Source organism: Rhodomicrobium sp. Az07 (assembly GCF_018619475.1).
Taxonomy (GTDB): Bacteria; Pseudomonadota; Alphaproteobacteria; order Rhizobiales; family Rhodomicrobiaceae; genus Rhodomicrobium.
Genome location: NZ_JAHFZG010000002.1, coordinates 1 through 57,671, shown reverse-complemented (window position 1 = coordinate 57,671; position 57,671 = coordinate 1). Strand labels below are relative to the sequence as shown.

The 57,671-nt window shown below is 62.5% G+C and carries 46 protein-coding genes and 1 pseudogene (1 of these 47 running past the window's edge); 28 read left to right on the top strand and 19 right to left on the bottom strand.

The window, feature by feature from the left end; genetic code table 11:
• From bchE to KKP04_RS01835, 5 genes are all read left to right on the top strand, one after another.
• Window positions 1-178, top strand: the 3' portion of a protein-coding gene (gene bchE / locus KKP04_RS01855) for a magnesium-protoporphyrin IX monomethyl ester anaerobic oxidative cyclase (protein WP_215025812.1). It extends 1,592 nt beyond the left edge of the window; the window shows 178 of its 1,770 coding nt (coding positions 1,593-1,770); the start codon falls outside the window, past its left edge; it ends in the stop codon at window positions 176-178.
• 223 nt (window positions 179-401) lie between these two features.
• Window positions 402-1,514 carry a hypothetical protein gene (locus tag KKP04_RS01850; protein WP_215025809.1) on the top strand — a complete coding sequence of 371 codons (1,113 nt, stop codon included), beginning with the start codon at window positions 402-404 and terminating at the stop codon, window positions 1,512-1,514.
• 11 nt (window positions 1,515-1,525) lie between these two features.
• Entirely contained in the window at window positions 1,526-2,302 is a 777-nt protein-coding gene (gene cobF, locus KKP04_RS01845) for a precorrin-6A synthase (deacetylating) (RefSeq protein ID WP_215025807.1), read from the top strand.
• 144 nt (window positions 2,303-2,446) lie between these two features.
• The gene (locus tag KKP04_RS01840) at window positions 2,447-4,015 is read left to right on the top strand and encodes a TROVE domain-containing protein (protein WP_215025804.1); all 1,569 of its coding nucleotides are present in this window, start codon (window positions 2,447-2,449) and stop codon (window positions 4,013-4,015) included.
• Between the two features lie 499 nt (window positions 4,016-4,514).
• Window positions 4,515-7,181: an MMPL family transporter gene (locus KKP04_RS01835; RefSeq protein WP_215025802.1), complete on the top strand. Its 2,667-nt coding sequence runs from the start codon at window positions 4,515-4,517 to the stop codon at window positions 7,179-7,181.
• Here KKP04_RS01835 and KKP04_RS01830 read toward each other — a convergent pair.
• Complete coding sequence (locus KKP04_RS01830; RefSeq protein WP_215025799.1) at window positions 7,151-7,678, bottom strand: DUF2147 domain-containing protein; 528 nt, start codon at window positions 7,676-7,678, stop codon at window positions 7,151-7,153. The genes KKP04_RS01835 and KKP04_RS01830 overlap by 31 nt on opposite strands.
• A gap of 279 nt (window positions 7,679-7,957) precedes the next feature.
• Here KKP04_RS01830 and KKP04_RS01825 point away from each other — a divergent pair, with 279 nt between their 5' ends.
• Both KKP04_RS01825 and mepA read left to right on the top strand, forming a co-directional pair.
• Window positions 7,958-9,349: an aspartate aminotransferase family protein gene (locus tag KKP04_RS01825; RefSeq protein WP_215025796.1), complete on the top strand. Its 1,392-nt coding sequence runs from the start codon at window positions 7,958-7,960 to the stop codon at window positions 9,347-9,349.
• A gap of 179 nt (window positions 9,350-9,528) precedes the next feature.
• On the top strand, window positions 9,529-10,758 hold the full coding sequence (mepA, locus tag KKP04_RS01820; protein WP_215025793.1) for a penicillin-insensitive murein endopeptidase: 1,230 nt from the start codon (window positions 9,529-9,531) through the stop codon (window positions 10,756-10,758).
• Between the two features lie 76 nt (window positions 10,759-10,834).
• Here mepA and groL read toward each other — a convergent pair whose 3' ends face one another.
• The gene (gene groL / locus KKP04_RS01815; RefSeq protein ID WP_215025776.1) at window positions 10,835-12,463 is read right to left on the bottom strand and encodes a chaperonin GroEL; all 1,629 of its coding nucleotides are present in this window, start codon (window positions 12,461-12,463) and stop codon (window positions 10,835-10,837) included.
• Between the two features lie 52 nt (window positions 12,464-12,515).
• Window positions 12,516-12,839, bottom strand: a complete 324-nt coding sequence (groES, locus tag KKP04_RS01810; RefSeq protein ID WP_371818683.1) for a co-chaperone GroES — start codon at window positions 12,837-12,839, stop codon at window positions 12,516-12,518.
• Window positions 12,840-13,106: 267 nt separating this feature from the next.
• Here groES and KKP04_RS01805 point away from each other — a divergent pair, with 267 nt between their 5' ends.
• The 8 genes and pseudogenes from KKP04_RS01805 to KKP04_RS01770 form a co-directional block, all read left to right on the top strand.
• A complete protein-coding gene (locus KKP04_RS01805; protein ID WP_215025756.1) occupies window positions 13,107-13,916 on the top strand; it encodes a hypothetical protein in 810 nt (269 codons plus the stop codon).
• 214 nt (window positions 13,917-14,130) lie between these two features.
• Window positions 14,131-15,774, top strand: coding sequence for an apolipoprotein N-acyltransferase (gene lnt, locus KKP04_RS01800; RefSeq protein WP_215025753.1), 1,644 nt, complete (start codon window positions 14,131-14,133; stop codon window positions 15,772-15,774).
• Window positions 15,775-15,976: 202 nt separating this feature from the next.
• Window positions 15,977-16,480, top strand: a complete 504-nt coding sequence (locus tag KKP04_RS01795; RefSeq protein ID WP_215026281.1) for a helix-turn-helix domain-containing protein — start codon at window positions 15,977-15,979, stop codon at window positions 16,478-16,480.
• A gap of 54 nt (window positions 16,481-16,534) precedes the next feature.
• A complete protein-coding gene (gene metK / locus KKP04_RS01790; RefSeq protein WP_215025750.1) occupies window positions 16,535-17,704 on the top strand; it encodes a methionine adenosyltransferase in 1,170 nt (389 codons plus the stop codon).
• Between the two features lie 122 nt (window positions 17,705-17,826).
• Window positions 17,827-18,450 carry a tRNA (guanosine(46)-N(7))-methyltransferase TrmB gene (locus KKP04_RS01785; protein ID WP_251133841.1) on the top strand — a complete coding sequence of 208 codons (624 nt, stop codon included), beginning with the start codon at window positions 17,827-17,829 and terminating at the stop codon, window positions 18,448-18,450.
• A gap of 640 nt (window positions 18,451-19,090) precedes the next feature.
• Window positions 19,091-22,855, top strand: coding sequence for a vitamin B12-dependent ribonucleotide reductase (locus KKP04_RS01780; RefSeq protein WP_215025745.1), 3,765 nt, complete (start codon window positions 19,091-19,093; stop codon window positions 22,853-22,855).
• Window positions 22,856-22,944: 89 nt separating this feature from the next.
• Entirely contained in the window at window positions 22,945-23,643 is a 699-nt protein-coding gene (locus tag KKP04_RS01775) for a hypothetical protein (RefSeq protein ID WP_215025742.1), read from the top strand.
• Window positions 23,644-23,648: 5 nt separating this feature from the next.
• Window positions 23,649-24,057, top strand: a pseudogene (locus tag KKP04_RS01770) (IS630 family transposase); the annotation flags it as partial.
• Between the two features lie 76 nt (window positions 24,058-24,133).
• Here the strand turns inward: KKP04_RS01770 and KKP04_RS01765 are convergent.
• Window positions 24,134-26,059 (bottom strand): potassium transporter Kup, encoded by a 1,926-nt coding sequence (locus tag KKP04_RS01765; RefSeq protein ID WP_215025740.1) that lies wholly within the window; start codon window positions 26,057-26,059, stop codon window positions 24,134-24,136.
• 98 nt (window positions 26,060-26,157) lie between these two features.
• On the bottom strand, window positions 26,158-26,688 hold the full coding sequence (locus KKP04_RS01760) for a CAP domain-containing protein (RefSeq protein WP_215025737.1): 531 nt from the start codon (window positions 26,686-26,688) through the stop codon (window positions 26,158-26,160).
• 359 nt (window positions 26,689-27,047) lie between these two features.
• On the opposite strand from KKP04_RS01760, the gene KKP04_RS01755 reads away from it, so the two are divergent.
• On the top strand, window positions 27,048-27,722 hold the full coding sequence (locus KKP04_RS01755; RefSeq protein WP_215025734.1) for a carbonic anhydrase: 675 nt from the start codon (window positions 27,048-27,050) through the stop codon (window positions 27,720-27,722).
• A 69-nt stretch (window positions 27,723-27,791) separates the two neighbouring features.
• On the opposite strand, the gene bfr is transcribed toward KKP04_RS01755, so the two are convergent.
• The 8 genes from bfr to KKP04_RS01715 form a co-directional block, all read right to left on the bottom strand.
• Complete coding sequence (gene bfr / locus KKP04_RS01750; protein ID WP_215025731.1) at window positions 27,792-28,283, bottom strand: bacterioferritin; 492 nt, start codon at window positions 28,281-28,283, stop codon at window positions 27,792-27,794.
• Between the two features lie 169 nt (window positions 28,284-28,452).
• On the bottom strand, window positions 28,453-28,611 hold the full coding sequence (locus KKP04_RS01745; RefSeq protein ID WP_251133840.1) for a (2Fe-2S)-binding protein: 159 nt from the start codon (window positions 28,609-28,611) through the stop codon (window positions 28,453-28,455).
• A gap of 393 nt (window positions 28,612-29,004) precedes the next feature.
• Window positions 29,005-30,936 (bottom strand): 1-deoxy-D-xylulose-5-phosphate synthase, encoded by a 1,932-nt coding sequence (dxs, locus tag KKP04_RS01740; RefSeq protein ID WP_215025725.1) that lies wholly within the window; start codon window positions 30,934-30,936, stop codon window positions 29,005-29,007.
• A gap of 257 nt (window positions 30,937-31,193) precedes the next feature.
• Entirely contained in the window at window positions 31,194-31,481 is a 288-nt protein-coding gene (locus KKP04_RS01735; RefSeq protein WP_215025722.1) for an exodeoxyribonuclease VII small subunit, read from the bottom strand.
• 8 nt (window positions 31,482-31,489) lie between these two features.
• Window positions 31,490-32,425 carry a histone deacetylase family protein gene (locus KKP04_RS01730; protein ID WP_215025718.1) on the bottom strand — a complete coding sequence of 312 codons (936 nt, stop codon included), beginning with the start codon at window positions 32,423-32,425 and terminating at the stop codon, window positions 31,490-31,492.
• A gap of 10 nt (window positions 32,426-32,435) precedes the next feature.
• Window positions 32,436-33,314: an NAD(P)-dependent oxidoreductase gene (locus KKP04_RS01725; protein ID WP_215025715.1), complete on the bottom strand. Its 879-nt coding sequence runs from the start codon at window positions 33,312-33,314 to the stop codon at window positions 32,436-32,438.
• Between the two features lie 87 nt (window positions 33,315-33,401).
• Complete coding sequence (locus KKP04_RS01720; RefSeq protein WP_215025712.1) at window positions 33,402-34,151, bottom strand: crotonase/enoyl-CoA hydratase family protein; 750 nt, start codon at window positions 34,149-34,151, stop codon at window positions 33,402-33,404.
• 4 nt (window positions 34,152-34,155) lie between these two features.
• Window positions 34,156-35,946, bottom strand: coding sequence for an acyl-CoA dehydrogenase family protein (locus tag KKP04_RS01715; RefSeq protein WP_215025709.1), 1,791 nt, complete (start codon window positions 35,944-35,946; stop codon window positions 34,156-34,158).
• A 645-nt stretch (window positions 35,947-36,591) separates the two neighbouring features.
• Here KKP04_RS01715 and KKP04_RS01710 point away from each other — a divergent pair.
• Window positions 36,592-37,338 carry a class I SAM-dependent methyltransferase gene (locus KKP04_RS01710; RefSeq protein WP_215025706.1) on the top strand — a complete coding sequence of 249 codons (747 nt, stop codon included), beginning with the start codon at window positions 36,592-36,594 and terminating at the stop codon, window positions 37,336-37,338.
• A gap of 60 nt (window positions 37,339-37,398) precedes the next feature.
• Here KKP04_RS01710 and KKP04_RS01705 read toward each other — a convergent pair whose 3' ends face one another.
• From KKP04_RS01705 to KKP04_RS01685, 5 genes are all read right to left on the bottom strand, one after another.
• The gene (locus KKP04_RS01705; protein WP_371818680.1) at window positions 37,399-38,874 is read right to left on the bottom strand and encodes an FAD-binding oxidoreductase; all 1,476 of its coding nucleotides are present in this window, start codon (window positions 38,872-38,874) and stop codon (window positions 37,399-37,401) included.
• Entirely contained in the window at window positions 38,864-39,544 is a 681-nt protein-coding gene (locus tag KKP04_RS01700) for an HD family hydrolase (protein ID WP_215025704.1), read from the bottom strand. Before KKP04_RS01700 ends, KKP04_RS01705 begins: the two co-directional genes overlap by 11 nt.
• Window positions 39,545-39,571: 27 nt before the next feature.
• The gene (locus tag KKP04_RS01695; RefSeq protein WP_215025701.1) at window positions 39,572-40,195 is read right to left on the bottom strand and encodes a DNA-3-methyladenine glycosylase I; all 624 of its coding nucleotides are present in this window, start codon (window positions 40,193-40,195) and stop codon (window positions 39,572-39,574) included.
• Window positions 40,192-41,064: a folate-binding protein YgfZ gene (locus KKP04_RS01690; protein WP_215025698.1), complete on the bottom strand. Its 873-nt coding sequence runs from the start codon at window positions 41,062-41,064 to the stop codon at window positions 40,192-40,194. Before KKP04_RS01690 ends, KKP04_RS01695 begins: the two co-directional genes overlap by 4 nt.
• Before the next feature lie 118 nt (window positions 41,065-41,182).
• Window positions 41,183-42,064, bottom strand: coding sequence for a polysaccharide deacetylase family protein (locus tag KKP04_RS01685; protein ID WP_215025694.1), 882 nt, complete (start codon window positions 42,062-42,064; stop codon window positions 41,183-41,185).
• A gap of 247 nt (window positions 42,065-42,311) precedes the next feature.
• On the opposite strand from KKP04_RS01685, the gene KKP04_RS01680 reads away from it, so the two are divergent.
• Complete coding sequence (locus KKP04_RS01680) at window positions 42,312-42,785, top strand: histidine kinase (RefSeq protein WP_215025691.1); 474 nt, start codon at window positions 42,312-42,314, stop codon at window positions 42,783-42,785.
• 154 nt (window positions 42,786-42,939) lie between these two features.
• A complete protein-coding gene (locus KKP04_RS01675) occupies window positions 42,940-44,064 on the top strand; it encodes a hypothetical protein (protein ID WP_215025687.1) in 1,125 nt (374 codons plus the stop codon).
• Window positions 44,065-44,162: 98 nt separating this feature from the next.
• Here KKP04_RS01675 and KKP04_RS01670 read toward each other — a convergent pair whose 3' ends face one another.
• Entirely contained in the window at window positions 44,163-44,891 is a 729-nt protein-coding gene (locus KKP04_RS01670; RefSeq protein WP_215025685.1) for a GntR family transcriptional regulator, read from the bottom strand.
• 446 nt (window positions 44,892-45,337) lie between these two features.
• On the opposite strand from KKP04_RS01670, the gene KKP04_RS01665 reads away from it, so the two are divergent.
• The 9 genes from KKP04_RS01665 to KKP04_RS15865 all read left to right on the top strand — a co-directional run bounded on the left by KKP04_RS01665 (window position 45,338) and on the right by KKP04_RS15865 (window position 57,515).
• A complete protein-coding gene (locus tag KKP04_RS01665; RefSeq protein ID WP_251133839.1) occupies window positions 45,338-46,480 on the top strand; it encodes a malonyl-CoA decarboxylase in 1,143 nt (380 codons plus the stop codon).
• Complete coding sequence (locus KKP04_RS01660) at window positions 46,477-47,391, top strand: neutral zinc metallopeptidase (protein WP_215025679.1); 915 nt, start codon at window positions 46,477-46,479, stop codon at window positions 47,389-47,391. The genes KKP04_RS01665 and KKP04_RS01660 overlap by 4 nt, the downstream gene beginning before the upstream one ends.
• Before the next feature lie 196 nt (window positions 47,392-47,587).
• Entirely contained in the window at window positions 47,588-48,931 is a 1,344-nt protein-coding gene (glmU, locus tag KKP04_RS01655) for a bifunctional UDP-N-acetylglucosamine diphosphorylase/glucosamine-1-phosphate N-acetyltransferase GlmU (RefSeq protein WP_215025678.1), read from the top strand.
• Window positions 48,932-49,087: 156 nt separating this feature from the next.
• On the top strand, window positions 49,088-50,317 hold the full coding sequence (locus KKP04_RS01650; protein WP_215025675.1) for a GTP-binding protein: 1,230 nt from the start codon (window positions 49,088-49,090) through the stop codon (window positions 50,315-50,317).
• A 137-nt stretch (window positions 50,318-50,454) separates the two neighbouring features.
• Window positions 50,455-52,275, top strand: coding sequence for a glutamine--fructose-6-phosphate transaminase (isomerizing) (gene glmS, locus KKP04_RS01645; protein WP_215025672.1), 1,821 nt, complete (start codon window positions 50,455-50,457; stop codon window positions 52,273-52,275).
• Window positions 52,276-52,425: 150 nt separating this feature from the next.
• Window positions 52,426-53,262: a TnsA endonuclease N-terminal domain-containing protein gene (locus tag KKP04_RS01640; protein ID WP_215025669.1), complete on the top strand. Its 837-nt coding sequence runs from the start codon at window positions 52,426-52,428 to the stop codon at window positions 53,260-53,262.
• Window positions 53,259-55,421, top strand: coding sequence for a Mu transposase C-terminal domain-containing protein (locus KKP04_RS01635; RefSeq protein WP_215025666.1), 2,163 nt, complete (start codon window positions 53,259-53,261; stop codon window positions 55,419-55,421). The genes KKP04_RS01640 and KKP04_RS01635 overlap by 4 nt, the downstream gene beginning before the upstream one ends.
• Entirely contained in the window at window positions 55,411-57,024 is a 1,614-nt protein-coding gene (locus tag KKP04_RS01630) for an ATP-binding protein (protein WP_215025663.1), read from the top strand. Before KKP04_RS01635 ends, KKP04_RS01630 begins: the two co-directional genes overlap by 11 nt.
• A 122-nt stretch (window positions 57,025-57,146) precedes the next feature.
• The gene (locus KKP04_RS15865) at window positions 57,147-57,515 is read left to right on the top strand and encodes a hypothetical protein (RefSeq protein WP_371818679.1); all 369 of its coding nucleotides are present in this window, start codon (window positions 57,147-57,149) and stop codon (window positions 57,513-57,515) included.
• Window positions 57,516-57,671 lie beyond the last annotated feature (156 nt).

The window sequence follows — 57,671 nt, the reverse complement described above, 5'->3', positions numbered from 1 at the left end:
CGATCCGCAGAAGGTCATGGCTTGCGGCGGCGGCGACCAGCAGCTTGACGAAGCGACGATGGCTGCTGCCATCGGCGGCAGCGTTGCGAAGCCGACGATGGACGGAGGCTGCGGTTGCTCGGGAGAATCGAAGCACGAGGCGGCCGAAGCGAAGGCCGACACGCCCGCCAAGGTTTAAAGAAAAGAGAAGCGCCGCGTGAAAGCGGCGCTCACGGGAAGAATTGACGATGGCCGGGGCTCGACCCGGCCATTTCTGCTTCTTGCCGTTCGGATCTCCGTTATCGTGTGTTGAAGTTCCAGTTGCCGAAAGACGCCGCTTTTCGCACAATAAGCCAAATGGCGACGAGCACATGGCGCGCGCCGCGACTATGTCATGCCCGTCGAACCCATCGGGAAGCATCGTGTCTTCTGATTTCTGGTCGCGCAGCTTCGAACGGATCACGCGCCTCTTCGCGCCGCGAACGATCCGCGTCCGCCGCAAGCGAGGCGCGCCGTCGCCTTCCGGGCGCGTGCCGCGTCCCCGCCTCGGGTCGCCCTCAGGCTTTCCAACCATGGGCCGCATGGATTCGGACTGGGAAGGCGAATACGACAACGCGGCCGGCTGCCGGAACACCGTCTACACAGCGCCGCAGACCGCGGTCGCGCCGGAATGGGCAAGCGTTACCATTGGCGTGCTCGGTACACAGCGGCTCGACCGCACCATCGCTTGCATGGCCGCTGCCGCTGGCGCTCAGGTCGCGATACTGGGCGCGCCGCTCGAACCGCGTCAACGCGCCGTCAAGGCGCATCGAGACCCGGCCTCGGTCGTCAAAAGCGCGCGCTACGCCATCCTGCCCGTGGCGACGCCGGGCCACGTCCCGTCGCCAAACGCGAGCTTCGCGCCGGAACGCGCCTATGGCTCGGCGCTCGGCGGCATGAGCGCAGGCGCTCGCCTGATCGCGCCGCGCGCCAATGCCGCGCTCACCCGCCATGCCGCTGCGCTGGGGCTTACCGTTCACGATTATGAGGAAGCGCTCCAGTCGATCCTCGACACCGCCGCCGAGGCCATCGATGAGCTACTGAGCCGCGTCGAGAAGGCCGGGACGCGACTTCAGGGCTCCACCGTTTGCATCATCGCGGGCGAGCGCATCCCCGACCTGCTGGTTTTCCGGCTGTTGGAGGCGGGCGCGCGCGTTCACATAGCAACGAACGAGCGCGGGCTCAACGGCGTCTTCCCCGGCGTTGCCGTGCTCCCGCTTTCGGAATTGCCCGTGCAGTCGCCGAAATTCGATGCGATCTTCTCCACCATCAACGGTCCTGTCGTCGACGCGCGCGAACTCGGCAGCCTGCCGGATCACGCGCTTGTAGTCGACCTCGCCGACCCGCCGGGCAGCGTCGATTTCCAACTCGCCAAGCAGCTTGGCCGCAAGGCGATCTGGGCGCGCGGCATCTTGCGGCGCGTGCCGCCGCTGGATCAGGCCTGTTGGTCCGTGATCGCCGGGCTGATCGCGTCGCTCGAACAGAACGAAGGTTGAGCCGACACGCGATGCGCAAGATTCTCGTCATCGGCATCGGGGCCGGAAACCCGGATTATCTCACCGTGCAGGCTATCGCGGCGCTTAACCGCGCCGACGTATTCTTCATCCCGGACAAGGGCACGGAGAAGGCCGCGCTGCGTCTGTTCCGCGAAGAGGTCTGCGCACGCTTCATCCGCGAGCCGCGTTTTCGCGAAGTCATCGTGCCGATCCCGCGCCGCGCCGAAACCCCCGACTATTGCGCGAATGTGGCAGACTGGCATGCCGCCATCGAGGCCGGTTACGAGCGGCTGTTCGCCGACGAGCTGGGCGAGGACGAGACAGGCGCGTTTCTCGTGTGGGGCGATCCGGCGGTATATGACAGCACGCTTCGCCTTCTCGACAGCCTTCTCGCGAAGGGCGTCGCGTTCGAGCATGAGGTGATACCCGGCATCGGCGCGATTCAGGCGCTCGCCGCGCAACACAAGATCCCGCTGAACCGTATCGCCGAGCCGGTGCTGATCACCACGGGGCGGCGGCTCGACGTGGATTTTCCGCGCCATCCGGGCAGCGTCGTCGTCATGCTCGACGGCGCGGTGAGCTTTACGCGCGTGCCCGAACCGGAGACGGTCGACATCTATTGGGGCGCCTATCTCGGCACGAAGGACGAAATTCTCCTCGCGGGGCGGCTTTCGGAGGTGATGGGCGAGATCGAGCGTCTTCGCGCAGAGGCTCGTGAAAAGCATGGCTGGATCATGGACACCTATCTCATGCGGCGGGTAGGCGGGCAGTCCGGGCAGCCGGAGTAAGCCCTCTGCGCGCCGTTTTCCGCCCCGGATACACCGCCCATGCCGGAGGCGAGCCGATTCGCCGCACCACATTGCCCGCCCGCGCGCCTCGTTTTTTTTCTAGGACAGGAGCAAGCAATCCTTTTCGCTCGAGGTGGGCCGGCCATGTTCGATTACAGGAAGTTTTTGCTGCGTCGCATCAAGCCGCGCGTCGCGGACACCGTCGCCTTGCCGTTCCCGATGAGCGACTGGTCGCGGTTCGAGCGCTTCCTGATCCTCGGCTCGGAGAACGGGCGGTATGTGGCGCGCGAGCGGGCGCTCAACGCCGAGCATATTCCCGCCGTGCTCCGCTCGCTCGAAGTGGGCGGCGTGCATGCCGTTTCGACGCTAGAGGAAAAGAGCCTCGCCTCACGCGCGCCGTCGAATGCGCCCGCCGTCTTCGCGCTGGCGCTCGCCGCCGTTCACGGCAATGCGGCCGTGAAGCGCGCCGCCGTCGCCGCCCTGCCGAGGGTGTGCCGGACGACGGAGCACCTCTTCCAGTTTGCCGAGGCGGCGCAGGGCTTGCGCGGGTTCGACCCGACGATCAAGCGCGCTGTCGGTCTTTGGTATGCCGAGCAGCGAACGGACGATCTCGCCCGGCAGATCGTAACCAGCCGCCAGCGGGGCGGGTGGACGCATCGCGATCTCATCCGTCTTTCGCAGCCGGTCGCGGCGGACCCGGCACGCAAGGCGCTTTACGACTGGGTGGCCACGGAAAAGACAAGCCCGGCGACCCCGTCCGTGGTGAAAGGCTACGTCGCCTTGCTGCATGCGAAGACGGCGGACGAAGCGGCGGCGTTGATCGCGGCGCACGATCTCCCCTTCGAGACGGTTCCGAAGCAGTGGCGGCGCGATGAAATGGTTCTGCGCGCGCTCGTGGAACGCATGCCCGTCAAGACCTTGCTGCGCGAACTCGGCCGCCTTACCGCGACCGGCGTACTGAAACCCTCCGGCGAAGGGCTCAACCTCGTGATGCCGTCGCTGCGGGATATCACGCGGGTCTGGCAATCGCATCTGCATCCCTTTGCGTTCCTTCTCGCGCTCGACGACTACCGAAAGGGGCGCGACGACGCTGAAAAACTCACCTGGGAGCCGCTGCCGCAGGTCGCGGACGCGCTTGAAGCGGCCTTCCACGCGGCCTTTGCGAATGCCGACATCGCTGGGAAGCGGCTGCTGATCGCTGTCGACGGCTCCTATTCAATGGGGGCGAGTCACGTTGTCGGCACCGGCCTGAGCGCGCGCGATGCGGTGGCCGCGATGGCGCTCGTTTCCGCGTCGATCGAGCGCGACTGCCACGTCGCCGCCTTCACGGTGCCGAGCGGATCCGATGAGCAGAAGCTCTTGCCGGTGCAGATGAATGCCACGATGCGGCTGCCCGAAGCCTTGCGCGAAATTGCGAATTACTCATCGGATTCCGTGGATTGCGCGCTGCCGATGCTCTATGCGCTGGAAAACGATCTCAAGGTCGACGCGTTCGTCGTCTACACCGACAGCGAGGTGCGCGCGAAGTCGGTTCATCCGGCGCTCGCGCTGCGCGAATATCGCGCGCGCACCGGCATCCGCGCGAAGCTCGTGATCGCGGGCGTGGCCTCGGGCGGGTTCTCCATCGCCGACACCAACGACGGCGGCATGCTCGATGTCATCGGCTTCAATGAGAAGACCCCGCGTCTGATCGCCGACTTCATCCGGAACTGACGCGGGACATTCAGGCAGCGCAAGCTGGTGTAAAACTCTCGCGAAAACGATCGTCGTGTATGGATTTGGAAACCATACTGAGAAGATGTCCTCGTCCAAGGCATTGGCGCGAGCCGGGCAAAAAGACATGGCTGAGTCACAGGAAGCTGATTGAAACGAGGCTCGAAAAACTGGAGAGCCGCACAACCATTCTGTTCTTTACGCCTTTGCAAGCTTCGTTTACACGAACCTTCGCGATTGCGCCTCATTTGCAACAAATGCCCGAATAGTAGCAATGTGAGTCACCTCCCAAAAAAAGCGGAGCGAACGCACGCCTTGGATTGCAGTTCTAAAATCTTATTTCCAGGATAGTGCTGTCTTGGAATGGTGGCCCGCTCCAAGTCTTAACTCAGGTTGCAATCTGTCGCCTTTTCACGCTTTCCGGTTGCCAAGCGTGGACATATCTGCATTGTTCGCGGCGTCTCAAGTGCCGGTTGCACCAATCCAAATGCGGTAGGCAATGCTCAAAGAGCCCATAGTAAAGACTGTCGATATCTGTTCGCGTCACCCTTGGCGAGTGCTGGCCGCAGCGCTCGTCCTCACCATCATGGCCGGTTATTACTTCGTCACGAATTTCGCGATCAACACCGATATCAGCAAGCTGATTTCGACGGAGCTTCCCTGGCGGCAGCGGGAGGTTGCATTCGCGAAGGCGTTCCCGAAGGTGGAATCCGCCATCGTCGCCGTTGTGGACGGTCCGACGCCGGAACTCGCCGATCAGGCCGCCCAGCGGCTCACACAGCGACTTTCGGAAGAAAAGACCCTCATTCGCAGCGTGCAGCAGCTTACCGGCGGACCCTTTTTCCAGAAGAACGGATTTCTCTTCCTCTCCGACAGCGAACTCAAGAACGCGCTTGGCCAGTTGACGCGCGCGAAGCCGCTGCTTGAACCGCTCGCGGCCGATCCGAGCCTTCGCGGGGTCATGAGCGCGATCACCCTTACAACACAGGGTGTGCAAGGGCGGCAGGTCTCGTTGAACAGCCTCGCGCCGCAATTCAATTCGATGGCGACGGCCATTGAAAACGCCATCGCGGATCAGCCTGCCAATTTCAGCTGGCGCGAGATGTTGAGCGGTGAGGCGTCGAAAACGAGCGACAAGCGACAGCTTATCGAAATCGTTCCCATCCTCGATTTCAACGCGCTTCAGCCGGGCCTTGAGGCTTCCGACGCGATCCGCAAGACGGCGGCGGAACTCGGCCTGCCCGATCAGGGTGTCACCGTGCGCCTGACCGGGCCTGTGCCCATCTCCGATGAGGAGTTCGGCACGCTCAAGGAAGACGCGGGGATGCACGGGACGCTGACCATCCTTTCCGTGCTCATCATACTCTGGCTTGCGCTTCATTCCGGGCGGATCATCTTCGCCGTGTTCGTCTCGCTGATCGTGGGGCTTGCGATAACAGCCGCTCTGGGGCTGGCCGCCGTCGGCTCCTTCAACCCGATCTCCGTCGCGTTCTTCGTGCTGTTCGTCGGCATCGGCGTGGATTTCGGATTGCAGTTCAGCGTCGGTTATCGCGCGGAGCGTTTCGAAAAAGACGATTTGCAGGGCGCGCTGAAGGCAAACGCATCGCATCTCGGCAGCCGCCTCGCGCTCGCCGCCATGGCGACGGCCGCGGGCTTCCTCGCCTTCACGCCGACGGCCTACAAGGGGCTATCGGAACTCGGCCTCATCGCGGGCATGGGCATGTTCATCGCCCTCCTGACGAGTATCACGGTGCTCCCCGCGATGCTCCGGTTGATGAACCCGCCCGCCGAGCCGCATCCGCTCGGCTACGCATTCCTGAAGCCGGTCGACGAGTTTTTGGACCGCAACCGCATGATCATTCTTATAGGCACCTTGTGCGTCGTGCTCGCCGGGTTGCCGCTTCTCAACTGGCTGCGGTTCGATTTCAACCCGATGAATCTCCGCAGCCCGAAAGTGGAATCGGTCGCGACCTATCTCGACCTCAAGAAAGATCCGGAAACGGCGGGCCGCACGATCGAGGTGCTTACCGCCTCCAAGGAAGAGGCCGACGCGCTCGCGAAGAAGATTGCGGCGCTGCCCGAGGTGGCCCGCACCACGACGCTCAGTTCGTTCATCCCCGAGAATCAGAACCAGAAGCGCGCGTTGATCGCTCAGACCGCCACGACGCTCGAAAGCGTGCTGAAGCCGCAGCCGAACCAGCCGGCGCCGACCGATGCCGAACTGGCGGAGAAGCTGGAAGGAACCTCGAACCTCCTCAGCGTGATCGCAGCGCGGGTGCGCGGCCAGAAGCAAGGCGTCGAAGCAGCCAAGCGGCTTTCGGATGCGCTCGCCGCGCTGTCCAAGGCTTCGCCCGAGGCGCGCGCGCGCGCCACCGCAGCGCTGGTGGACCCCCTCAACATCACGCTCAACACCCTCAGGGCGAGCTTCGATCCCGGAACGGTGACGCTCGCCGCGCTGCCGCCGAACCTCGTCTCGGACTGGAAGACGGCGGACGGTCGCGTGCGCATCTCCGTTTCGCCGAGCGGCGATTCGGAAGACAACGATGTTCTGCGCCGCTTCGTCGGTGAGGTGACGGCCGTTGCACCGAACGCTACGGGCGAAGCCATCGGCATCCAGGAAGCGGGAGACACCATCGTCAACGCGTTCCTTGAAGCCGGCTTCTGGGCGCTGACGTCGATCTCGATCCTGCTTTTCATCTTCCTGAGGCGGGTGCGCGACGTGGCGCTGACATTGTTTCCGCTGCTGCTGGCCTGCGCCGTTACGCTGGAATTGTGCGTGATCCTCGACCTGCCGCTGAACTTCGCGAACATCATCGCGTTGCCTCTGCTGCTCGGCGTCGGCGTCGCGTTCAAGATCTATTACATCATGGCGTGGCGCGAAGGGAAAAGCGGCCTCCTCGCCTCGCCGCTCACGCGCGCTGTGTTCTTCAGCGGCATGACGACGGCGGTGGCGTTCGGAAGCCTCTACCTTTCGAAGCACCCCGGCACGTCAAGCATGGGCGAATTGCTGGCCCTGTCGCTCGTGACGACGATGGCGGCAGCGGTGCTGTTTCAACCGCTGCTGATGGGGCCGCCGCGAAAGGTGGAAGAGGGAGAAGCGGAAGGGAAGAAGGCGGATGCGAAGCGTCCGGCCGCCTATCTTGGAAGTTCGGAACACACGGCCTGATCGGTCAGCGCGCCTTTCTGTGGCGGCATCTCGACGCGAGTCCAGTCCTGCCCGCCGCAGATCCACCCGCCGAACACGCAACCTTCGATGCGCAGCACGTCCGGGCTCGAAAGGCTGATGTGCGAGATGTAGCTTGCTCCCTCCTCGGCATTATACACTTCGCCGTCGAAGCGGCCCGGATAGTCCGCCGAGGGTTTCATCCCGAGGAGGATGGGCATGCCGAGAACGGACCGGGTCCGCTTCGCCGGATCCGGGTTCTTGGTGTCGAAACCCGGTTCGGCCTTCGTCCACGAGATGATACCCCAAACGCCGTCGGCGCAGGATACGATGCGCACCTGGGCGTTGCCGTCCTCGACCAGCCATTCACCCAGAACCGACGGAGCCGCGGGCGCGGCCGGTGCCGACGGTGCGGCCTTGGGTGCGACGGGTTTCGGCTGGCCGAAGGCGGGACCGGCAATGAGCAGGCCGGCGACCGCAGCGAGATGAAATACCTTCATGAATTTTGACTCCAATCCGTTGCCTGCGCGCCTCATGTGCGCCCAATGTGGAATTTATGCGGTTAAGAACAAATTTTGCGTTCGGTCTGTATCGCAATACTATCGCGGAACAATTCAAAGATTGGGCCGGGCGCCATCCGGCGACCGCCGCCTGGAGCCGGATCCGATCAGGTTGACCCGACCTGATCGGTGAGTCCGTCTCTAAACTTCAGAAAAGAGACCGTTTTACCGATCTGATGGCGATTCAATCAGATCGGAACGGGGTCTAGGAGCTGCTGAATGAGCATCGACATCAAATCGCTTTTCGCGGAGAACGAGGCGGGGCGCTATGCGCTCCATACGCGGTACCTGAACGAGCAGATGGTGCGCGTTCTCAAGACGATCGGCTACGATGTCGGCTTCGTGCGGGGACAAGGCGCTTATCTGTGGGACCGCGCGGGCGACAAATATCTCGACCTCCTGTCGGGATGGGGCGTCTTCGCGCTCGGCCGAAACAACCCGAAGGTGCAGGACGCGCTGCGGCAGATCCTCGACAGCGAGTTTCCGAACCTTGTGCAGATGGACGTGTCGCCGCTCGCGGGCGTCGTCGCCGAGCGCCTTCTCGCGCGGGCGCCGTGGCTCGACAAGGCGTTCTTCGCCAACTCGGGCACGGAAAGCGTCGAGGCCGCCATCAAGTTCGTACGCGCCGCCACGGGCCGCGCGGGCCTCGCCCATTGCGGCCATGCATTCCACGGCCTGTCCTACGGCTCGCTCTCGCTCAACGGCGACCAGATCTTCCGCAAGGGCTTCGAGGGCTTTCTCACCGATACGGTGGAAGTGCCGTTCAACGATCTCGACGCGCTCGAAGACGCGCTGAAGACGAATAAGATCGCGGGCTTCTTCGTCGAGCCGATCCAGGGCAAGGGTGTTCATGTGCCCGACGACGGCTACCTGAAGGGCGTTCAGGAGCTTTGCAAAAAATACGGCACGCTCTTCGTCGCGGACGAGATACAGACCGGCGTCGGCCGCACGGGCAAGTTTTTCGCCATCGATCATTGGCCCGGCGTCGAGCCGGACCTCGTCCTCGTCGCGAAGGCGCTCTCCGGCGGTCACGTTCCCGTCGGCGCGGTGCTGACGCGCAAGTGGATCTTCGACAGGCTGTTCAACCGCATGGATCGCGCGGTGGTTCACGGCTCCACTTTCGCCAAGAACGACATGGCGATGGCGGCCGCGCTCGGCACGCTCGCCACGCTCGAAGAAGACAAGGTGATCGAGAACGCAGCCGCAAAGGGCGAGCGGCTCATGGCCTCCTTCCGGTCGATGATCGGCCGCCACGAGTTGATGAAGGACGTTCGCGGCAAGGGGCTCATGATCGGCATCGAGTTCGGCGAGCCGAAATCCTTCGCTCTGCGCATGTCGTGGCATGCGCTGGAGACGGCGAACAAGGGCCTCTTCAGCCAGATGATCACCATTCCGCTGTTCAAGGAGCATAAAGTCCTCTGCCAGGTTGCGGGGCACGGCATGAACATCGTGAAGCTCCTGCCCGCGCTTACGCTGACCGACGACGACTGCACGTGGATCGAGGAGTCGTTCGACGCAACGATTGCCGCCGCTCACAAGGTGCCGGGCGCGGCGTGGTCGCTCGGCAAGACGCTCGCCGGGCATGCTCTCAAGTCGCGAGCGGAAGCATAAGACCACACGCTGAGGTTAACGCTCTTTAGGGTTTCGGCAACGAAACGGTGAAGCCTTTCCGCTACGATGGACCCGATAATGGAAGTTGGGGAGCGCAGTGCGCTTGCACAGCCACGGCGCTCGGTCTTTGCAGATCGGCCGCTCGCCTTCGCGGTGGCGGGGCGATCGGGGGAGATAGAATGAAAGCGTATGTCTTTCTGCTCAACGCGTCGCTGGTAACGAGTGTCGCGCTGGCGGTGACGGTTGCTTCGGGCGGCGCCGACGCGCTCGCGGGACTGGCGGTTTCGCCGTCTGACGGGCCGAACTCATCGGCAAACTACAACCCAAGGCGCGGTACGCCAAAGCCCGTGATCACGGCTCAAGCGGCGCCGCCGGCCGAGGCGCAGGCCGCGTCTGCACCCATCGTCCGTATGCACGCTCCCGCAGCCCCCGCTCCCGCCGCGAGCGCGCCGAATCCTGTTTCGGTCAAGCCCGCCGCGCCCGGCGTGAGACTGGCGGCCGGCGCGAACCCCGCCGTCGCGCCGTTTCCCATTCCCGGCACAGCGCCCATTCCTCCGAAGGTCATGAAGGCGACGCCCGCGAAGCACCTGTTCGGCGCGGCCCGCGAACCCGCCAAGATGGAAACGCGATCAATCGGCTTCTATGCCAAGGGCTGCCTCTCGGGTGCCCAGCAGCTTTCCGACAATGGCCCGGCCTGGCAGGCCATGCGGCTTTCGCGGAACCGCCACTGGGGCAATCCCGTCCTCGTGACCTTCGTCGAAAAGCTTGCCAAGGACGCCAAGGCGAAGGACGGATGGCCGGGCCTTCTGGTCGGCGACATGTCGATGCCGCGCGGCGGGCCGATGCCGTTCGGTCACGCGAGCCATCAGGTCGGTCTCGACGTCGACATCTGGTACAGGCCGATGCCCGACCGGACGCTCCCGACCGATGAGCGCGAGCGGATGAAGATGGACAGCGTCCTCCTCGATCCCGTGCACGTCAACGAGCAGATGTGGACGCCGGACCACGTCAAGCTTCTGCGGCGAGCGGTGTCCTACCCGGAGGTCGCGCGCGTTTTCGTCAATCCCGCGATCAAGAAGTGGATGTGCGATAACGTGAAGGACGACAGGGGCTTTCTGCACAAGATTCAGCCCATCATGGGCCACGATGCGCATTTCCATGTTCGGCTAGCCTGCCCCGCCGGCGATGAGGGCTGCCGCAATCAGCCGCCCCTTCCTGCTGGAGACGGGTGCGGCGGGGGACTGGACAAGTGGATCGCGAAGCTTTCGAAGCCGGTGGTTCCCGTCGCGCCGAGGCCCAAGGTAGCTTCCGCTCCGGTGAAACGGAAGTCCGGCATCACGATGTCGCAGCTTCCGCCAGCCTGCGAAGCGGTGCTGAACGCGCCGTCGGTTACGCTCGCCGCGCATTGACGCGCGATACGAGCGTCAGAAGAAAAAGCCCGCGACGCAAGTCGCGGGCTTCTTGTTCAGTCGCTCTGACGGGGACTTAGTAGTCCATACCGCCGCCCGGCATCGCCGGCATCGGAGAGTCCTTCTTCGGCTTCTCGGCGATCATGGCCTCGGTCGTGATCAGGAGGCCAGCCACGGAAGCGGCGTCCTGAAGCGCGATGCGAACCACCTTCACCGGGTCGATGACACCAGCGGCGACGAGGTTCGAGTACTCCCCGGTCGCGGCGTTGTAGCCGAAATTGTAGTCGTCGTTTTCGAGAACCTTGCCAGCTACCACCGCGCCGTCTTCGCCAGCGTTCGCGACGATGATACGGATCGGGGCCTGGATCGCGCGACGGACGATGTTGATGCCCGCCTTCTGGTCTTCGTTCTCGCCGGTGAGGCCTTCAAGCGCGGAGATCGCGCGGAGCAGAGCCACGCCGCCGCCCGGAAGAAAGCCCTCTTCAACGGCCGCGCGGGTCGCGTTCAGAGCGTCGTCGACGCGGTCCTTCTTTTCCTTCACTTCGATTTCCGTCGCGCCGCCGACGCGGATCACCGCAACGCCGCCCGCGAGCTTCGCAAGACGCTCCTGGAGCTTCTCACGGTCGTAGTCGGAGGTCGTGTCCTCGATCTGAGCCTTGATCTGGTTGATACGGGCTTCGATCTCTTTCGCGTCGCCGGAGCCATCGACGATGGTCGTGTCGTCCTTCGTGATGGTGATCTTCTTGGCGCGGCCGAGCATCGCAATGTTGACGTTCTCAAGCTTGATGCCGAGGTCTTCGGAAATGAGCTGGCCGCCCGTCAGAACCGCGATGTCTTGCAGCATGGCCTTGCGGCGGTCGCCGAAGCCCGGAGCCTTCACGGCCGCGACCTTGAGGCCGCCGCGCAGCTTGTTGACGACGAGCGTGGCCAGAGCCTCGCCTTCGACGTCTTCAGCGATGATGAGGAGCGGACGGGCCGACTGGACGACGGCTTCGAGAACCGGCAGCAGCGGCTGGAGGTTGGAGAGCTTCTTCTCGTAGATCAGGATGAACGGATCGTCGAGATCGACGCGCATCTTCTCGGCGTCGGTGATGAAGTAGGGAGAGATGTAGCCGCGGTCGAACTGCATGCCTTCGACGACTTCGAGTTCGAAGTCGAGCGACTTGCTCTCTTCAACCGTGATGACGCCCTCGTTGCCGACCTTCTCCATCGCTTCCGCGATCTTGGCGCCGACTTCGCTGTCGCCGTTCGCGGAGATCGTGCCGACCTGCGCGACTTCGGAGGACGATGTAACCTTCTTCGCCTTGCTCTGGAGATCCTTCACGACGGCCGTGACCGCGAGATCGACGCCGCGCTTGAGGTCCATCGGGTTCGCGCCGGCGGCGACGGACTTCGCGCCTTCCTTGACGATCGCCTGAGCGAGAACGGTCGCGGTGGTCGTGCCGTCGCCGGCAATGTCGTTGGTCTTGGAGGCGACTTCGCGCACCATCTGCGCGCCCATGTTCTCGAACTTGTCTTCAAGCTCGATTTCCTTCGCGACCGTCACGCCGTCCTTCGTGATGCGCGGCGCACCGAAAGACTTGTCGAGCACGACATTGCGGCCTTTCGGGCCGAGCGTAACCTTCACGGCGTCAGCGAGGATATCGACGCCACGAATCATGCGCTCGCGGGCGTCCTGGCCAAAACGTACGTCTTTAGCAGCCATTGTTCATGACTCCTTTGAATTGAGAGTGAAACTTTGAAGGGGTGAAATCAGTTTACGCGGCTTTCTTCTTCTTGCCGCCGCCTTCATGACCTTCGAGGATGCCGAGGATATCGCTTTCCTTCATGATCAGGAGGTCTTCGCCGTCGATCTTGACTTCGGTGCCGGACCATTTGCCGAAGAGAACGCGGTCGCCTTCCTTCACGTCGAGAGAGACGAGCTTGCCTTCTTCGTTACGGGCACCGGGGCCGACGGCGATCACTTCGCCCTGCTGAGGCTTTTCCTTCGCCGTGTCCGGAATGATGATGCCGCCCTTGGTGCGCTCTTCTTCTTCGAGACGGCGCACGACGACGCGGTCATGCAGGGGCCGGAACTTCACTGACATGTGTATCCTCCTCAGACGACAAATCTGGATCTTGAATGTGTGGGTGCGGCATATGCGCTCGCGTTTACCCTGCCGCTGAGATAGGCCGGAACTGTTAGCACTGTCAAGTGGTGAGTGCTAATTTTCGACCGAGGCCTAAGCAAGGGTGAAGCCTGAAGAAGCGGATTTGACGAAATATCGTCATAATAAAATTGCAGTCGGATTGGCATGCCACGAAGCAGTGCATCGGGCGGTCGTCCCGAGTTCGAAGGGGATCATTTTATGAACGATATTATTGCAGAAGACGTTAATTCCCAGTCGGGGCAACCTCCTTTGGGAGATCGGAACAAACCCGAGGAAGAAAAGAAGCGGCGCGGCGCGATATGGCTCTGGATCCTCGCGGTTCTTCTTTTTCTGGCTGCGCTGGTCGCGGGTGCAATCCTGTATGCCGAGCAGGCGACAAGAAAGGTCGAAGCCACGCCCGCGCCTCAACCCTTGGAAGCCGCCCCGAAGCCGGTTGCCGAAAAGCGTGCTCCCAGGGAAAAGGTCGAGAATGCCTATTTCTTCCGCATCGACGGCAAGGACGCGGAAGGGCGCGCGGCATCATTTGACTATATCATCGTCACCAGCGACTATACTTGGGTGAAGGGAAGCACGACCGAAGTCGTGTCCAATGATACGGTCATCCCCGAAGACGAAGCCGCCGACCGGATCATCACACCGAAGGTGAGGGAGTCGTTTGCCAGCGCACTCGACGTGATCGCTGTCGGTCTCGCCTCGCGGGAAGGCGATCGCGCGGCGGAGGAAGAGCGCGCGCTGGCCCGTGCCCAGACGGTCGCCGGATGGATTTCCAAGGTGACGGACGCTTCGATTCCGCTCTGGACGCTCACTCTCGGACAATACGACAGGGGCGCCTGCAAGGCGCAACAGGATGCGGATTCGAGCTATGAGCGGCCGGTCCTTCTTGCCAGCGTGCGCGCGAGGGGCGACGGCGTGAACCTGACGGAAGCATTTTCCGATGCGATCAGCGGGCATGACAACCTGCCGAGCCGCAATTGCTATTCGCAGTTCGAACTGGTGAAAATCCGCTGATTAACGAGTGCCGGGCGGCCACGCCGTCCCGGCCTTCGAAAGGCGAGCGACGCTTTTTCAACAGGTTGGCGCGGTCGAAGGGTGCCGGACGCACCACCTTTCCCCAACCTTGCAGTCGCATTTTTGCGATTCATCTCGTCAGCAGCGAAAAGGCTCGCTATTTGCGGGCACTTAACGTTTCGGCTTTCGCCCGATCCCTCCACCAAGGCTCTTCATGGATTCCCTGCCGACGGCCGTAGCCGGTCTCAAGACCTGGAAGCTGGTACTGATCGCGTTTCTTGCGGGCGCGCTGTCAGTACTTGCCATGGCGCCGTTTCACATCTGGCCGGTTCTGTTCCTCACTTTCCCGCTGATGATCTGGACGCTCGATGCCGTCGCGATTCGCGACGACGCAACGACGCGCCTCGACGCTTATGTGAAGCGTCTCAAGAGCGCCGCGCTGCTCGGCTGGGCCTTCGGTTTCGGCTATTTCCTCGCCGGAATCTATTGGATCGGCTTCGCGTTTTATGTCGACGCGCAACGTTATGCGATCCTGATGCCGTTCGCCGTCATCGGGCTTTGTGCTGCGCTCGGGCTGTTCTACGCGGTCGCGGCGGTGCTCGCGGCGGCGATGTGGCGGCGGGGCTATGCGCGTATCGTCGGGTTCGTCTTCGCGTTCTTCTGCGCGGAGGCGGCGCGCGGGTACTTCTTCACCGGCTTTCCATGGAATTTGTTCGGGCAGGCGCTGGCCGCCGACGAAGCGCCGATGCAGATGGCGGCCTACATCGGCATTTATGGGCTGACGCTCGCCGCGCTTTTCATCTTCTCAGCGCCAGCCGCTTTCATTGCGGCGCCTGACGCCCGCTTCCGAAGGCTTTCCGCTCCCGTCCTGGTGGCGGCGCTGACACTCGCGGCGTTCTACGCGGTGGGCGCGCAAAGGCTTGAGCAGACTGTGGGCGATGTCCCCGGCGTCCGTATCCGCATCGTTCAGCCGAATATTCCGCAACAAGAAAAGTGGAAGCCGGAAAATCGCCGATGGATCTTCGACCGCGCGCTCCAGTTGAGCCGCAGCGGTACTTCCGGCGAAGAAATCTCAGCCTTTACACATGTCATCTGGCCTGAATCTTCAGTGCCGGTTCTCTTCGCTTTCAACGATCGGATTTACAGCGACGAGGTGCGCGATGCTCTTTCCGCGCTCATTCCGGACGGAACCGCCCTGATTATCGGCGCCGAGCGCGCGGAAGGAAGCCTTGACGCAGACGGGCGCGCACGCTTCGACCGCGCTTTCAACAGTTTATTTTTGTTGGGGAAAGGGGCCGAGATCCGGGCCGTCTACGACAAGATTCACCTCGTCCCGTTCGGCGAATACGTGCCCCTCGGAGAGGTGCTGATGAAGGCAGGTTTCTCCGCTTTTTCCCACAGGTTGGACGGTTTTGAGGCGGGCGCGGGGCCAGCGGTCCCGATCGAGAGCCCGAGGGCGGCCCCGTTTCTGCCGCTCATCTGCTACGAGATTATCTTTCCTGGAAGAACTGGAAGTCTGCCAAAAAGACCGGAATGGCTGGTCAACGTCACTAACGATGCATGGTTTGGACAGTCCACCGGACCATATCAACACCTCCACCTGGCCCGCATTCGAGCCGTGGAAGAAGGCTTGCCGGTGGCCCGGGCAGCCAATACCGGAATTTCCGCAATCATCGATCCTTTTGGCCGCATTTTGAACAAAATAGATTTGGGTAAAGCTGGGACAATTGACCACAGTTTGCCTCGTGCATTGCCAATAACCTTTCATCAAAAACTGAGGATGCCGTCCTTTATTGCATTATTTTTCTTCACGCTTCAATTTTATCTGGCTATGGTTGCGCTCGCAAAGGTCGGATGATTCTAACTTCCCGAACTGATTGGGGAATCTTGCGGTAACGAGAAATACGTTTTGGTGATATCTCGAAAACGGTCCGTTAGCAGATAAGAAGAAGCTTGACGGCTCGTTCACGCATAACTACAACTTTTAGGTAGTGGGAATAGGTCATACGGCTGAGTGCGCAACTTAAAGATGGCGGAGAGAGATGGGGCGGAACATGGGCATGGTCGAGTCACCGGTTTCAATATTGGCTAGCGACGAGATATATGAAACTGCGGGGCGCAAGCCGAATCCGGTTGATATTCACGTCGGCAGCCGCGTGCGATATCGTCGCATGATAATCGGCATGAGCCAGGAGAAGCTGGGTGAGAAAATGAACCTCACATTCCAGCAAATTCAGAAATACGAAAAAGGAACAAACCGGATCGGCGCAAGTCGCCTCTTCCAGCTTTCGAAGATTCTGGAAGTGCCGGTTGGCTATTTCTTTGAAGACGCCTTTGCTCACAGCGCGCCGACGAACGCAGCTCACGGCCTTCATGAACCGGAGCAGGAGAGTTTTCTTCTCGATTTTCTCAACTCCCGCGAAGGTCTAGAACTCAACAAGGCATTCGCCAAGATACAGGATCCGAAGGTGCGGCGGCGCGTCATAGATCTCGTAAGGGCCTTGTCAGAGGAAAAGCCTGAGGCTAAGGAAAGCCAGCCGGTGATTGCAAACGATCTCGGCTAGCATGGCGGTTCGCCATGCTTTCCAGGCAAATCGTGCAAGGATTGGAACGAGGTAGTGTCTCGCAATAGCTATCATTTCACAAGCGAATCGGTTTCCGAGGGGCACCCTGACAAGGTCTGCGACCAGATCTCGGACGCGATTGTCGATCTTTACCTCGCCGCCGATCCGCATTCGCGGGTGGCGTTGGAGACTCTCGCGACCACGAACCGGGTCGTTCTCGCGGGCGAAGTCCGGGGACCGGCTTCCGTCACCAGCGACAAGCTGATCGAGACGGCGCGCAACGTGATCCGCGACATCGGCTACGAGCAGGATGGGTTCGACTGGCGGACCGCCGACATCGTATCCTACGTCCATGCTCAATCCGCCGACATCGCGCAAGGCGTCGACGCTGCGGGCAACAAGGATGAAGGCGCCGGCGACCAGGGCATCATGTTCGGCTTCGCTACGCGCGAAACCGAAAGCTTCATGCCGGCACCGATCTATTACGCACACCGTATCCTGTTCGAAATCTCCAGGCTGCGCCGCGCCGGGCAACTCCCCGAACTTGCGCCCGATGCCAAGAGCCAGGTTTCGCTTTACTACGAAAACGGCAAGCCCGTGCGCGCAACCTCTGTCGTGGTCTCGACGCAGCATGCCGAGGACGCGACTCAGGAGCGCATCCGCGAGATCGTCGGCAACATCGTCAGCGAGGTGCTTCCGGTGGGCTGGATGTGCCCGAAGGAAGAGTTTTACGTCAATCCGACGGGGCGTTTCGTGATCGGCGGACCCGATGGCGACAGCGGACTCACCGGACGCAAGATTATCGTCGACACCTACGGCGGCGCTGCTCCTCATGGCGGCGGTGCCTTCTCCGGCAAGGATCCGACAAAGGTTGACCGTTCGGCGGCTTACGCGGCGCGCTATGTGGCCAAGAACGTTGTCGCGGCGGGGTTGGCCGACAAATGCACGTTGCAGCTTTCCTACGCCATCGGTGTCGCGAAGCCTTTGTCCATCTACGCCGACCTTCATGGCACCGGCCGTGTGGACGAAGGCAAGCTTGAGGCCGTGATCGCCGAGATCGTGGACCTCAGCCCCCGTGGCATCCGCGAGCGCCTGCAACTCAGCCGTCCCATCTATCAGCGGACCGCGAGCTATGGCCACTTCGGCCGCACGCCGACCGACGATGGCGGCTTCTCATGGGAGCGGCTCGACCTTGTCGACTCGCTGAAAGATGCGTTGACCTGAGCGTGACGAAAATCGATGTCGCGCCGTGCGGGGAAACCGGCGGCGCGGCTCAAGCCACCGAAAGATGGATTCGATCCTTCAGCCGCAGAAAGGGCAGAACGCTCTCTCCGCGGCAATCTTCGTTGCTGGCCGAGGCGCTGCAAAACCGTTCTATCGAGGTCGACCGCCCGCTGGACGTTTCCGCACTGAGGCGGCTCTTCCCCGAAGGCGTACAGGATATCTGGCTCGAAATCGGGTTCGGCGGCGGCGAGCACCTCGTCTGGCAGGCCGAACACAATCCTCGCGTCGGAATCGTCGGCGCGGAACCCTATCTGAACGGCGTCGTCTCGGCGATGGATGCCCTCATATCGCGCGGTCTGGCCGGGCGCGTCCGTTTTCATGCCGACGACGTGCTCGCTTTGCTCCGGGGGCTGCCGCCTGAGTGTCTCTCGCGCGCGTTCATGCTGTTTCCCGACCCGTGGCCCAAGAAGCGCCACCGCGAGCGTCGGCTTTTCTCCGCCCATCTCCTCGATAAGCTCGCGCCCCTGCTGCGGCCCGGCGCAGAATTTCGATTCGCTTCCGACATCGACGATTACGCCGAGGCGGCCATCGAAGCGGTGCGCGCGCATCCCGCTTTTGACATCGCGCATGTCTTCGCCACTGCAAACCGCGATGTCCTGCCGGACTGGCCCGTAACGCGCTACGAAGAGAAGGCGCGACGCGAGGGGCGCGGCGCGACGTTTCTTGTTCTCCAGCGCGCGGGTTGATCTGGCTCGGCGATGCGATGGTCGACATGGTTGAGCGATCGTCGGCAACAAGGCGGCGCGGACCTGAAAGGCTGCGAATATTGGCCTCGCGGTGTTCGATGACCGGTTGGCGATTCGGTTGAAACAAGCGCGCCTTCCCGGCAGGTGCTCCTGCCACTGCCGTCTCAGCTTCCCCAAATAATCAGCGGCTTTTGCAGCTTTCGTCGGCCCGTCGGCCGGCGAAATCGCCTCGTGTCGCCGCAAATCAACCCACAGCCTGTCCCCCGCTTGTCAACAGGGAAATGCGGCCCCATCGGGGCTTTTAAACAGGATCGACACAACATGTAGAGGCGCCGTCAACACAACCCACAAGGTTTTGTGCGCTGTGGCACGCTGGTAACAGCCCTCCGAAGGCGAATCACCTTAGGGTCGGACATGCCGCTGCGGGGAGCGCCCTTCGAGGAGGGCGCGGCGGCATCTATCCCTCAGTCGGCAAACTGTCTTCCAATTCGAGTTGTTTCAGCCATCCGTTTTCCGGGTGCGCTGGCGTGCGCCCTCTCGTCAGGAGGGTGGTTCTGTTGCGTCTGCGTCGAGTTCTGCGTCCAGCACAAATCACTGAACAAAGCGGGCAGGCGCGATCACGCGCCGGGCAGGAGAATCCATGCGGATCGAACGGCGATTCACTACCAGCGGGCAGTCTCCTTACGAGACGATTCAGTTCCGTCAGGCGACGAGCGAACTGAAAAATCCGGACGGCAAAATGATTTTCCAGCTCGAAGGCTTCTTCGTGCCGGAACAGTGGAGCCAGGTGGCCGCCGACATCATCGCGCAGAAATATTTCCGCAAGGCGGGCGTGCCCGCGCGGCTGAAGCGTGTCGAGGAAAACAGCGTACCGTCATGGCTGTGGCGCTCCGTCCCCGATCATCAGGCGCTTGCCGAGCTTCCCGAGGCCGAGCGCTTCGGTCCCGAAAAGGACGCGCGTCAGGTGTTCGACCGCATGGTAGGCGCGTGGACGTACTGGGGCTGGAAGGGCGGCTATTTCTCGTCGGAGGAGGACGCCCGCACGTTCCACGACGAGCTTTGCTACATGCTCGCCATGCAGATGGCCGCGCCGAACAGCCCACAGTGGTTCAACACCGGCCTGCATTGGGCCTACGGCATCGACGGCCCCGGCCAGGGCCACTATTACGTGGACTTCGAGACCGGCGAACTCGTCCGCTCCGCCAGCGCCTATGAGCACCCGCAGCCGCACGCCTGCTTCATCCAGTCCGTCGAAGACGATCTCGTCAATGAAAACGGCATCATGGATCTCTGGGTCCGCGAGGCGCGCCTGTTCAAATACGGCTCCGGCACCGGTTCGAATTTCTCGCGGCTCCGCAGCGAGGGCGAGCGCCTTTCCGGCGGGGGCAAGTCGTCCGGCCTGATGAGCTTCCTCAAGATCGGCGACAAGGCCGCGGGCGCGATCAAGTCCGGCGGCACAACGCGCCGCGCCGCGAAAATGGTGATCGTCGATGCCGACCACCCGGATATCGAGGCGTTCATCAACTGGAAGGTGCTCGAAGAGCAGAAGGTGGCGGCGCTCGTCGCGGGCTCGAAGATTTGCGCGAAGCACCTCGCGGCCATCATGCGCGCGTGTGTGAACTGCGAAGGCCACGGCGAAGATTGCTTCGATCCCTTGAAGAATGTCGCGTTGAAGCGCGAAATCAAGGCGGCGCGCGCGGCCTTCGTGCCCGACGCCTACATCCAGCGCGTGATCCACTTCGCGCGGCAGGGGTTCAAGTCCATCGAGTTTCCGAGCTTCGATACCGATTGGGAAGGCGAGGCATATCGCACCGTCGGCGGCCAGAATTCGAACAACACCGTTCGCGTTGATGATTCGTTCCTGCGCGCGGTGGAGGTCGACGGCGACTGGCACCTGATGTCCCGTACCACGGACAAGGCCGTGAAGACCCTCAAGGCGCGCGCGCTGATGGACCAGATCTCGGAGGCGGCCTGGGCCAGCGCCGATCCGGGCATCCAGTTCCACACCACGATCAACGATTGGCACACCTGCCCGGCGAGCGGCCCGATCCGCGCATCCAATCCGTGCTCGGAATACATGTTCCTCGACGACACCGCGTGTAATCTCGCGTCGCTGAACCTGCTGTCGTTCCGCCCGCAAGATGGCGAAGCTCGCCTCGTCGACGCGGAAGCCTTCGCGCATGCCTGCCGCCTGTGGACGGTCGTGCTCGAAATTTCCGTGACGATGGCGCAATTCCCGTCGAAGGAAATCGCGCAGCGCTCGTATGACTTCCGCACCCTTGGCCTCGGTTATGCGAATCTCGGCGGCCTCCTCATGGTCTCCGGCCTCGGCTACGACTCGGACGAAGGCCGCGCGCTGGCGGCGGCGGTTTCCGCGCTCATGACCGGCGTCAGCTACGCCACGTCCGCCGAGATGGCGAAGGAACTCGGCGCGTTTCCCGGTTACGGGCCGAACGCTGCTCACATGCTGCGCGTGATGAAGAACCATCGCCGCGCGGCCTATGGGCGCGACAATGGCTACGAGCTGCTTTCCACAAGCCCCGTGCCGCTCAAGGACGGCGTCTGCCCGCAAACCGATCTCGTCACGGTGGCCCGCGAGGTGTGGGACGATGTGATCTCGCTCGGGCAGATGCACGGTTTCCGCAACGCGCAGGTGTCGGTCATCGCGCCGACAGGCACCATCGGCCTCGTGATGGACTGCGATACGACGGGCATCGAGCCGGACTTCGCGCTCGTGAAGTTCAAGAAGCTTTCGGGCGGCGGCTACTTCAAGATCATCAACCGCGCCGTGCCCGAAGCGCTGCGGAACCTCGGCTATACGCTGAAGCAGATCGACGCGATCATCGCCTATGCGGTCGGACGCGGCACGCTGGCGACGGCACCGCATATCAACCACAAGACGCTCGCCGCGAAGGGCTTCACGCCGGACAAGATCGCCGCCGTCGAAGCCGGTCTCGGCGCCGCGTTCGACATCAAGTTCGTCTTCAACAAGTGGACGCTCGGCGACGATTTCTGCAAGGGCGTGCTCAAGCTCACCGATGAGCAGATGGCCGCGCCGAGCTTCGACCTGCTTGCGGCGATCGGCTTCCCGAGGGCGGAAATCGATGCGGCCAACGAGTATGTTTGCGGCACGATGACCCTCGAAGGCGCGCCGGGCCTCAAACCGGAGCACCTGCCCGTGTTCGACTGCGCGAATCCGTGCGGCAAAAAGGGCAAGCGCGCGCTGTCATGGCAGAGCCATATCCGCATGATGGCGGCGGCGCAGCCGTTCATCTCCGGTGCGATCTCGAAGACGATCAACATGCCGAATTCGGCCAGCATCGCCGATTGCCGCGAAGCCTACATGCTGTCGTGGAAGCTCGCGCTGAAGGCGAACGCTCTTTACCGCGACGGCTCCAAGCTTTCGCAGCCGCTGTCCGCGCAGCTTCTCGCCGATAACGACGCGGATGCCGAGGATGCCGCGGAAGCGCTGCTCGCCGCGCCGCAGGGCCGTCGCGCGCAGATCGTGGCGGAACGCGTGATCGAGCGCATCATCGAGCGCGTCCGCCTCAAGGCCGAGCGCGAGAAGCTTCCGAACCGCCGCAAGGGCTATACGCAGAAGGCCGTCGTCGGTGGCCACAAGGTCTATCTGCGCACGGGCGAATTCGAGGATGGCCGCCTCGGCGAAATCTTCATCGACATGCACAAGGAAGGCGCGGCCTTCCGCAGCTTGATGAACAACTTCGCCATCGCGATCAGCCTCGGCCTGCAATATGGCGTGCCGCTCGACGAATTCGTGGAGGCGTTCACCTTCACGCGCTTCGAACCGGCGGGCTTCGTGCAGGGCAACGAGGCGATCAAGAACGCGACGTCGATCCTCGATTACATCTTCCGTGAACTGGCGGTGTCCTATCTCGGCCGCAACGACCTCGCCCATGTCGACCCGTCGCAGATCGGCGCGACGGTGATGGGCGGCGGCGTGGCTGACGACAGGCCGGGCCAGAAGGCCGCGGCGGCCGCCAATCCGGTGATCTACGCAGACCGTTATGTGTCGAAGGGTCTCACACGCGGGCTTCACCACAAAGTTGTCATAGTTCAGGATCAGCCTAAGAATGAGCGAATCGGTGGCGCCGGCTCGTATGATACGCATGGCGCCCTCGCTTATGCCCTGCGTCCGGAAGACGAGGATTTGTCTCCGCTGGGTTCTCTCGATGTAAACGCGCGCGATGGGGCAAGTGCCGCGTTGAATACTTCCCATCTGACAGTACCGCTCGGAGCAAGGCCCGGTAAGGCCGACTTGCTCGCGGAAGCGCGCGCGAAGGGTTACGAGGGCGAAGCCTGCGGCACATGCGGCAACTTCACTCTCGTGCGCAACGGAACTTGTCTGAAGTGCGATACCTGCGGCGGCACGACGGGATGCTCATAAGGCTGCCATAGCGTTCGGAGGGTTTGCGCGGAGTCTCGCGCAGACCTCTGGATGATCGCCTCGGACCTAGCCAAGGGCTGAACGCAACGATGGCGCTCTGGACGATCAACCAGCCGCAAGACCACGACGTCTATACGATCGTGTATCTCCTGAAAGACGCGCTGAAATCGGCAATCAGCGATGCATGGTTCTTCGAAAGAACCGCACTTCCCAAAGCCGACGTAAGAGGAGCCGGGCACGCGGAAATCGCCGCCCGGCTCGGCCGTTTCCGCGAAGGGTGCAAGACCTTCCAGGAACGCGAAGCGCTGATGCTGATGAAGATGATGCGGGCGCGAAACTGGGCTTCGGAATTGCGCAAGCTCGCCCCCGATTTTCAGGACGAGATTGAACAGATGCTGGAGGCCACGTCCGCTTGCGAGGCGTTGCAGGCCGAATTCGTCCGCGACGCGCAGCGCATGTTCAACGGCGGCGGCTCTCTCTCGCGCTTCCTCTCTCTGCGTCAGCCGGACCCGCGCAGCGCGAATCAGCCGATCCATGGCGGATCGTATCTCGTGGGCGGGCGCACGGCGCTGTTTGAATTGCGCACCGCCTGCGAAGTGTTCCTGGCGCAGATCGACGACGTGTTTTTCGCGGCCCGCGCCGAAGAGCTGTCGGACCTTCTGCCGGACCCCGCACCTGTGCCGGTCGGCTATCTCGAAGCGCCGACGCACGACGGACCGCTGGCCCTGCCGCTCGCGCTCCTCGAAGACGCGACGAGCGCAAACACCGATGCACCGCCGCTGCATTAGTCTAGGCGCTGGACCGAACTCAGCCCGGCCTGCCGATGAAGAAGGAACGCTGCGGATCCATGACGCACGATTACAAGCGGCACGGAACGACGACGCTGTTTGCCGCCCTCAACGTCCTCGACTGCACCGTGACCGGCCGCAACATGCAGCGCCTTGAGCGGCATCCGCGCTGGGTCTTCCACTTCGCCCCAACGTCTTGCTCCCGGCTCAATGCCGTCGTGGGATACTTCGCAGAACTCCAAACGGCGTTTCAAACGAGGAGCGTTCCACTCCCTTGTCGACCTTCAAGCCGCAATCAACCGCTTCCTCGAAGAGCATAACTTGGAGGCCAAGCCTTTCGTCTGGACCGAAGCACCAGACGCGATCATCGCTGCCGTTAAACGTGGGTACCAAACGTTAGATTCGCTCCACTAGCGGTCTGCTTCGAAGGAGGGCTGCTCCGCCGCGGAGATACACAACCTGTCGGTTGGGCGAGTTGCTCGCCAAATGGTCAGATCGCGACCTGGCGCCCGATCTCCACGACCCGGTCGACGGGCAGACGAAAGAAGTCTGTCACCTGCGCAGCGTTGCGCTCCATGATGGCGAAGAGATTTTCCTGCCAGCGCGGCAGCCCCTTTCCGTCTTCCCTCGGCACGACCGTCTCGCGTCCGATGTAGTAGGTCACGTCATCGAGACTGATGTCGTATCCCCGCTCCTTCATGAGTTCGAGGATGGGCGGAATGTCCGGCCGTTCCATGAAGCCGTAATACACCATGGCACGCCAGAAATTATCGTCCTCCGTCTCCACCTGAAGACGGTGCTCCGGGTTCACGAACGGCACGGGCTCGATGGAGACGTGTATTACCACCACCCGCTCATGCAGCGCGCGGTTATGCTTCACGTGCCAGGCCATGACGGGCGGCACGCCCTTCTTCGAGCGTGTCATGAAAACGGCCGTGCCCGGTACTCGTGGAACGCCCCGCTCCTTGATTTCGGCGAGGAACTCGTGGATCGGACGATATCTTGAAACGAGCACGGCCATCACCGCGCGTCGCCCCGAATGCCAGACCCACATCAAGCCCGCGATAATGACGGCAAGCAGCAGAGGCACCCAGCCGCCGTCCAGCATTTTGGCCGAGTTGGCGATGAGGAAGGCGCAGTCGACAATGACGAAGCAACTCGCGAGCAGTGCGGAAAGCCGCGGATCCCAGCCGAGATATTCGCGCATCGCGATATAGAGTAGAAACGATTCCATCAGCATGGTGGCGGACACGGCGATGCCGTAGGCGGCGGCGAGGTTGTCTGCCTCGCGGAACGAGAGCGTCAGGCCGATGGTGATGACCATCATCGTCCAGTTCACGACGCCGATATAAATCTGGCCGAAGCCGAGCGCCGAGGTCTGCGTGATGTGGAGCCGAGGGAGCCAGCCGAGCTGGATCGCCTGCCTCGTCATGGAGAATGCGCCGGTAATGACCGCCTGACTGGCGACAATGGTGGCGACCGTCGCGAGGATGATCAGCGGGATCAGCAGGTCTCTCGGGCACAGCGCGTAGAATGTGTTCTCCGCGATCGCCGTTCCGTCGAGCACGAGCGCGGCCTGACCGGCGTAATTCAGCACGAGGCATGGGAAGACGATGAAAAACCAAGCCATCTGGATCGGACGCCGCCCGAAATGCCCCATATCCGTGTAGAGCGCTTCCGCCCCCGTGACGCAGAGGAATACCGCGCCGAGTATCAGGAAAGAGGTGAGGCCGCCTTCAAAGAGGTAATAGAGACCGTATGCCGGGTTTATCGCTGCCAGCACCGTGGGATTCTTCCAGATGCCGCCGATGCCGAGAACCCCCAGCGTCACGAACCAGACGAGCATGACCGGGCCGAAAAGGCGGCCGATCGTGGCTGTTCCGCGCGGCTGAACGAGGAACAGAAGCACAAGAATGACGATGGTTGCAGGCAGGATGTAAGGCTCGAAGCTATGTGCCTTGATCGCGAGCCCTTCGAGCGCGGACAACACGGATATCGCGGGCGTTATGACGCCGTCGCCGTAGATGAGGGCCGCCCCGGCGAGCCCCACGACGACAACGAAGGTTCGCGTCTGCCGCCGTCCGCCGAGCCCCTTGCGGCCGCCGCTCAAGAGCGCCATCAAGGCCATGATGCCGCCTTCGCCGTGGTTGTCGACGCGCATCGCCACGGCGATGTACTTGATCGACGTCACGATGATGAGCGTCCAGATGATGAGCGAAAGCGACCCCAGCACCATGGCGCGGTCCACGACCTGATGGCCGCTCGCGCCGAGCACGATCTTGAGCGTGTAGAGCGGACTTGTGCCGATATCGCCGAAGACGACGCCAAGGGCCGCTAGAGCCATGGCTTTCGTCTGCCCCTGAGGCATTGCCGCGACGCCCTGTGGCTCCGCGGCGACCTGTCCCTGGATATTCATCACCACCCGAGTTCTTTCGAATCCTCCACGAGCGGCGCAGCTTTATCAGGGATTAGAGCCGTGTGCATCGTCAATTTTCCGACGTGCCCGCTACCCATTCAAGGCGCCGCCACGACCAGCGCCCAGAACCTCCTGAATTTTGTGTCGGGCTTGTATTCGAACGCGATGCCCATGTGTCTCGCATCGGCAAGAAGAAGGTTCCGGCTGTGCGGTGCACTATTCTTCCAGCCTTCGATTATCTGCGCGACCGAGGCCTGTCCCGCGCCGATATTTTCGGCCGCGACGCGATATCGGTAGCCCGCCATGATCAGGCGCCTCCCGACATCCGCTCCATTGGGGCCGAGGTGGGACATCCTGCCGGTCGTCGCCATGTTTTTTGCGAGGATATGAGCGGCTTCGGTCGCGCGTGGCTCCAGCGAAAGCGAGGGCACACCTTGGGACGCGCGGTAGTCGTTTACGAGGCGCAGCGCTTCGTTCGGATCGAGGACGTCGGGCTGCTGTCCGATTCGCGCCTCGGGTGCTGCCGCCGCGTCTCCCGAACCGAACGCCGACGAGAAATTGGACCATATCCCGGAAAGCCCGGACCCTGAGCTTGAAGAGGTCGATGCCGAGGCTGGCTCTGCGGTCATCGCGGCCTTGGCCGGCTCCGCTTCGGAAAGGCTTCCACCGAATCCCGACATTGAAGGCAGCGCGCCCGTTGCGGCGCATCCGCCGAGGCTCGCGCAAAACAGCAATAAACCAAGAGTACGCCACATGACACCGGCCTCCGGAACGATGCCGATTATGTCAAATCGTGCTTAACAAACATTTGACCCCCCACCGGCAATTCGACCTATCCTGCGATCAAGACAATATCGTGGTGCCGCCGCAGACGCCCGGCGCTATCCGCTCGACAGGAAGGATCCCCCCGCGCAAGACAGCCTGCGCTCGCATGAATGCCTCATCGGTGTTAGACTAAATGACTTTAACTGGACCCGCGAAATTCATCATGCACAGACTCATCGACGGCGTTCTGCGTTTTCAAACTGAAATCCACGGCAAGCGACAGGAACTGTTCAACGAACTCGGCGAACGCCAGAGGCCCTTCGCCGTGTTTATCGCCTGCTCCGACAGCCGCGTCGTGCCGGAGTTGCTGACGCAATGCGACCCGGGCGATATTTTCGTTATCCGCAACGCGGGCAATATCATCCCCTCCTACGGCCCGTCGTCGGGCGGCGTATCCGCCAGCATCGAATATGCGGTTCAGGGCCTCGGCATTCCGAACCTCATCGTATGCGGCCATTCCGACTGCGGCGCGATGAAAGCCATCCTGCGCGAGGACAAGCTAGACAAGATGCCTGCTGTCGGTGCCTGGATCAAACACGCGGCCGCAGCAAAGGAGATCGTCGAGGCGCGGTTCTCGCCCGGGGAAGCCGAGAAGAAACGCCTGAATGCACTCGTGCATGAGAACGTGCTGTGTCAGCTCCGCAATCTTACGACGCACCCCTCGGTTGCGGCGAAGCTCGCGGCGGGCCAACTCAGCCTGCACGGCTGGGTTTACAATATCGACAGCGGGATGGTGGACACGTTCGACGCGGAAAGGCAGGAGTTCGTGACGCTGACGAGGGACTCGACCGCGCAGGCGACGCCGAAGCTCATGGTGCGGTACCAGACAAGGAAATAGCGTCGCCTTCGCTCGCGGAAAGTGACGCCGGGTCGGTGGCAATCCCTCCGCCCGGCCATAACTCCAACCTTAGTCGATGCCCTCCTTGTCGAGGCCGCCGATGTGGTACTGCGAGTAAAGCTCAAGTCCGAGTTTCTCGACGAGGCCGAGCTGCGTTTCGAGGAAGTCGATGTGCTCCTCCTCGTCGTGCATAAGCTCCTCGAACAGATCGCGCGAGACGTAATCCTGCACCGAATTACAGTACGTGGCGGCTTCCTGATAAAGCGAGCGCGCGCCGATTTCCGACTGGAGGTCGGCTTCCAGAACTTCCTTCACGGTTTGGCCGATACGCAGCGGGTCGAGCACCTGCAGGTTCGGGAAGCCGTCGAGGAAGAGGATGCGCGCGGTAAGCTTGTCCGCATGCTCCATCTCTTCGATCGACTCCTTGCGCCAGTACTTCGCAAGGGAGAGGAAGCCCCAATTGTCGAGCATGCGATAATGCAGCCAGTACTGATTGATGGCGGTCAGTTCGGATTTAAGGCCCGCGTTCAGATAGTCGATGACTTTGGGGTCGCCCTTCATTCTGTTCTCCGAGTGGTGAGGAAGGCGGACTGCGGTGTGAATCGCAACGCGATCATGAAGGAGAATCTCGGAAGGGGCGTTTCAAAATCAATGCTGGAAAAAGAATAACTCTAAACAGCTCACAGAAAATTCATCGGCGAGACATGGGCTTGGCCGACCAGGTCGCCGATCAGGCGACTTTCGCGACCTGCAATTGCTCCATCGGCTGCTCGGCGCGGCCTTCGTCCATCGCATCGCGGAGGGACCGCGTGCAGCGTCCACACTTCGCAGTGCAGCCGAAATGCCGATGCACCTGGCAGGGCGTGCGCGGCGGGTTCGGGCTCGACATCGACGACCGAACCGCCTCATCACTCAACACATTGCAAGAACAGATGATCATTGCGCCGTTTAACTTCATTTCACTTGCCCACAACCTATGAATAAGCAAGGAAACGACGCTTCGCAATAAAAATCACAATTTGTAATGATTCTAAGGCAGCGATACTCCAAACCCATCGAACCAAGACTGCCGTCAGGTGCAAAAGAAGCGAAATTATAATAATTCTAATTCGAGAAAGCCGATGACATCTTCGCAGTAGCCTGACCGGATGGAAGTTATCGCCAACCGCGCGGGTATTGAAAAATAATGGAAAATGACGGCTTTATTGAACCAACCCTGTCACAAAAATGCCGCGCGGGTAATGACCCGCGCGGCTCAATTGCAGCCAGAGACTCGCCAGGATTAAGCGCGTTCGTCCACGATGATCGCGGACGATGTGCCGAGAGCCGCCACGACAGCGCCCACGATGCCGCTTGCGTTCAGCCCCGCCGCCTCGTACATCGCCTCCGGCTTGCCGTGGTCGATATACATGTCCGGGAGCGTCAGCGGGCGCACCTTGAGGCCATGATCGAGCAGACCGTCGCGGGCGAGGAACTCCAGCACCTGCGAGCCGAAACCGCCGCACGAGCCTTCCTCGACGGTGATGAGCACCTCGTGATGGCGCGCAATCTGGCGGATGAGATCGTGGTCGAGCGGCTTCGCGAAGCGCGCATCGGCGACCGTGGTCGAAAGGCCCATCGCGGCGAGCTTGTCCGCGGCCTTCAGGCTTTCATGCAGACGCGTGCCGAGAGAGAGGATCGCAACGGTCGAGCCTTCGCGCACAATGCGGCCCTTGCCGAGCGGCAGAATCGAACCTTGCGCCGGCATCTCGATGCCATAGCCTTCGCCACGCGGATAGCGGATCGCGCTCGGCCGGTCGTCAATCGCGACCGAAGTCGCGACCATGTGCTTGAGTTCCACCTCGTCGGATGGCGCCATGACCACGAAATCGGGCAGGCAGCAGAGGAAGGCGAGGTCGAACGTGCCCGCGTGCGTTGCGCCATCGGCGCCGACAAGACCCGCACGGTCGAGCGCGAAACGCACCGGCAGATGCTGCACGGAAACGTCGTGAATAAGCTGGTCGTAGCCGCGCTGGAGGAAAGTCGAATAGATCGCGCAGAACGGCTTCAGCCCTTCGGTCGCCATGCCCGCCGCGAACGTCACCGCGTGCTGTTCGGCGATGCCCACGTCGAATGTCCGCTCGGGGAATTCCCTTTCGAACAGGTCGAGGCCGGTGCCGGACGGCATCGCCGCAGAGATCGCCACGATGGCGTCGTCCTTGCGCGCTTCCTCGACGAGACTCTGGGCGAACACCTTCGTATAGGCGGGCGCGGTCGCTTTGGCCTTGTCCTGCGCGCCGGTGATGACGTTGAACTTCGTCACGCCGTGATATTTGTCGGGTGCCTTTTCGGCCGGTTCGTAGCCCTTGCCCTTCTGCGTCACGCAATGGATCAGCACCGGGCCCTTGTGCGTCGAATCACGGACGTTGCGCAGCACGGGCAGCAGGATGTCGAGGTCGTGGCCGTCGATCGGGCCGACGTAATAGATGCCGAGTTCCTCGAACAACGAACCGCCCGTGAACAGGTGGCGCGTGAATTCCTCGGCGCGAGCCGCGCGGCGCTCCCAGATCTTAGGCAGGCGCTGCGCCATGTTCTTGGCTATGTCGCGCACCTTGAGGAAGGTTTCGGACGAGTGCATGCGCGCGAGGTAGTTCGACAGCGCGCCCACCGGCGGCGCGATGGACATGTCGTTGTCGTTCAGGATGATGATGAGCCGCGCGTCCATCGCGCCCGCGTTGTTCATGGCTTCGTAGGCCATGCCCGCGCTCATGGAACCATCGCCGATGACCGCGATGACGTTGCGGCCGCCATCCTCGCCCTTCAGGTCGCTCGCGACCGCCATGCCGAGACCGGCGGAGATGGAGGTGGACGAGTGCCCGGCGCCGAAAGGATCGTATTCGCTTTCCGAGCGCTTGGTGAAGCCCGACAGGCCGCCCGGCTGGCGCAGCGTGCGGATACGGTCGCGGCGGCCGGTCAGGATCTTGTGCGGATAAGCCTGATGACCGACGTCCCAGATGAGGCGATCATGCGGCGTATCGAAAAGATAATGGATCGCAACCGTAAGCTCGACAACGCCAAGTCCCGCGCCCAGATGCCCCCCCGTCACCGAAACAGCGTCGATCAGTTCGGTGCGAAGTTCGTCCGCGACCTGCGGAAGTTGATCGGCATCTAGCTGACGAAGGTCTTGGGGAAACTTGATCTTGTCAAGGAGCGGGGTACGGTTGCTGATTGTCACTTAAACACTTCCTTCAGAGTCCTTGGCCGGTAACGTATGCCGTTTGGGCCGCAAAGCCACGCAATTTTTCGTCGCAATTATGAAAGCTGGCGTCACATTTGCGTCGGTGCAACACGGCAACAGGATTGCGCATCCATTATGCCAGGGTCCATTTTGCTCTTTTCTTTAAATGAGGGTTGCCCACGCGAAAAAATTTTGGCCACATGGCAAGCCTTGGCGAAAAGCTGTTTTCACGGCAGCGCAATGTCTCTGCGGCATTAAACCTCGGAATCCAGAGGCGTCGTGCCCGTAGGCTGGCCCTGAGCGCCGAGTGTGATGCGCTCCACCTTCATCTCGGCGCGCTTCAGAAGCTGGTCGCAGTGAGCGCGCAGCGCCTCGCCGCGTTCGTAGATGTCGATCGATTGTTCGAGTTCGACATCGCCCCGCTCAAGACGGGTCACGATCTGTTCGAGTTCCCTCAAGGCCGCCTCGAAGCTCATCGCCTTGATGTCTTCCGAAGCAGAGCGTGTTGCCGCAGTCTGGGCGGAAGCCGGATCACCTGGCATTGCCATCCTCAAAACGATTCGAGAAGTATCTTGACATGCGTCGCCGCCGACTGGCCGAGCGCGTTGAGATCGTATCCCCCTTCGAGCACCGAAACGACCCGTCCTCCGCATCGTTCCCGCGCGACGTCCACAAGTTTGCGTGTCACCCAGGCGTAATCGGCCTCCGTGAGGTTCAAGTTCCCGAGCGGATCGGAGCGGTGCGCATCGAAGCCCGCCGAGATGATGACGAGATCGGGCGCGAACCGGCGCAACGACGGCAAGACGACGGACTCGAAAGCCTCGCGGAACTCATCGCTTCCGTCGCCGGCGCGAAGTGGGGCATTGCAGATATTTTCCGTCTCGCCGCGCTCCGTGATGCCGCCCGTGCCCGGAAACAGCGGCATCTGGTGCGTCGAGGCATAGAACATGTCTGCGTGGTTCCAGAAGATCGCCTGCGTGCCGTTGCCGTGGTGGACGTCGAAATCGACCACCGCGACGCGCTCCGCGCCATGCGCGGCCTTCGCATGGAAAGCCGCCACGGCTGCATTATTAAAAAGACAGAAGCCCATCGCCTTGGCGATTTCGGCGTGATGTCCGGGCGGCCGGGCGAGGCAGAACGCGTTCGTCGCGCGCTTCAGCATGACCTCGTCGACAGCATAGACAGCCGCGCCCGCCGAGCGAAGCGCCGCCTCCCAGCTTCCCGGCGACAGCATCGTGTCGCCGTCGTCGAGCGGCACAAGTTCCGTTTTCGGCTGATGGGTTTCGAGGAAGTCGAAATAGGCACGCGGATGGCAACGCACGATCTGCTCGGGCGTGGCGAGCGGCGCTTCGACCGTCAGGAGATCCTGAAAGGAGGGATGCGAAAGGGCGCGCTCGATGGAGCGGATGCGATCGGCTCGCTCCGGGTGCCATTCCCCCGTGTCGTGCTGGAGGAAAGAGCTATGTGTGACGAGAAGAGTGGACATGGCCTTCGGCTTAACCGGGTTTCTTGCCGACCAGCGCCTTCAGCGAGACAGGCGGCACGCTGTCTTCGGGTATAAAGAAGTCCGGCGCAAGGTCTTCACTTGGATCGATGCGATAATGGTCGAATTCTCGCTTGCCGTTCTCCCAGAGCAGAGTGTCATCGATGCAGAAATTTCCGGTGAACTCGCGCGACGGCTTCGTCAGAATGAGATAGGCCGCGTCGGCAAGGATGTCGGCCTTGCGGCTGGCGCGGATGAGGCTATCCCCGCCGAGAATATTCGCCACGGCGGCGGTGGCGATGGTGGTTCTGGGCCAAAGCGCGTTGACGGCGATCCCGTCGCGCTTCAGTTCCTCGGCGAGGCCCAGCACGTAGAGGCTCATGTTATATTTCGCCACGGTGTAGGCGACGTGGCCGCCGAACCAGCGCGGGTTCAGGTCGAGCGGCGGCGACAGCATCAGGATATGCGGGTTCTCGGCCTGCTTCAGATAGGGCAGCGCGGTCTTCGAGACGAGAAACGTCCCGCGCCCGTTGATCTGATGCATGAGGTCGTAGCGCTTCATGTCCGTCTGCTCGGTCGGCGTCAGGCTGATGGCGCTTGCGTTGTTGATGACGACATCGATGCCGCCGAAGTGCTTCGCGGCCTGATCGATGGCGGCCTGGACCTGATCTTCATGCCGGATATCGCACTGGATCGGCAGCGCCTTGCCGCCCGCCTGCTCGATCTCGGCGGCGGCGGTGAAGATCGTGCCGGGAAGCTTCGGGTGAGGATCGGAGGTCTTGGCCGCGATGGCGATATTTGCGCCGTCCTTCGCAGCGCGAAGCGCGATCGCCAGCCCGATGCCCCGGCTGCCGCCGGTAATAAAGAGAGTCTTCTTGGTGAGCGTTCCCATGACCACTGCCCTGCTTATCGTTCTTGTTATTGATGGATAACTTCATAGAGCGTCACGCTTCGGCGCCCTGAACGCGTCCGTCGTCCGTCACCGCGCGCTTTTCTGCAGAAACGCGAGAAACGCCTCCCTGGCTTCGTCCGATCTTACGCGCTCCAGAAAAAGCGCGCCCTCCTCCTGCATGCGGGCCTTGAGCGGTGCGGGATCGCCGCGAAGCAGGCGCTTCGCGATGCGCATGGCCTCGCGCGGCTTCCTCGCGATGGCTTCGGCGGATGCGCGCGCGGCGGCCTCCAGCTCTTCCGATGCGACGATGTGGTTGACGAGGCCCGCTTCCTTCGCCCGCTCCGCGCCGAACGGCACGCCCGCGACGAGCAACTCGAATGCACGCGCGTGCCCCATGGTGCGCGGACCGAGCAGGCTCGATCCCGCCTCCGGCAGAAGGCCGAGGTCGGTGAACGGCGTGTGGAACGTGGCGCGTTCGCTCGCGAACACGAGATCGCAATGGAACATCAGTGTCGTGCCGATGCCGATGGCCGGGCCGTCCACCGCTGCGAGAAGCGGCTTGTCGTGTTCGGCGAGGGCCTCGATCAGCGCATAGGCCGCGAGCATGCCGCCGCCCTGGCTTGCCGCGAGGAAGTCGGCCATGTCGTTGCCCGCGCAAAAGATGCCGGGATGACCGAGCACGAGCGTCGCGCCGATGTCGGCGTCATCGCGCGCCGTCTTGAGAGCATCGCCGAGCGCCGCATACATCGCCGCCGTGAGCGCGTTCTTCTTTTCCGGACGGTTCAAGCGGACGATCTGCACCGCGCCTTCGCGTGCGACAGTCACATGCTCTGCCATCGGCCTAGCGCTCCCCAAGCACTGCGCCGCCGCGCGCTACCGTTTCATGTGCGTGGATGACAGCATGTTTCAATCCACCTGTTTCGCCCATCAGACTTTCGGCGAAGTGCCGCGCTTCCATGACGACGGCCTCGGCGTTGCGGCCGTGGCTCTCCGCACCGCGCGCCGCGGCAAGCGCACCCTTGGCAAGCAGCGCACCGCCCGCCGCGAAGCCGAACAACCGCTGGAAGGATGTCGCGCCTGCAAGCACGGCCCCGCGGTTCTCCGCGAACTGGCGCGTGAGCCAGCCGCCCGTTTCTTCGAGCGCGGAGATGCTCTCCCAGAGGCATTCACCCGTGTGGCCGAACGCGCTCTCGTTCGACCCGGTCACTTCGCGCGCGGTTTCTTTCAGCCCGGCGAGAAAGGTGCGGAAGGTCTCGCCGCCCGCGAGCGGAAGCTTGCGCGTGACGAGGTCGATGGCCTGAATGCCGTTCGTGCCTTCGTAGATCGGCGCGATGCGGGCGTCGCGGTAGTGCTGCGCCGCGCCCGTCTCCTCGATGTAGCCCATGCCGCCATGGACCTGGATGCCTTCGGACGCCGTTTCGACGCCGAAATCTGTCGAGACGGCTTTTGCAATGGGCGTCAGCAGCGCCGCTTCGTTCGCCGCGCGCTTTCTTTCGGCCGCGTCCGCCGCGCGGTGGCTGATGTCGATGGCGACCGACGTTGTGTAGGCGATGGCGCGCGCGGCCGATGTTTTCGCCTTCATGTTGAGCAGCATGCGCGCGACATCTGGATGCTCGATGATGGCGACGGACGCATCCGCCGCGCTGTCCTCGGCCGCGCCCTGCCTGCGGTCGCGCGCATAGCCGAGCGCCTGTTGGAACGCGCGCTCGCCGATGCCGACACCCTGGATGCCGACACCGAGGCGCGCCTCGTTCATCATGGTGAACATGGCTTTCAGGCCGCCGTTCGGTTCGCCGACGAGCCAGCCCGTCGCGCCGCCTCGGTCGCCGAAGTTCATGACGCAGGTCGGGCTGCCGTGGATGCCGAGCTTGTGTTCGAGCTTCGCTGCGACGACATCGTTGCGCTCGCCGAGCGAGCCGTCCGCGTTCGGGATAAATTTCGGCACCACGAAAAGCGAGATGCCCCTGGTGCCGAAAGGCGCGTCGGGCAGCCGCGCGAGCACGAGATGGATAATATTATCCGTCATCGGGTGCTCGCCATAGGTGATGAAGATCTTCGTGCCGGTGAGCTTGTAGGTGCCGTCGCCCGTGGGCACGGCGCGCGTCTTGAGGAAACGGAGGTCGGAGCCCGCCTGCGGCTCCGTGAGTTGCATCGAGCCGGTCCACTCGCCCGAAATCAGCTTCGGCAGATATTGCGTCTGAAGGGGTTCGGAGCCGTGCGCGATGAGCGCGTGAACGCCCGCCTGCGTGAGGAGCGGATTGAGGCCGAACGCCATGTTGGCGCCGTGCCACATCTCGGCGACCGCCATGCCGAGCGAGACGGGCAAGCCTTGTCCGCCATGCTCCTTCGGCGCGGTGAAGCTGGCCCAGCCCGCCTCGACCCACTTCGCGTAGGCTTCCGTGAAGCCGTCGGGCATCACGACCTTGCCATCCACGAGCCGCGCGCCCTGCGTGTCGCCCGCGCGATTGATCGGCGCAAGCTCTTCGTTCGCGAAGCGCGCCGCCTCTTCGAGAATGGCCCGCGCCGTATCCATGTCGAGGTCTTCGAAAAGGGCGCCGTCGATCAGCCGGGAGAACCCCGCGATGTGGTCGAGCGCGAATGCGATGTCCGCGACGGGAACGCGATAGGTCATGGCACCTCCAGGCTGTAACGGCGGGGTCGGCACGCCCATTCGTTTTTGCTGTTTTGCACGGGCGCAAGATGAATACCTTAATCTGAAATGCACTCCCGTAAAACAGAATCGCTCCAGAACAAGGTAACAACGATGGTCGAGAACGCCGACGGAACGGCGAATCGGGAAGGCGGCGCGCATCCTGCGCTCGGGCGGCCCTTTCGCTCGTCCCGATTTTCCACCGCGCTCCCAGAAAGTACGGCTCATCCGTGGAGAATTGCGTGCGTCAAGTTCTGCGAAATGGCCGCGCTATAGCTGCGGGGATGTCGGAACGGGCAGAGGTCGAAAAGCAGTAGACCGCTCCGGATCAGGATACGGGAAGCTTGACCTTCAGTCTGGAAGCTGTTCGCGCCGGCCACACACTTCGAGAGTCTTTGTTTGCTTCAACGATCATTTGCGACCCTTCGCTATCGACACCTGTGATGAAGGCTCGCCTCAAGCGCGGCCTGTTCTCATCGCTTTCTTCGCGTCCGGACGATAGCAACGCGGAATTCTGTTGATGAAAAGCCACTCGCTCTGGAAATTCAAATGTGATGGGGATAATCATCGCCCACCCTGTTTACTTGGCTGTGCTCACGCCCACTCGGCGCCGATGGAGCTAACGAAATGTCTGCTGTTAAAAAACTGTTGAAAACGGTGATGACTGAGCGGCAGATCATGATGCTCCGCGCTCATCGCCGCCTTCGGGATAGCATTAATCGTGTGCCGTCCAAGGCGCGCAACTGTAACATTTGCGGGTTTGAGGGCCTTTTCGATCTTGCCGGATGGCCACTTCGGATCGATGCCAATTGTCCGCGATGCGGGAGCCTGGAGCGGCATCGGCTTTTCAGATTATGGTTGGCCAATAACATCGACGCCGTTCGGGATCGAGACGTGCTGCATTTTGCTCCCGAAGGCTTTGCTACCGGCTTCTTGAAGCCTCTCGCGCACAGCTACGTCAACGCAGATCTGGAAATGGGGCGTGCCGATATTGTTCTGGACATTGAAAAGATCGATCTGGCTTCATCGAGCCTGGATACTGTTATTTGCTCCCACGTTCTTGAACATGTCGATGATCGCAAGGCGCTAGCGGAGTTGTTTCGTATTCTTAGGCCCGGCGGACTCTGCATTCTGATGGTTCCGCTTGTCGAAGGCTGGGATACGACATTCGAAGACCCCAACATCAAGGATCCGAAGGGCCGTGCGATCTACTTCGGCCAGGACGATCACGTCCGCTATTATGGCGCGGATTTCAGAGATCGAGTACGCGATGCGGGCTTCACATTAACCGAGTTCACCGCGGTTGAGCCGTTCGTGACCCGGCACGCTCTCCAGCGAGGGGATAAGGTTTTTGTCGCGCGTCGCCCAGATTAGAAGGTGTGGTTGCCGGGCGAAAAGCGGCGTTTGGCCGGTTCTGTGAGAGGTTGCGCGCTATCAATCCAAAGCCGTAAGCTTCGCCACGACCTTCCCCGGATTGAGCACCCCGCGCGGGTCGAACGCCGCCTTGATGCCCCGCAGCAGCGCCATCTCGGCGGGTGACTTGATCGCCGCCAGCGCGTCGGCCTTCATGCGGCCGATGCCGTGCTCGGCGCTGATCGAGCCGCCATATTTCAGCACGATGCCGTGGACCAGCGCCTGCATCTCGTCCCAGCGGGCGAGGAATGCGGCCTTGTCCGCAGCCGCATCGCCGCCCACGGGCTGGCTCACGTTGAAATGGATGTTGCCGTCGCCGAAATGGCCGAACGGCACGGGCCGCGCGCCGGGAACGAGCGCCTCGACGGCGGCGGTTGCCTCGGCGATGAAGCGCGGAATGAGCGCGACCGGCACGGACACGTCGTGCTTGATGCTGCCGCCTTCGTATTTCTGCGCCTCGACGATCCCTTCGCGCAGGCACCAGAAGGCGCGCGCCTGCGCATCCGAAGCGGCAATAGCGGCGTCGGCAACGGTGCCCGCTTCCATCGCGGCTTCGAGGATCGACAGCGCCGCGCGCTCGGCCACGCCGTCGCCCACCGGAGAGGAAATCTCGATCACCGCATACCACGGATAGCGCGCGGCCAGCGGGTCGCGATGCCTCGGGATGTGTCGGAACGCGAAATCGAGGATCGCGCGGGGCATCAGTTCGAACGCGGTGAGCAGCGGCCCCGCGCCTTCGCTCGCCTGAGAGAAAAACGCGCCCGCCGCGTCGAGCGAGGGCAGGCCGACGAAGGCGGTCGCGACATCGGCCGGGCGCGGGAACAGCTTCAGCGTCGCCGCCGTGATCACGGCAAGCGTGCCCTCGGACCCTACAAGCAGGCTCTTCAGGTCGTAGCCGGTGTTGTCCTTGCGAAGCGCCTTCAGCCCGTGGATTACCGCGCCGCCGGGCAGCACCGCTTCGAGGCCGAGCACGAGATCGCGCATATTGCCGTAGCGCAGCACATGCATGCCGCCCGCGTTCGACGCGATGTTGCCGCCGATTTGGCAGGAGCCTTCCGAGCCGAGGCTCAAGGGAAACAGGCGGCCCGCATCGGCGGCGGCATACTGCACGGCGGCGAGCGTCGCGCCCGCCTCGACGGTGAGGGTGTTGCCCGCCGCGTCAACATCGCGGATGCGGTTCATGCGCGAAAGGCTCAGGATGATTTCGCCGCCAAACGGCACCTGCCCGCCGACGAGCCCCGTATTGCCGCCCTGCGGCACGATGGCGATGCGCTCCTCATGGGCGAGATGCAGGATAGCGGAAACCTGCTCGACGGTCGCCGGGCGCAGCACCAGCGGCGACGCGCCGTGATACAGGTCGCGCGGCTCCTGCGTGTAAGGCGCGATGTCGGACGGTTCATCGAGCGCGCCATGCGGCCCCGCGAGCGAGGCGAACTTCGCGGCAAGGCCGGGCGTCAGCGGTTTGAGACCGGCCGGCGGCGTCGGATCAGGTTGCACGCGCGCCGCCCTTCGGTTCAACGGCGCCCGCTCGTCTTTCGCCTTCGAGCGCCTCGAACTGCGCGAGAAACGCTGCTTGCGCCGCCGACGCGTCCAGCGGTTCGGGGTGACGCAGCACATCCGGCCAGTCGACACCGAGCGCGTCCGGGTCGCCGAAGCACGCGAGCGCGTCGGCAACAGCGAAGCCTGCAAGCTCCGTCGCCTCGAAGAACGCGGCAATCTTGTCGGCGCGCTTGATCGCCTGCGTGACGCCCTGGGCAAGCTCCGGCGGCAGGCCGAAGCGGATATGCACCGCGCGCTGGATGCGCAGTTCGAACAGCTTGTAAGTCTGGCCCATCGCCGCCTTGAACGGGCTGATGAGATCGCCCACCACATATTCCGGCGCGTCGTGCAGCAACGCGGCCATGCGAAAATGCGGCCCGGCGGCAGGCTTCACGAGCGCCGCGACCTGCTCCACCAGCACGCAATGCTGCGCGACGGAGAAGGCATGCGCGCCCTTGGTCTGGCCGTTCCAGCGGGCGACGCGGGCGAGCCCGTGCGCGATGTCGCCAATCTCGATGTCGAGCGGCGAAGGGTCCAGCAGGTCGAGGCGGCGGCCCGAAAGCATGCGCTGCCACGCGCGGTTCTGGCGGTGCACGACGAGCGGCCGGGGAGCGTGTTTTTGCTGCATCGCGAATCCTTTTCGGGGGCAGCGCCTTTATGCCAGAATTTGAGGTCGAGCCAAAGCCATGCAGATGTCGTGACGATGACAGGTTGTGATGTGGTCGTTGACAAGGCCCGTCGCCTGCATCAGCGAATAGACCGTCGTCGGTCCGCAGAAGCGGAAGCCTTGGCGCTTCAGTTCCTTCGAGATTGCGGCACTGAGCGGCGTCTGGGCGGGTACCTCGGAAATGGCGGCGAAGCGGTTCTGAATCGCCGCGCCGTCGACGAAGCCCCAGAAGAAAGCGGCGAGCGACTGCTTCTGTTGCAGGTCGAGGCAGGCGCGCGCATTGGCGATGGCGGCCTCGATTTTTCCGCGATGGCGCACGATCCCCGCGTCGGCGACTAGCGCCGCGACTTTCGCCGTGTCGTAGCGCGCGACCTTTTCCGGGTCGAAGCCGTCGAAAGCGGCGCGGAAGCCCTCGCGCTTGCGAAGAATCGTGATCCACGACAGGCCGGACTGAAACCCTTCGAGGATGAGCTTTTCGAAGAACGCGCGGTCGCTCGTCTTAGGCACGCCCCATTCCTCGTCGTGATAACGGACATAAAGCGCGTTGTCTGCGTTCACCCATGCGCAGCGGGCGGGCTCTGCGACGGCGCGCGCGGCTTCGGCGGCAGTCACGCGGCATCTCCCGCAGGTTCCGGCTCAAGCGAATAAGCCGCCCAGTCCGGCACGGTCAGATCGACGTCCGCCGCACCGACGGTCAACGCGAGACGTTTGGCGAGCGCGTCGCGCACGCGGTCGATGCGGGCCAGCGCCACGCCATGCGCGCCATTGACAGAGCCGAGGCGGCCGACGGGGAAGCCGCCCGCCACGATATCCGCGCCGCCGTCCGGCAGATCCGCCGATGACGTCACCGAGAGAATACGCGTGCGCGCCGTTCCGCGATGCTGCATGCGCGAGACGACTTCCTGCCCGACGAAGCAGCCCTTCCTGAAGTCGACGCCGTGAAGAAAGTCGAAGCACGCTTCATGCGGAAAGGCGTCGCCGAAGGCATAGTCCGCGCCGCCTTCGGGCACGGCGAGCGCGATGCGATGCGCGGCGTAGTCTTCGGGCGTCGCGGTCAGGGAAGGGGTGGCGGCGGTGGAAATCAGGATGCGGCTCCCAAGCTCCGGCAGGCGCGGATCGGCATAGGCGAGCGCGCCGTTCGCTTTCGACCACGATTCGGCGTCCTCGCCCCAGATCGCACCCGCCGCCGTTTGCTCCGAGACGTCGGCGACATCCACCTTTGCACGGAGCTTGTACATGGTGAGCCGCTTCAGGAGGACGTCGGCCTGTGCTTTTGGCGCGTCGATGAAGTGCGTGTCGCCATGGCGGACGACGAAGAAGTCGCAAAGGATCTTGCCCTGCGGGGACAGCAGAGCCGCGAAGCGGCCCTCGTCATTTGCGAGATGCTCGACATCGTTGGTGATCAGACCGTGAAGGAAGGAAACGTGATCGTCGCCCGTGACCTTGAGGATGGCGCGATCGGGCAGAAGTGTTGAGGGCATGCGGGAAACCTCGCCAGGAAAGAAGCGGTGCCGGATCATAACACCGATTGGCGTTCCTGCCATGTTCCGCATGCAGCGCTCGCCGAACCGTGAGCGCGGACAGACCGCACCGGAGCAGCTATCGCTGCCCGGCCCAGTCCTCCACCGGTCCGCCATCAAAAGTTGGCGAGGGTTTCGCGCGGCTGCTGCGAAGCGGTGCCGCTTTTGCGGCCCAGGGGTCGATCTTCGCCGCCACCTCGAAATTCACGTGAGCGCCGGGCGTCGGCACCGCGTGAACGACCTTGTAACCCCGGCTCTTGAGTTCCCGAAGGATGACGGGAAGGGCGAGCGCGGTCCGCTGGTGAATGTCGTGCAGAAGAAGGATGCCGCGCTTCTTCTGTTCGATCCGTTCGATGGCGCGCTGGGCCAGAACCTCCGGCGTCAGGAACATCCAGTCGCTGGCATGAAAATCGATGTTCCAGATCACGATGCCCATTGCAGCGGCATAGGTTTCGGTCGCGCGCGTCGATTCGAGATAGGGAAAGCGGAAGAACGGCGCCACCGCCGCCTGATCGCCAAGGCTCTTTCCGGCCGTCGCGAAGCCGTCGAGGATTTCCTTCACAGCGGCCTTGTAAGGCAGTTTCGGAATGTGCGCGTGACGTTCGGAGTGCGTCCCGACTGTATGGCCTTCGGCAAGCACACGCTTCAACAGCGCCGGATGCGCCCGCGCCATCGTGCCGACGGTGAAGAAGGTCGCGTGCACGCATTCGGCCGCAAGAGCGTCCAGCACCTTGCCCGTCCAGGGGGGAATAGGGCCGTCGTCGAAGGTGAGGATCACCTCACGATCTTCGAGAATGGGCGTGCCGTAATCGGGGCCGCCGCCGACGCGATGCACCTTCGCCGGGTCGATGACGACCGTCCGGCTGGTGCCGAGCGTTCCCGCGGGGCAATCGGCCGCCCTGGCCGCGCCCGTGAGCGAAAGAAGCGCCACCAGACCGATGGCCGCATATCTGTAAATCATGATCCCACCACACATGGCTCTGCAACCCGGAACCATCTTCGCCTGCGGGCTTATAGCGCGGCTTAAGACACGACAGCAAAGTCTTCTTAATATTGGTTTCGCGGGTCTTGATGCGGGATGCCGGAATGGGTGCGCGCAAGGAAGAACTGTGGCAAAAACGACGGACGCGGCGGTTTCGGCCTATTCGCACCACAATTCAAAGCTTTGCCTCGGGCGATGGCGAATGAAACGGAAGCGGTCGACAACAATGCCACATCACAAACAATTGCGCCTCGGGGTCATGGTTGCCAGCGCCTCGCTTGCTCTCCTCGCCGCCGGGTGCTCGTCTCCCACCGGCTTGAGCGACTCGGTCGAGGGGACATTCATCCGCGCCGCCCCGACGTGGGATCTCAATCATGACGGTATCGTCACCTGTGACGAGTGGCGCGCTTATGTGAGCCAGCTTTTCAAGGAAGCCGACGTCAACCGGGACGAAAAGCTTTCGCCGGACGAATTCTCGCGCCTTGCCAAGGTGGATCGCCTGTTCGAGACGGCCGACTTCAAATATTACGACGCGGCGCGCAAGGGCTACGTGACGGAAGCGGATATGGTCGACCGGCGCAATTCCGCCTTCGTCGAACTCGACAAGCAGAACACCTGCCGGTTGACCACCTACCAGCTTCGCGCGGCGACGGTCGAACAGCCGAAGAAGGAAAACCCGGCAATTCCCGGCTCGCGATGATGCGCATGACAACAGGCGGCGAGCGATTGCGCGGTTGTATTTGTGTGCGGATGCATCCTTAGCTGGGGCTGGTGCATTCGCGCAACAGACAAAACTGCTTCGCCCTGCTAGATAAAAAGCCGTGTACCGCTTTTCATTGGGACGCGGCTTTCTCATGCATCGTCTTCTGGTTTCGCTTTCGATCCTCGCCGGGCTTCTCAGCCTCCCCGCCCGCGCGGCCAACATCACCACCTTGAGCCATGATGGCGTCACGCGGGTGATTGTCGTTTCGGGTGTGATAGCTCCGGGCGACGCGCAGAAATTCGCAAACATCGCGCTGATGACCGACGATGCCGTGGTGGCGCTTGCGAGCGATGGCGGCGCGCTGAAGGAGGCGCTCTCCATAGGCCGCGCGATCCGGCTCAAGGGTTTCTCGACCTATGTCGCCGCAAATTCGCGCTGCGCCTCGGCCTGCGCGCTGATCTGGCTCGCGGGTGTGCCGCGTCAGATGGCGTCGTCAGCGCGGGTCGGCTTCCATGCCGCCTATCACGACATGGCGGGCGTCAAGGAAATCAGCGCATCCGGCAATGCCATCGTCGGCTCTTATCTTAACACGCTCGGGTTGCCGGAGAAGGCGGTGTTGAGCCTGACATCCGCCCCGCCCACGAGCGTGCGATGGTTTTCGCCGGCGCAGGCTCGCGGAACGGGGATCGAAGTCACCGTTAAGGATCTCGACGGCCCTTCGGAAGGGAGCGTCACCGAGCAGGCCCAGACGGCCAGAACCACCGAGGTAACGAAAGACGTTTCGTCGCTTGGCGTGGGTGTCGCCGCTACGTCCGCGGAGGTCGAGGCGCAGGCGCGCAGTTTCGCGGCGCGCTATCTCACTTATGAAAACGAGGAGGCCTCCCGCTCGCTCGCTCTCATTTCGGCCGCTTACGCCGATAAGGTCTCGCACTTCGGCAAGGTGAAGACCCGGAAGGAAGTGCTGGCCTCTCACGCCGGTTTCGTGACCCGGTGGCCGAGCCGGAAACAGTCACTGAAGCCGGGTAGCGTGATCGTGCTCTGCAAGGTGCCGCAGGCGCAGTGCATGGTGGACGCGTTGATTGAGTGGGAGGTCGCCAGCGGAGCCAAACGCTCGAAGGGCGTCTCGACGTGGCATCTCGTGCTCAATCGCCAGTCGGATCGCTTTTCCATCGCCGCCGTGGACGGCAAGGTGATCGAACGGCGTAATGTGTCGCCGGAGCGAACTCGCGGTCCGTGCTTTCGCTCATTCTGTCCGTTCGACCTCGCCCTGCGCTGAGGAAAAGCCCCAGCAAAGGGCACGCGGGGTGAAAGAGACGCGCCCGCGAAGACGCCCCGCGCCTGTGGGAATCGATTCCGCCTCGCGGGAGGGCGCTTCTATCGCTTGCCCGCGCCCGCCAGCACATGCAGCGCATCGGCTTCGTCGAACATCATCTGCGTGCGGCTGGGGAAAGCGTTCTCGCCCTCCGAGATGAGCGCGATCATGCGACGCAACTCACCGCCTATATTGAGAATATGCAACTGCAAGAGCCTGTCGGTCTCATCCGGAAGCCCGTCGCGGATCATCCGCAGAATGCGGTCGTGCTCCATGACGGAAGGAAGAATGCGGTTGATGTGGTCGAGCTGCAAGCGCCTGTACGCACCGATCCGGTTGCGAATGCCGAGCGTCATCTTGACGAGGTAAGTGTTTCGGCTCGCGGCATAGATGGTCTCGTGGAAAACCTCGTTGGCGCGCGCATAGCTTTTCGGATCGTGCGCTTCGGCAAAGCGCCGACAATCCTCCTGCGCGGCGGTCATCGCCTCGATGTCGCTGTTAAGGCATGACTTGGCCGCCAGCCGCCCACAGGCGCCCTCAAGCTCGGCCATGACTTCAAGCAGTTCCACGAGTTCGCGGATGCCGAGGCGCGCGACCATCGCGCCCTTGTGCGGCCGGATGTCGACAAGGCCGTTCGCGGAAAGTTGACGAAGCGCCTCTCGAACCGGCGTCCGCGACGTGCCGTATCGCTTCGCGAGGCCACACTCGTCGAGCTTGTCGCCGGGCTTAAGCTGAAAGGAGAGTATTTCCTCCTCGATCAACGATCTCAAGCGTTCCGCTTGGGAACTCATAGGACTTCGCTCCTCGTTTCGTGCTCTCGACGATCCTTCCGCCCCAGTCAAAATTTCACGGGGGCGATCTTTACCGCGAAGGAAGCCATAGCCCGGATAATCCGAACAGAGAAGAAGCTGAAACCGCCTTTTCGAACGTCGATCACGAATTCCATGGTATCATCCTGATCAGACTCCACCTTTGATCAATCGCAAGCAGCGAGGCGCGCAGCCAGAATATGGATGTTTCTTTCTTCCAGGAAATCCTGAGCAAAATTTCCGATCGGGGCAGGCAGATTCTGGACTTGTCTTCGTTGATCGGAACCGACGCTGAAGAGTCGTTCGAAGAATTATGCCAGGCTTTGGTTTCGAGCAGGGGCGAAGCGTCGGGCGTTGCTCTCGCAAGACGAATCCTCGACCTCTACCGGTTGACCACAGATAAGGAAAAAGACGCTTTTTTCGTCTTTTTGGCAAGACATTTTCTCCCCGAGGCGGAAGCCGTTCAGCGCGCTGCGACGGCCTATGTCGAGCAGCCGCAGATCGGACAGCTCGAAACGCTCATGGCCGCCGTCGAATCCCCGAGGCAGGAGCTTTTCCGCCGCCTCAATCTTGCGCCGGGCGGTACGACGGCGCTTGTGCGCATGCGCGAAGATTTGCTGCGCCGCCTGAAGGACAATCCGGAACTCGCGGGCGTGGACCGCGATTTCGTCCACCTGTTCTCCTCCTGGTTCAATCGCGGCTTCCTCGTGCTTGCGCATCTGTCCTGGTCGAGCCCGGCATCGATCCTCGAAAAACTGATCGTGTACGAGAAGGTGCACAAGATCCACGGTTTCGAGGATCTGCGGCGCAGGCTCGACCCGGGCGACCGCCGCTGCTTCGCGTTTTTTCACCCGGCGCTCGTCGACGAGCCGCTCATCTTCGTTCAGGTCGCGCTTGCCAGCGAAATCCCGTCGTCGATCCAGTTGCTCCTTGCCTCCGATGCCGAAGATTTCGACGATCCCGAGCCGTCGGTGGCCGTGTTCTATTCGATCTCGAACTGCCAGGACGGCCTGCGGGGGATTTCCTTCGGCAACTTCCTCATCAAGCAGGTGGCGGAGGACTTGAAGAAGGAAAAGCCTTCACTCAAGACCTTCGTGACGCTGTCGCCCGCGCCGACTTTTCGTTCGTGGCTCGAAGGAAACCGGGCCGACCTGTCCTATCTCCCGGCGGCGCAACGGAAGCTTCTCGACGCAGCGCTCCAGGGGCAGTTCGGCGACAGCGAAGAGGAACTCAACGCGCTCGAACCCGCCATCCTTGCGGCCGCCGCGCATTATTATCTGCGCGCAAAGGATGCGAAGGGCAAACCGGTCGACCCCGTGGCGCGTTTCCACCTCGGCAACGGCGCGCGTCTGGAGCGGATCAATTGGCTCGGCGACACCTCGGAAAAAGGCATTCGCGATTCGTTGAGCGTCATGGTCAACTATTTATACGACCTTAAGGACATCGAGCGTAACCATGAAGCTTATGTGAACCTTGGTCAGGTGGCCGCGTCGAAAGCTGTGAGGTCCATCCTTGTCGCGCCGGAACCGGCCGCGAAGGCAGTGCAGCGCAAGAGCGAGGCAATCTCATGAGATGGCAGGGACGCCGCGAGAGCGAGAACGTCGAAGACCGGCGCGATGAAGGCGGCGGGGGTGGGTTTCCATTCCCCGGCGGAGGCGGCATCCGGGTCGGGCAGGGCGGCGGTGTCGGCATTCTCGGCGTGATCGTTATCGTCGGCCTAGCGTTGCTGTTCGGCGTCGACCCTCGCATCATCCTGCAAGGCGGCGAAGGTATGCCCGGCGGCATCCAGATCCCGCGCGAGGCGCCGCGCGCGCCCTCGCAAAGCGCCGGGGCGGACGATGAGGCGAAGCGCTTCGTTTCCGTCGTTCTTGGCGATACCGAAGACACCTGGTCGAAAATCTTCGCGAGCCAGGGCGTGCGCTACAAGCCGGCGAAACTCGTGTTGTTCAGGGACAGCGTGAAGTCAGGCTGCGGGTTCGCCAGCGCGCAGATGGGGCCGTTCTATTGTCCCATGAATCAGAAGGTTTATATCGACCTCGCATTTTTCGACATGATGAAGCGCCGCTTCCGGGCGCCGGGCGAGTTCGCGCAAGCCTATGTGATTGCGCACGAGATCGGACACCACATCCAGAATTTGCAAGGGGGGCTCAAGCAGGCGCAGCGCCTTCAGGCGGCCGCAACCTCGGAAGGTCAGCGCAACGCGATTCAGGTGCGCGTGGAGCTTCAGGCCGACTGTTACGCGGGCGTCTGGGCGCATCACACGGCAAAGCTGAACAACACGCTCGAACCTGGCGACATCGAGTCGGCGCTTCGCGCTGCCGCTGCCATCGGCGACGACGCGATCCAGAAGAGCACGCGCGGCTATGCCGTGCCTGATTCGTTCACGCATGGTTCCTCGGAACAGCGCGTCCGCTGGTTCACGCGCGGCTATCAGACGGGTTCGTTGGCGGCCTGCAACACCTTCAACGCCGACGCAATCTGACGGGCTGGTGCGGTTTTCCTTCTCCTGTTTGACGGGCGTCGAAGCGTGCTCCGCCACGCGCTCGCCACAGCTTTCCCCTATCAGCGCAGCCAATGTTTACTCCGCACCGCTATGCTTGAAGGGCAGGGCGGAGCTTTCCATTTGATCGCCTTCACGCGTAATGAAGAGCACCGGCGAAGGCAGAAGGGTTTGACCGATGGCGGGATTCAATGCGGTGGTGCTGGCGGCGGGGCAGGGGACGCGCATGAAATCGGCGCTGCCGAAGGTGCTGCATCCGGTCGGCGGCTTGCCGCTCGTGGCCCATGTCGTCAAGGCGGCAGCCGCCGCCGGCGCGGAAGCATGCTTCGTGATCGTTCCAACGGATGCGAACGGTTTCGAGGCGCTTCAGTTGCCCATCGCTACGCGGTTCTTCGAGCAGCGCGACCGGCTCGGCACGGCGCATGCCGTGTTGCAGGCGAGGCCCGCGCTCGAAACGGCAGAGCGTCCCGTGGTGGTGCTTTGCGGCGACGCGCCGCTCGTCGCGCCCGATAGCCTCGCGCGCATCGCGGCCGCCATCGCCAACGGGGCCGACATGGCCGTCATGGGCTTCGATGCGCGCAATCCGAAGGGGTACGGCCGCCTTATCACCGACGCGTCGGGCGCGCTTGTCGCCATCCGCGAGGAGAAGGACGCGAGCGAGGAAGAGCGGGCGATCACGCTTTGCAATTCGGGCATCCTCGCGTTTCGCGGCGATCTGATTCTTTCGCTGCTCGATCGAATCGGCAACGACAATGCGCAGCGCGAATTCTATCTCACCGACGCGGTTGAGGTTGCCCGCGCGCAGGGGCTTCGCGTCGCCTGCGAGATCATCGACGAGGACGAGGTGCGCGGCGTCAATACGCGCGCCCAGCTTGCGGAGGCCGAGGCCATTTTTCAGCGGCGCGCACGCGCGGCGGCGATGGCCGGTGGCGCAACGCTCATCGCGCCCGATACCGTCACCTTCTCGCATGACACAATCATCGGGCAGGACGTCGTGATCGAGCCGAACGTGATCTTCGCAAAGGGCGTCGTCATCGAGGACGGTGTCACGATCCGGGGCTTCTCGCATCTCGAAGGCGCGCGCGTCGGGCGGGGCTCGACCATCGGCCCGTTCGCGCGGTTTCGACCGGGAACGGTGCTGGAAGCCGGGGTGCATGTCGGCAATTTCGTGGAGCTGAAGGGGTCGCATGTCGGCGAAGGCGCGAAGGTGAACCACCTGAGTTACATCGGCGATGCGAGCGTCGGCGCCAAGACGAACATCGGCGCGGGCACCATCACCTGCAATTACGACGGCTATAAAAAATACAAGACCGATATCGGCGCGGGCGCGTTCATCGGCTCGAACAGCTCGCTCGTCGCGCCCGTGACCATCGGCGATGGCGCCTATATCGGCTCGGGCAGTGTGATTTCCGAGAATGTGCCGCCCCACGCGCTGGCGCTGACGCGGGCGCCGCAAGTCCACAAGGACGAGTGGGCGAAGCGCAAGCGCGCGCGTCACGAGGCAGAGAAGCACTCGAAATAAGGCGGAACCGCACGCGACCGGCCGGGAAGGCGGTTTCGCCGTCTCGCAAGTCTCTGGCGGTGCTGTTTCGCCTTGGCGGCGTGGGGAGTGTCTTGAATGAGCACTATGCAATAGTATAACATTGCTCACGCATTCCACCCGGAGACCCGCCTTCCCATGACGCAGAAAGACACTCGCCTGCCCGTAACAGTCCTTTCGGGCTTCCTCGGCGCGGGCAAGACCACGCTGCTGAACCACGTGCTGAACAACCGCGAGGGGCGGCGCGTGGCGGTGATCGTCAACGACATGTCAGAGGTCAACATCGACGCCGACCTTGTGCGGGCGGGCGGCGCGAACCTGTCTCGCATGGACGAAGCGCTCGTCGAGATGTCGAACGGCTGCATCTGCTGCACGCTGCGGGAAGACCTCCTGAAAGAGGTGGCCCGGCTCGCGTCCGAAGGGCGCTTCGACTACCTTCTCATTGAATCGACCGGCGTTTCCGAGCCGTTGCCCGTGGCCGCAACTTTTGAATTTCGCGATGAAGAAGGCTTGAGCCTGTCCGATATCGCCCGCCTCGACACGATGGTGACGGTGGTGGACGCGGCGCACCTTCTGAAGGATTACGCGAGCACCGACTTCCTGCGCGACCGTGGCGAAGTCGCGGGCGAGGAGGATAACCGCACGCTGGTCAATCTCCTCGTGGAGCAGATCGAGTTCGCCGATGTCGTTATTCTCAACAAGGTGTCCGAGGCAACGCCCGAGCAGCTCGACGCCGCGCGCAAGATCGTCCGCAGCCTCAACCCCGATGCGCGTGTCATCGAGACGGATTTCGCCCGCGTCGATCCCGCCCGCATCTTCGACACGGGGCTGTTCGATTTCGACAAGGCGCATCAACACCCGCTCTGGTACAAGGAGCTTTACGGCTTCGCGGAGCATACGCCGGAAGATGTCGAATACGGCATCACGAGCTTTGTCTGGCGCGCGCGTCGGCCGTTCGACCCCGCCAAATTTCATGAGTTCATCCAGACGCCGCTGCCGGGCGTGGTGCGCGCGAAGGGTCATTTCTGGCTTGCGACGCGTCCCGACTGGGTCGGTGAGTTCAGCCTCGCGGGCGCCATCGCGGCGACGGGCGGTATGGGCTACTGGTGGGCCGCCGTGCCGGAGGCGCGTCTGGCGCAGGACGAAGAAACGCTTGCGAAGATCAAAGCGCGTTGGGATCCGGTCTTCGGCGACCGGCGGCAGGAACTCGTGTTCATCGGCGCTCTCGGCGAGATGAACCGCGGGCGCATCGAGGCGATGCTGGAACGCTGCCTCGTGGGCGACGCCGAGAAGCCGGTGTTCACTCCCAAATCATGGGCGAGGCTTCCAGATCCGTTTCCGTCATGGGGGCGCGGCCCGAACGGATGACGCCGCGCGAACCTTTCCGAAGCGCAACTTAAACCGGCCTGAAACAGTCTGTAGTATTGTTTGAGTTTGTCCGTTCGCGCGGCGCAGCTAGCATCGGCGGCGATCACGTCGTTCGACCTTCGGAAAGGCCAAACCCCATGTGCGGAATCATCGGCATCCTCGGAAAAGAACCGGCAGCGCCAAGGCTCGTCGATGCGCTGCGTCGGCTCGAATATCGCGGGTACGATTCCGCGGGGGTGGCGACCCTCGAAGCTGGCGTCCTCACCCGGCGGCGCGCGGAAGGCAAGCTCGCTTCGCTCGACCGCAAGCTTCAAGCCGAGCCGCTTTACGGCACGTCGGGCATCGGGCATACGCGCTGGGCGACGCACGGCGCGCCGGTCGAGAGGAACGCGCATCCCCACATGGCGAGCGGCGTCGCCATCGTTCACAATGGCATCATCGAGAATTTTCGCGTGCTTCGCGAAGAGCTTGAGAGGGACGGCGAGACCTTCGAAAGCCAGACCGACAGCGAAGTCGTCGTCCATCTCATCAATCGCGAGATCCAGCGCGGCGCGGAGCCGGTGGCGGCTGTGCGCGCGTCGCTCGCGCGTCTCACGGGCGCGTTCGCGTTGGCGATCCTGTTTACCGGGCGCGACGACCTGATGATCGGGGCGCGGCGCGGCAGCCCGCTCGCCGTCGGCTACGGCAAGGGCGAGATGTTCCTCGGCTCCGACGCCATGGCGCTCGCACCCTTCACCGACCGCGTGACGTTTCTCGACGAGGGCGACTGGACCGTTCTCAGCCACGACGGCGTGACGATCCACGATGAAAGCGGCGCGGAAGTGAAGCGCCCCATCGTGCGAACGGCGGTTTCGGCGCTTCTCATCGACAAGGGCAACCATCGCCACTTCATGGCGAAGGAGATCCACGAGCAGCCGGAAGTCATCAGCCGCACGCTCGCGCATTATGTGCGCTTCGCCGACAATTCCATCGAGCTTCCGGGCGGCGATCTGCCGTTCGACAAGCTGTCGAAGCTTACGATCACCGCCTGCGGTACGGCTTTCTATGCAGCGCTGACCGCGAAATACTGGTTCGAGCGCTATGCGAAACTTCCGGTGGATGTCGATATCGCCTCCGAGTTCCGCTATCGCGAGGCGCCGCTGCCGAAGGATGGGCTCGCGGTGCTCGTCTCCCAATCCGGCGAAACGGCGGACACGCTGGCGAGCCTCCGCTATTGCCGCGACCACGGCCAGCTCATCGCCTCGGTGGTGAATGTGCCGGAATCCTCCATTGCGCGCGAATCGGACGCGGTTCTTCAGACGCTGGCGGGGCCGGAAATCGGCGTCGCCTCGACGAAGGCCTTCACGTGCCAGCTATCGGTGCTGGCCTGTATGGCGATCGCCGCGGGGCGCAAGCGCGGCGTGCTGTCGGCCGCCGACGAGGCCGAGCTTGTGAGCGCGCTCGTGCAGGTGCCGCGCCTCATGGCCGATGTGTTGAAGCGCGAGGACGAATTCGACGCGCTGGCGCAGACGCTCGCGAAGGCGCCGCTCGTCCTTTATCTCGGGCGCGGATCGAGCTATCCGCTGGCCCTCGAAGGCGCGCTGAAGCTGAAGGAAATCTCCTATCTCCACGCCGAAGGCTTCGCGGCGGGCGAGTTAAAGCACGGCCCCATCGCGCTGATCGACGAGACGGTGCCCGTGATCGCGCTCGCGCCGAAGGATGCGCTGTTCGAAAAGACCGTGTCCAACCTTCAGGAAGTGGCGGCGCGCGGCGGCAAGCTCGTCGTGTTCTCGGACGCGCCCGAAGCGCAAGCGGCGGTCAAGGCGCAGGCGAATTTCGTGCTGCCGACGGCGCACAGCCTCGTCAACCCGATCCTCTACGCCGTGCCGATCCAGCTTCTCGCCTATCATACGGCGGTGGCGATGGGCACCGATGTGGATCAGCCGAGGAACCTCGCGAAGTCGGTGACGGTGGAATAGGCGCGGCTTCGGCGGGATTTTTGGTGTCCGGTGACAAAAATGTTTCATCCTGAACAATAAATAATCATCCTCGACAAAATAGTATCATCCTGAAATCGCGTCTTCTAAGGGTGGAGTGGCGGATAAAAGCCGCTCCACTCTGGGGGGATGATGGCGCGCCAGCGATATGGCTTCGATGAAGACAAGATAGAGCGCTTTCTCAAGGAAGGTCGCGGTCAGGGCCGGGGGCGAGACTATCTCCCTTGGCTGACTATTCGGGATGTACCCTCGCGTGGACGTTCGCACCGGCTTCAGGGATTTACGACGGACCGGGTGCATCATCTGCTTTCGGACATCGAGTGCGGCCTGTTCTACCTCGCCGATTGGTCAGACTCAGTCACCGATATCCGCGAGCAGTTTCCGCTTCAGCGCGACGCGACACAGCGCATCGCCGCGCAACTCGACGTGGCTCACCCCTGCGACTCGGCCACGCGCACGCCGCTTGTCATGACGACGGATTTTCTTCTCGACGTCGTTCAGGACAGAAGACTCAAACTCATGGCGCGGGCCGTGAAGCCGGCTTCCGACCTCGACAAGCCGCGGACTCTGGAGAAGCTCGAGATCGAGCGGCGTTACTGGCTTGAACAGGACGTGGACTGGGGCATCGTCACGGAACGTGAAATTCCGAAGGTTGCCGTGCGCAACATCGCATGGGTGCACAGCTACGGGACGCTTTCGCACATCAATCAGCCATATCCTGGTTATCTCGACGAAATGGCCGAACACGTTTTGCGGGAGATTTCGGCCCGCCGATCAGGCACCCTAAGGCAGTCCTGCGCCGACATCGACGAAGGCTTTTCGCTCGAGCGAGGAACGGCTCTTATGCTGGTGCGCCATCTGCTGGCGCGAAAGAAGCTCCGCTTTCCGATCGACGAGCCTCTGGATGACGATGTGGCGCTTGAGCGCTTCACGGCGCATCGTATCGATCGCCTGAGGTCGGCACTATGAACGACATCGAGGTCAATCAGCTTCTGGAATATCCGGCGGACGGCCTCGTTGAGCGAGTGCTCTGGATCGACCCAGCCAACAGGGGGCTCTACGCCATCGACATCCATGCGGCGCGGGCGCTTCCCGTCTTTCGCATTATGGAAGATATGGAGAGGCTGCGGGAAGCGGGCGTCTGGCGGCATGCAGCCAGCGATCCGTGGTTGCGCCCTGTTGTTGAAGACGCAATCCCCGCTTCTCACCGCGCAAAGAGGAATCGTGGCTGGCTGATGATCAAGCCGCTAATTTCGGATCAGCCGGCGATCTTCGATGAAATCAAGCGTGGGCGGGCGATAACGAAAGCAATGGCGAGTACCGGAGCGACGAATCAAACCCTTTACCGCCTGTTGCGCCGCTACTGGCAGCGGGGCCTGACGCCGAACGCGCTGCTGCCCGACTACGGAAACTGCGGCGGTCGTGGCAAGGACAAGGCCGTTTCGGCGAAAAAACGCGGGCGAAGCCAAGTCGGCGGCGAGGAGGAAGGGATCAACATCACGCCGGAGATCCGTTCGATGTTCCGCGCGGTAATCACTCGGCGCTTCGCAACGCGGCAACAGATGGATCTGCGCGATGCTTGGCAGGAGGTGATGCGGGCGCATTTCTCACGGCGCGCCATCGACGAACACACCGGGCAACAAGTGCTGGTAGTGGACAAAGGCGCTCCTACCTTGCGGCAATTCCGCTATTGGTTCGAGAGGGACAACGACGTCTTCAAGGTTGAGCGCACGCGCCGCTCCCCGCGCGTCTACGACAAGGACATGCGGGCGATCCTTGGCTCTTCCACAGCCGAAACCATAGGCCCCGGATCGCGCTATCAGATCGACGCGACGATAGCCGACGTCTACCTCATCTCTCGCTACGACCGTAGCAAGATCGTCGGACGGCCCGTGCTCTACGTGGTGGTGGACGTCTTCAGCCGCATGATCGCGGGCGTTTATGTAGGGTTCGAAGGGCCATCCTGGGTCGGTGCAATGATGGCTCTCGCCAATGCCGCATCGGACAAGGTGGCCTACTGCAAGCAATTCAGCTTGGACATCGGCGACGCGGACTGGCCCTGCAAGGTTCTGCCGGATGTGCTTCTCGGCGATCGCGGTGAGATTGCTGGCGGCATGATAGAGACTTTGATCAACAACTTTCAGGTCCACGTCGAAAACGCTGCCCCCTATCGAGCGGACTGGAAAGGCATCGTAGAGCAGCGCTTCCGCCTGCTCCCGTCACGGTTCAAGGCGTATGTTCCGGGTTATGTCGGCGACGATTTTCGCGCGCGCGGCGGCACTGACTACCGGCTCGACGCTGTTCTCGACATCGACCAGTTTACTCGCATCATCCTCCATAGCGTGCTGTACTACAACACCCGACACCTCATCCGCGATTATGAGAAGCCGCCGCAGATGATCGCGGATCAAGTCAAGGCCATCCCGATCGACCTTTGGGAGTGGGGCATCGCCCACCGAAGCGGCAGGCTGCGCTCGTTCCCGGCGGAACTTGTGCGCCTGAGTTTGCTGCCGAGCGCCGAGGCGACCGTCACTGCGGCGGGCATCCGTTACGCCGGCTGCTATTACAGCTGCCCGAAGGCCCTTTCGGAGCACTGGTTCGAGCGTGCGCGACAGAAGGGCACCTGGAAGGTAAGGATCTCGTACGAGCCCCGCTCGATGGACGAGGTCTACCTTCACGATGAAGCCGTCCGTCTCGATTTCATTCCCTGTGCGCTGACCGACAAGAGCCGCCATCATCGCGGACGGACGCTGTGGGAAATCGACCAGATCCGAAAAGATGAGCGCCGGCAGGATGCAAGACACGAGCCTGAAGCCTTGCAGGCGCAAGTGAACCTGACTGATTCCATAAAAGCCATCATCGGCGAGGCCGAGGCGATGCGGCCGGAGCCAACCGGCGAAAGCAAGAGCAGGCGCGTGAAGAATCTCCGGGAAAATCGTCGGGCGGAGAGGGAGGACGAACGGGCACGTGAAGCATTCCGTTCGCCTACTCCCGCGCTCGACAAGAAGGCCGGAAGGGGTGAGGTGCTGCCGTTCCGGACCGGCAAACCACCCGAGGATTACAGCCTGCCGGACATCACGGAATTTCTTCGCAGCTTCGAGAAGGGGGAAAGCGGCGATGAACCATGACCGAGAGGAGCTGCCGGAATATCGCGAGAACCCGCTGATTGCGAAGCTGCCTCTGCTGCTGTCGCCAGCAGACGCATGGCGCGCGCTCGCCGATCCGCCGCATTTCGATGCGAGCGAGCGGCAGCTTCCCGCCCATATCCGCGCCCATTGCATCCAGCGTCTCGGGCGCTACTTCGAGCCGCTCGAACGGCACCTGCAACTGGAGGCCTCCTTCGCGGCGCTACTACGGCAGGGCTATCTGAGCCGCAACATCAGGACGCAAGATTACATCAGGCGTCTGCAGGACGGCCATGAACGCGTCGTTCAAAAAGACATGCTCGCCTTTCGTCATCCGGTCCGCTCGACCGCCTCCTCTTTCGCGCTCATCGGCTGCTCTGGTGTCGGCAAGAGCAAGGGGATCGAGCGAGTTCTGGAGCTCTATCCGCAGGTGATCCATCACGACGAGCCATTCAGCCTCGATCAAGTGGTCTGGGTGAAGCTCGATTGCCCTTATGTCGGCTCGCCGAAGCAGCTCTGCATCTCCTTCTTCAAGGAGATCGATCGGCTGCTCGGCACACGTTATCTCGGCAAACACGGTGCCAGGCGAATCTCCATCGACGAAATGATGGTGCATATGGCCCATGTCTCGAACCTTCACGCCGTTGGCGTCCTTGTGATCGACGAGATCCAGCATCTCAACCAGGCGCGCGGGACAGGGCCCGATGCGATGCTGAATTTTCTGGTAACGCTCGTGAACACCATCGGCATCCCTGTGATCATCATCGGTACGCTCGGCGCCTTACCGCTCCTGCAAGGCGATTTTCGGCAAGCGCGGCGTGCGAGCGGCCTCGGTAGTCTCGTGTGGGAACGCATGGAAGACGGACCAGCGTGGCGACACTTCATCGAGAAGATGTGGACCTATCAGTGGACGAGAGAAGTGGCGCCGCTTACCGAGGAGATACGCTGCGTTCTTTATGAAGAAAGTCAGGGCATCCTCGATATCGTGGTGAAGCTGTTCATGCTGACGCAGCTCAGGGCGTTGCAACTCGGCGCTATGCGCGGGCGGCCGGAGATCGTCGATGTGGGCCTGCTCAAGCACGTCGCTAAGGAAAGCTTTCGCGTCGTTTACCCCATGATCGACGCGCTGAAACGGAACGACAGGCAGGCGATCGCCAAATACCACGATATTCGACCGTTACAGGATCATGTGATGCAGGCTTTCAGCGATGCAACAGCTCGACTAACGCCGTCCGTGCCGGTTCATGTCGCTCCAGTCGGAAAGGTCACGAACAGCGCCGAAAACGATACTGATCCTTTGTTGAGGGCGCTGGAAGGTATCGGCATCGCGCCTGACGTCGCGGCTATCCTGCTTGCCGAAGCGAGAGCTTCCAACCCTGGCCTCGGTCCTCTCGATCTTATAGCCTGCATTGCCGAGAAATTGCACGCTCGCGGCTCCGAGGCGAAACCGGCCAAGCCGCGGCGTCGGCCGAAGGTCAAACCGGACGTAGGGCCGGGAGATCTCCCGGCCCTCACGATTGAAGGCAAGGAGAAAGGACTTTCGGCATACGAAGCGCTGCGGAACGCCGGCTGGATCAAGCCCATGCCGAACGAATTCCTGCACTGAAGCGCGCGCGTGAAGGATTCGGCCTCGTGCGCACGAACCACGGCTGATCGACCGATCCGCAAACGGTGGAAGTTACGCGCGCCTTCCGGGCGGAGCTTCAGAAGGCTGGCGTTGCGATCGCGATGCTCGACGGTGCGACCAACTGGCAGGAGGTGCACCGGCGATTTGTGTCGAAAAAGCTCACCATCAAACAGCGCGGCGCGGGCCTCTCCATCGAGGACGAGACCCGCCGAAGCATCCGCGCCAGCGCCGTCGACCGCCTTTGGCATCGGATAACTCGTGAAGCGGTTCGGCCCGTTCCAGGGCGATGCCTGGACCATAGGCCCCTTACCCTTCAAGAGGCGCAAGCCTTTGCGCAAGTGATGCGCGGAGCAGGGCTGCACGACGCAAGCTCGTCGAGACCTTCGTCACCGCATGCTACAACATGGGCAAAAGAGCACCAGCGCCTGAAGGGTCCGAACATGGCTGTAGCCACTGGCGCATCGAGATGAATAAAGCCAGAAACGACCTGAAACAACGTGTCAGGCAAGACCTTAATCGTAAGCGGTGTTCTGACCTCACCTTCCATTTTGCTCGAACGGCTGCGAGTGTGACGGTTCCTTGAGGGATCGTCTTATGTCTAATCCTGGTCGTAGTCCTATCACTGA

Bases quoted from the DNA above. Each gene is read 5' to 3' on its own strand.
- KKP04_RS01635 (WP_215025666.1), top strand. From the start codon at position 53,259: ATGAACGACATCGAGGTCAATCAGCTTCTGGAATATCCGGCGGACGGC.
- KKP04_RS01805 (WP_215025756.1), top strand. From the start codon at position 13,107: ATGAACGATATTATTGCAGAAGACGTTAATTCCCAGTCGGGGCAACCT.
- KKP04_RS01840 (WP_215025804.1), top strand. From the start codon at position 2,447: ATGTTCGATTACAGGAAGTTTTTGCTGCGTCGCATCAAGCCGCGCGTC.
- KKP04_RS01640 (WP_215025669.1), top strand. From the start codon at position 52,426: ATGGCGCGCCAGCGATATGGCTTCGATGAAGACAAGATAGAGCGCTTT.
- KKP04_RS01725 (WP_215025715.1), bottom strand. From the start codon at position 33,314: ATGGGAACGCTCACCAAGAAGACTCTCTTTATTACCGGCGGCAGCCGG.
- KKP04_RS01735 (WP_215025722.1), bottom strand. From the start codon at position 31,481: ATGCCAGGTGATCCGGCTTCCGCCCAGACTGCGGCAACACGCTCTGCT.
- KKP04_RS01795 (WP_215026281.1), top strand. From the start codon at position 15,977: ATGGTCGAGTCACCGGTTTCAATATTGGCTAGCGACGAGATATATGAA.
- KKP04_RS01675 (WP_215025687.1), top strand. From the start codon at position 42,940: ATGCATCGTCTTCTGGTTTCGCTTTCGATCCTCGCCGGGCTTCTCAGC.
- cobF (WP_215025807.1), top strand. From the start codon at position 1,526: ATGCGCAAGATTCTCGTCATCGGCATCGGGGCCGGAAACCCGGATTAT.
- groL (WP_215025776.1), bottom strand. From the start codon at position 12,463: ATGGCTGCTAAAGACGTACGTTTTGGCCAGGACGCCCGCGAGCGCATG.
- KKP04_RS01650 (WP_215025675.1), top strand. From the start codon at position 49,088: ATGACGCAGAAAGACACTCGCCTGCCCGTAACAGTCCTTTCGGGCTTC.
- KKP04_RS01835 (WP_215025802.1), top strand. From the start codon at position 4,515: ATGCTCAAAGAGCCCATAGTAAAGACTGTCGATATCTGTTCGCGTCAC.
- KKP04_RS01730 (WP_215025718.1), bottom strand. From the start codon at position 32,425: ATGTCCACTCTTCTCGTCACACATAGCTCTTTCCTCCAGCACGACACG.
- KKP04_RS01760 (WP_215025737.1), bottom strand. From the start codon at position 26,688: ATGACCGCAGAGCCAGCCTCGGCATCGACCTCTTCAAGCTCAGGGTCC.
- glmS (WP_215025672.1), top strand. From the start codon at position 50,455: ATGTGCGGAATCATCGGCATCCTCGGAAAAGAACCGGCAGCGCCAAGG.
- KKP04_RS01690 (WP_215025698.1), bottom strand. From the start codon at position 41,064: ATGCCCTCAACACTTCTGCCCGATCGCGCCATCCTCAAGGTCACGGGC.
- KKP04_RS01680 (WP_215025691.1), top strand. From the start codon at position 42,312: ATGCCACATCACAAACAATTGCGCCTCGGGGTCATGGTTGCCAGCGCC.
- mepA (WP_215025793.1), top strand. From the start codon at position 9,529: ATGAAAGCGTATGTCTTTCTGCTCAACGCGTCGCTGGTAACGAGTGTC.
- KKP04_RS01630 (WP_215025663.1), top strand. From the start codon at position 55,411: ATGAACCATGACCGAGAGGAGCTGCCGGAATATCGCGAGAACCCGCTG.
- glmU (WP_215025678.1), top strand. From the start codon at position 47,588: ATGGCGGGATTCAATGCGGTGGTGCTGGCGGCGGGGCAGGGGACGCGC.
- KKP04_RS01715 (WP_215025709.1), bottom strand. From the start codon at position 35,946: ATGACCTATCGCGTTCCCGTCGCGGACATCGCATTCGCGCTCGACCAC.
- KKP04_RS01710 (WP_215025706.1), top strand. From the start codon at position 36,592: ATGTCTGCTGTTAAAAAACTGTTGAAAACGGTGATGACTGAGCGGCAG.
- KKP04_RS15865 (WP_371818679.1), top strand. From the start codon at position 57,147: ATGCTCGACGGTGCGACCAACTGGCAGGAGGTGCACCGGCGATTTGTG.
- KKP04_RS01830 (WP_215025799.1), bottom strand. From the start codon at position 7,678: ATGAAGGTATTTCATCTCGCTGCGGTCGCCGGCCTGCTCATTGCCGGT.
- KKP04_RS01765 (WP_215025740.1), bottom strand. From the start codon at position 26,059: ATGAATATCCAGGGACAGGTCGCCGCGGAGCCACAGGGCGTCGCGGCA.
- KKP04_RS01700 (WP_215025704.1), bottom strand. From the start codon at position 39,544: ATGCAGCAAAAACACGCTCCCCGGCCGCTCGTCGTGCACCGCCAGAAC.
- KKP04_RS01670 (WP_215025685.1), bottom strand. From the start codon at position 44,891: ATGAGTTCCCAAGCGGAACGCTTGAGATCGTTGATCGAGGAGGAAATA.
- bfr (WP_215025731.1), bottom strand. From the start codon at position 28,283: ATGAAGGGCGACCCCAAAGTCATCGACTATCTGAACGCGGGCCTTAAA.
- KKP04_RS01660 (WP_215025679.1), top strand. From the start codon at position 46,477: ATGAGATGGCAGGGACGCCGCGAGAGCGAGAACGTCGAAGACCGGCGC.
- KKP04_RS01825 (WP_215025796.1), top strand. From the start codon at position 7,958: ATGAGCATCGACATCAAATCGCTTTTCGCGGAGAACGAGGCGGGGCGC.
- KKP04_RS01685 (WP_215025694.1), bottom strand. From the start codon at position 42,064: ATGATTTACAGATATGCGGCCATCGGTCTGGTGGCGCTTCTTTCGCTC.
- lnt (WP_215025753.1), top strand. From the start codon at position 14,131: ATGGATTCCCTGCCGACGGCCGTAGCCGGTCTCAAGACCTGGAAGCTG.
- KKP04_RS01775 (WP_215025742.1), top strand. From the start codon at position 22,945: ATGGCGCTCTGGACGATCAACCAGCCGCAAGACCACGACGTCTATACG.
- KKP04_RS01745 (WP_251133840.1), bottom strand. From the start codon at position 28,611: ATGTCGAGCCCGAACCCGCCGCGCACGCCCTGCCAGGTGCATCGGCAT.
- KKP04_RS01755 (WP_215025734.1), top strand. From the start codon at position 27,048: ATGCACAGACTCATCGACGGCGTTCTGCGTTTTCAAACTGAAATCCAC.
- KKP04_RS01780 (WP_215025745.1), top strand. From the start codon at position 19,091: ATGCGGATCGAACGGCGATTCACTACCAGCGGGCAGTCTCCTTACGAG.
- KKP04_RS01720 (WP_215025712.1), bottom strand. From the start codon at position 34,151: ATGGCAGAGCATGTGACTGTCGCACGCGAAGGCGCGGTGCAGATCGTC.